The organism is Dechloromonas denitrificans (genome assembly GCF_001551835.1).
Lineage (GTDB): Bacteria > Pseudomonadota > Gammaproteobacteria > Burkholderiales > Rhodocyclaceae > Azonexus > Azonexus denitrificans.
This window is the reverse complement of record NZ_LODL01000013.1, coordinates 155,978-212,484: the sequence shown is the minus strand read 5'-3', so window position 1 is coordinate 212,484 and position 56,507 is coordinate 155,978. Positions and strand designations below refer to the sequence as shown.

At 61.7% G+C, this 56,507-nt stretch carries 59 protein-coding genes and 1 pseudogene (1 of these 60 cut by a window edge); 16 read left to right on the top strand and 44 right to left on the bottom strand.

Going from position 1 to position 56,507, the window contains the following annotated elements; all coding sequences use genetic code 11:
• From AT959_RS07250 to AT959_RS07185, 14 genes are all read right to left on the bottom strand, one after another.
• A protein-coding gene (locus AT959_RS07250; protein ID WP_066882122.1) for a glycosyltransferase family 4 protein crosses the window boundary here: on the bottom strand, window positions 1–32 show its 5' portion. The gene continues 1,090 nt to the left of window position 1, outside the view; the window shows 32 of its 1,122 coding nt (coding positions 1–32); its start codon is at window positions 30–32; the stop codon falls past the left edge of the window.
• Window positions 33–110: 78 nt separating this feature from the next.
• The gene (locus AT959_RS07245) at window positions 111–1,004 is read right to left on the bottom strand and encodes a glycosyltransferase family 2 protein (protein ID WP_066882120.1); all 894 of its coding nucleotides are present in this window, start codon (window positions 1,002–1,004) and stop codon (window positions 111–113) included.
• Window positions 1,001–2,944 (bottom strand): tetratricopeptide repeat protein, encoded by a 1,944-nt coding sequence (locus tag AT959_RS07240; protein WP_066882354.1) that lies wholly within the window; start codon window positions 2,942–2,944, stop codon window positions 1,001–1,003. Before AT959_RS07240 ends, AT959_RS07245 begins: the two co-directional genes overlap by 4 nt.
• A gap of 85 nt (window positions 2,945–3,029) precedes the next feature.
• Window positions 3,030–3,461, bottom strand: a complete 432-nt coding sequence (locus AT959_RS21985; RefSeq protein WP_066882118.1) for a pilin — start codon at window positions 3,459–3,461, stop codon at window positions 3,030–3,032.
• Between the two features lie 210 nt (window positions 3,462–3,671).
• On the bottom strand, window positions 3,672–5,255 hold the full coding sequence (locus tag AT959_RS07230; protein WP_066882116.1) for an HD family phosphohydrolase: 1,584 nt from the start codon (window positions 5,253–5,255) through the stop codon (window positions 3,672–3,674).
• A 43-nt stretch (window positions 5,256–5,298) separates the two neighbouring features.
• Window positions 5,299–6,066 (bottom strand): 3',5'-cyclic-nucleotide phosphodiesterase, encoded by a 768-nt coding sequence (locus AT959_RS07225; RefSeq protein WP_066882114.1) that lies wholly within the window; start codon window positions 6,064–6,066, stop codon window positions 5,299–5,301.
• Between the two features lie 231 nt (window positions 6,067–6,297).
• The gene (locus AT959_RS07220) at window positions 6,298–6,993 is read right to left on the bottom strand and encodes an FHA domain-containing protein (protein ID WP_066882112.1); all 696 of its coding nucleotides are present in this window, start codon (window positions 6,991–6,993) and stop codon (window positions 6,298–6,300) included.
• 15 nt (window positions 6,994–7,008) lie between these two features.
• Window positions 7,009–7,833: a Stp1/IreP family PP2C-type Ser/Thr phosphatase gene (locus AT959_RS07215; RefSeq protein ID WP_205629852.1), complete on the bottom strand. Its 825-nt coding sequence runs from the start codon at window positions 7,831–7,833 to the stop codon at window positions 7,009–7,011.
• Window positions 7,830–10,367, bottom strand: coding sequence for a CHASE2 domain-containing serine/threonine-protein kinase (locus AT959_RS07210; RefSeq protein WP_066882110.1), 2,538 nt, complete (start codon window positions 10,365–10,367; stop codon window positions 7,830–7,832). The genes AT959_RS07215 and AT959_RS07210 overlap by 4 nt, the downstream gene beginning before the upstream one ends.
• 97 nt (window positions 10,368–10,464) lie before the next feature.
• On the bottom strand, window positions 10,465–11,421 hold the full coding sequence (locus AT959_RS07205; RefSeq protein WP_066882108.1) for an ornithine cyclodeaminase family protein: 957 nt from the start codon (window positions 11,419–11,421) through the stop codon (window positions 10,465–10,467).
• A 9-nt stretch (window positions 11,422–11,430) separates the two neighbouring features.
• Complete coding sequence (locus AT959_RS07200) at window positions 11,431–12,132, bottom strand: TerC family protein (protein WP_066882106.1); 702 nt, start codon at window positions 12,130–12,132, stop codon at window positions 11,431–11,433.
• 64 nt (window positions 12,133–12,196) lie between these two features.
• The gene (sucD, locus tag AT959_RS07195) at window positions 12,197–13,090 is read right to left on the bottom strand and encodes a succinate--CoA ligase subunit alpha (protein ID WP_066882103.1); all 894 of its coding nucleotides are present in this window, start codon (window positions 13,088–13,090) and stop codon (window positions 12,197–12,199) included.
• Between the two features lie 11 nt (window positions 13,091–13,101).
• A complete protein-coding gene (gene sucC / locus AT959_RS07190; RefSeq protein ID WP_066882101.1) occupies window positions 13,102–14,262 on the bottom strand; it encodes an ADP-forming succinate--CoA ligase subunit beta in 1,161 nt (386 codons plus the stop codon).
• Window positions 14,263–14,398: 136 nt separating this feature from the next.
• The gene (locus AT959_RS07185; RefSeq protein ID WP_157651239.1) at window positions 14,399–15,757 is read right to left on the bottom strand and encodes an MATE family efflux transporter; all 1,359 of its coding nucleotides are present in this window, start codon (window positions 15,755–15,757) and stop codon (window positions 14,399–14,401) included.
• A 132-nt stretch (window positions 15,758–15,889) separates the two neighbouring features.
• Here AT959_RS07185 and paaK point away from each other — a divergent pair, with 132 nt between their 5' ends.
• Complete coding sequence (paaK, locus tag AT959_RS07180; protein WP_066882099.1) at window positions 15,890–17,185, top strand: phenylacetate--CoA ligase PaaK; 1,296 nt, start codon at window positions 15,890–15,892, stop codon at window positions 17,183–17,185.
• Window positions 17,186–17,188: 3 nt separating this feature from the next.
• Here paaK and AT959_RS07175 read toward each other — a convergent pair whose 3' ends face one another.
• Entirely contained in the window at window positions 17,189–17,890 is a 702-nt protein-coding gene (locus tag AT959_RS07175) for a fumarylacetoacetate hydrolase family protein (RefSeq protein WP_066882097.1), read from the bottom strand.
• 120 nt (window positions 17,891–18,010) lie between these two features.
• On the opposite strand from AT959_RS07175, the gene AT959_RS07170 reads away from it, so the two are divergent.
• Entirely contained in the window at window positions 18,011–19,762 is a 1,752-nt protein-coding gene (locus tag AT959_RS07170; RefSeq protein WP_066882095.1) for a type IV pilus assembly protein FimV, read from the top strand.
• Here the strand turns inward: AT959_RS07170 and AT959_RS07165 are convergent.
• The gene (locus tag AT959_RS07165) at window positions 19,759–20,505 is read right to left on the bottom strand and encodes a Nif3-like dinuclear metal center hexameric protein (protein WP_066882093.1); all 747 of its coding nucleotides are present in this window, start codon (window positions 20,503–20,505) and stop codon (window positions 19,759–19,761) included. The genes AT959_RS07170 and AT959_RS07165 overlap by 4 nt on opposite strands.
• 14 nt (window positions 20,506–20,519) lie before the next feature.
• Between AT959_RS07165 and AT959_RS07160 the strand changes: the two genes are divergently transcribed.
• Entirely contained in the window at window positions 20,520–21,674 is a 1,155-nt protein-coding gene (locus AT959_RS07160; RefSeq protein WP_066882091.1) for a Do family serine endopeptidase, read from the top strand.
• A 61-nt stretch (window positions 21,675–21,735) separates the two neighbouring features.
• Window positions 21,736–22,542 (top strand): class II glutamine amidotransferase, encoded by an 807-nt coding sequence (locus AT959_RS07155; protein ID WP_066882089.1) that lies wholly within the window; start codon window positions 21,736–21,738, stop codon window positions 22,540–22,542.
• On the opposite strand, the gene tatC is transcribed toward AT959_RS07155, so the two are convergent.
• Genes tatC through hisB form a run of 10 tightly spaced genes read right to left on the bottom strand, consistent with a single transcriptional unit; the run spans window position 22,543 to window position 27,855 of the window.
• Entirely contained in the window at window positions 22,543–23,355 is an 813-nt protein-coding gene (gene tatC / locus AT959_RS07150; protein WP_066882087.1) for a twin-arginine translocase subunit TatC, read from the bottom strand. It lies immediately after the preceding gene.
• Window positions 23,352–23,720 (bottom strand): Sec-independent protein translocase protein TatB, encoded by a 369-nt coding sequence (gene tatB / locus AT959_RS07145; RefSeq protein ID WP_066882085.1) that lies wholly within the window; start codon window positions 23,718–23,720, stop codon window positions 23,352–23,354. The genes tatC and tatB overlap by 4 nt, the downstream gene beginning before the upstream one ends.
• Window positions 23,721–23,762: 42 nt before the next feature.
• Entirely contained in the window at window positions 23,763–23,999 is a 237-nt protein-coding gene (gene tatA, locus AT959_RS07140; protein ID WP_066882083.1) for a Sec-independent protein translocase subunit TatA, read from the bottom strand.
• 9 nt (window positions 24,000–24,008) lie between these two features.
• A complete protein-coding gene (locus AT959_RS07135; protein ID WP_066882080.1) occupies window positions 24,009–24,359 on the bottom strand; it encodes a histidine triad nucleotide-binding protein in 351 nt (116 codons plus the stop codon).
• Window positions 24,356–24,682 carry a phosphoribosyl-ATP diphosphatase gene (locus AT959_RS07130; protein WP_066882078.1) on the bottom strand — a complete coding sequence of 109 codons (327 nt, stop codon included), beginning with the start codon at window positions 24,680–24,682 and terminating at the stop codon, window positions 24,356–24,358. The genes AT959_RS07135 and AT959_RS07130 overlap by 4 nt, the downstream gene beginning before the upstream one ends.
• Complete coding sequence (gene hisI / locus AT959_RS07125; RefSeq protein WP_066882076.1) at window positions 24,679–25,077, bottom strand: phosphoribosyl-AMP cyclohydrolase; 399 nt, start codon at window positions 25,075–25,077, stop codon at window positions 24,679–24,681. The genes AT959_RS07130 and hisI overlap by 4 nt, the downstream gene beginning before the upstream one ends.
• Window positions 25,074–25,832, bottom strand: a complete 759-nt coding sequence (gene hisF / locus AT959_RS07120; protein WP_066882074.1) for an imidazole glycerol phosphate synthase subunit HisF — start codon at window positions 25,830–25,832, stop codon at window positions 25,074–25,076. Before hisF ends, hisI begins: the two co-directional genes overlap by 4 nt.
• Window positions 25,832–26,584, bottom strand: a complete 753-nt coding sequence (hisA, locus tag AT959_RS07115; protein WP_066882072.1) for a 1-(5-phosphoribosyl)-5-[(5-phosphoribosylamino)methylideneamino]imidazole-4-carboxamide isomerase — start codon at window positions 26,582–26,584, stop codon at window positions 25,832–25,834. The genes hisF and hisA overlap by 1 nt, the downstream gene beginning before the upstream one ends.
• A gap of 39 nt (window positions 26,585–26,623) precedes the next feature.
• Window positions 26,624–27,271: an imidazole glycerol phosphate synthase subunit HisH gene (gene hisH, locus AT959_RS07110; protein WP_083518269.1), complete on the bottom strand. Its 648-nt coding sequence runs from the start codon at window positions 27,269–27,271 to the stop codon at window positions 26,624–26,626.
• Window positions 27,268–27,855, bottom strand: coding sequence for an imidazoleglycerol-phosphate dehydratase HisB (gene hisB, locus AT959_RS07105; protein ID WP_066882070.1), 588 nt, complete (start codon window positions 27,853–27,855; stop codon window positions 27,268–27,270). The genes hisH and hisB overlap by 4 nt, the downstream gene beginning before the upstream one ends.
• A gap of 81 nt (window positions 27,856–27,936) precedes the next feature.
• On the opposite strand from hisB, the gene hisC reads away from it, so the two are divergent.
• Both hisC and AT959_RS07095 read left to right on the top strand, forming a co-directional pair.
• Window positions 27,937–29,007 carry a histidinol-phosphate transaminase gene (gene hisC / locus AT959_RS07100; RefSeq protein ID WP_066882068.1) on the top strand — a complete coding sequence of 357 codons (1,071 nt, stop codon included), beginning with the start codon at window positions 27,937–27,939 and terminating at the stop codon, window positions 29,005–29,007.
• 11 nt (window positions 29,008–29,018) lie between these two features.
• Window positions 29,019–29,378: a CZB domain-containing protein gene (locus tag AT959_RS07095; protein ID WP_066882066.1), complete on the top strand. Its 360-nt coding sequence runs from the start codon at window positions 29,019–29,021 to the stop codon at window positions 29,376–29,378.
• 3 nt (window positions 29,379–29,381) lie between these two features.
• On the opposite strand, the gene AT959_RS07090 is transcribed toward AT959_RS07095, so the two are convergent.
• The 18 genes and pseudogenes from AT959_RS07090 to AT959_RS07005 form a co-directional block, all read right to left on the bottom strand.
• A complete protein-coding gene (locus tag AT959_RS07090; RefSeq protein WP_066882064.1) occupies window positions 29,382–29,903 on the bottom strand; it encodes a chromate transporter in 522 nt (173 codons plus the stop codon).
• The gene (locus AT959_RS07085; RefSeq protein WP_066882062.1) at window positions 29,900–30,463 is read right to left on the bottom strand and encodes a chromate transporter; all 564 of its coding nucleotides are present in this window, start codon (window positions 30,461–30,463) and stop codon (window positions 29,900–29,902) included. Before AT959_RS07085 ends, AT959_RS07090 begins: the two co-directional genes overlap by 4 nt.
• Before the next feature lie 25 nt (window positions 30,464–30,488).
• Window positions 30,489–31,790, bottom strand: coding sequence for a histidinol dehydrogenase (gene hisD / locus AT959_RS07080; protein WP_066882060.1), 1,302 nt, complete (start codon window positions 31,788–31,790; stop codon window positions 30,489–30,491).
• A 4-nt stretch (window positions 31,791–31,794) separates the two neighbouring features.
• Window positions 31,795–32,439: an ATP phosphoribosyltransferase gene (hisG, locus tag AT959_RS07075; RefSeq protein WP_066882058.1), complete on the bottom strand. Its 645-nt coding sequence runs from the start codon at window positions 32,437–32,439 to the stop codon at window positions 31,795–31,797.
• Between the two features lie 44 nt (window positions 32,440–32,483).
• Window positions 32,484–33,767, bottom strand: a complete 1,284-nt coding sequence (locus tag AT959_RS07070) for a TRAP transporter large permease (protein ID WP_066882056.1) — start codon at window positions 33,765–33,767, stop codon at window positions 32,484–32,486.
• Window positions 33,764–34,249, bottom strand: coding sequence for a TRAP transporter small permease (locus tag AT959_RS07065; protein ID WP_066882054.1), 486 nt, complete (start codon window positions 34,247–34,249; stop codon window positions 33,764–33,766). The genes AT959_RS07070 and AT959_RS07065 overlap by 4 nt, the downstream gene beginning before the upstream one ends.
• 7 nt (window positions 34,250–34,256) lie before the next feature.
• Window positions 34,257–35,276: a DctP family TRAP transporter solute-binding subunit gene (locus tag AT959_RS07060; protein WP_066882052.1), complete on the bottom strand. Its 1,020-nt coding sequence runs from the start codon at window positions 35,274–35,276 to the stop codon at window positions 34,257–34,259.
• A gap of 134 nt (window positions 35,277–35,410) precedes the next feature.
• Window positions 35,411–35,617, bottom strand: a complete 207-nt coding sequence (locus AT959_RS07055; protein WP_066882050.1) for a cold-shock protein — start codon at window positions 35,615–35,617, stop codon at window positions 35,411–35,413.
• Window positions 35,618–35,944: 327 nt separating this feature from the next.
• Window positions 35,945–37,198, bottom strand: coding sequence for a UDP-N-acetylglucosamine 1-carboxyvinyltransferase (gene murA / locus AT959_RS07050; RefSeq protein WP_066882049.1), 1,254 nt, complete (start codon window positions 37,196–37,198; stop codon window positions 35,945–35,947).
• Window positions 37,191–37,436 (bottom strand): BolA family protein, encoded by a 246-nt coding sequence (locus AT959_RS07045; RefSeq protein WP_205629851.1) that lies wholly within the window; start codon window positions 37,434–37,436, stop codon window positions 37,191–37,193. Before AT959_RS07045 ends, murA begins: the two co-directional genes overlap by 8 nt.
• 2 nt (window positions 37,437–37,438) lie before the next feature.
• Complete coding sequence (locus tag AT959_RS07040) at window positions 37,439–38,191, bottom strand: ABC transporter permease (RefSeq protein ID WP_066882047.1); 753 nt, start codon at window positions 38,189–38,191, stop codon at window positions 37,439–37,441.
• Window positions 38,192–38,244: 53 nt separating this feature from the next.
• Window positions 38,245–38,907: pseudogene (locus AT959_RS07035) on the bottom strand (ABC transporter ATP-binding protein); the annotation flags it as partial.
• Between the two features lie 16 nt (window positions 38,908–38,923).
• On the bottom strand, window positions 38,924–39,205 hold the full coding sequence (locus AT959_RS07030; protein ID WP_083518266.1) for an STAS domain-containing protein: 282 nt from the start codon (window positions 39,203–39,205) through the stop codon (window positions 38,924–38,926).
• Complete coding sequence (locus AT959_RS07025; RefSeq protein ID WP_066882045.1) at window positions 39,202–39,828, bottom strand: MlaC/ttg2D family ABC transporter substrate-binding protein; 627 nt, start codon at window positions 39,826–39,828, stop codon at window positions 39,202–39,204. The genes AT959_RS07030 and AT959_RS07025 overlap by 4 nt, the downstream gene beginning before the upstream one ends.
• 14 nt (window positions 39,829–39,842) lie before the next feature.
• Window positions 39,843–40,568, bottom strand: coding sequence for an MlaA family lipoprotein (locus AT959_RS07020; protein WP_066882043.1), 726 nt, complete (start codon window positions 40,566–40,568; stop codon window positions 39,843–39,845).
• Complete coding sequence (gene mlaD / locus AT959_RS07015; RefSeq protein ID WP_066882041.1) at window positions 40,565–41,035, bottom strand: outer membrane lipid asymmetry maintenance protein MlaD; 471 nt, start codon at window positions 41,033–41,035, stop codon at window positions 40,565–40,567. Before mlaD ends, AT959_RS07020 begins: the two co-directional genes overlap by 4 nt.
• The gene (gene mlaE, locus AT959_RS07010) at window positions 41,032–41,826 is read right to left on the bottom strand and encodes a lipid asymmetry maintenance ABC transporter permease subunit MlaE (protein ID WP_066882039.1); all 795 of its coding nucleotides are present in this window, start codon (window positions 41,824–41,826) and stop codon (window positions 41,032–41,034) included. The genes mlaD and mlaE overlap by 4 nt, the downstream gene beginning before the upstream one ends.
• Complete coding sequence (locus AT959_RS07005; protein WP_066882037.1) at window positions 41,819–42,631, bottom strand: ABC transporter ATP-binding protein; 813 nt, start codon at window positions 42,629–42,631, stop codon at window positions 41,819–41,821. Before AT959_RS07005 ends, mlaE begins: the two co-directional genes overlap by 8 nt.
• Window positions 42,632–42,737: 106 nt before the next feature.
• Here AT959_RS07005 and AT959_RS07000 point away from each other — a divergent pair, with 106 nt between their 5' ends.
• From AT959_RS07000 to AT959_RS21590, 10 genes are all read left to right on the top strand, one after another.
• Window positions 42,738–44,177 (top strand): sigma-54-dependent transcriptional regulator, encoded by a 1,440-nt coding sequence (locus AT959_RS07000; protein ID WP_240481770.1) that lies wholly within the window; start codon window positions 42,738–42,740, stop codon window positions 44,175–44,177.
• Window positions 44,174–45,529 (top strand): AAA family ATPase, encoded by a 1,356-nt coding sequence (locus AT959_RS06995; RefSeq protein ID WP_066882035.1) that lies wholly within the window; start codon window positions 44,174–44,176, stop codon window positions 45,527–45,529. Before AT959_RS07000 ends, AT959_RS06995 begins: the two co-directional genes overlap by 4 nt.
• A 105-nt stretch (window positions 45,530–45,634) precedes the next feature.
• Entirely contained in the window at window positions 45,635–47,470 is a 1,836-nt protein-coding gene (gene mshL / locus AT959_RS06990; RefSeq protein ID WP_066882033.1) for a pilus (MSHA type) biogenesis protein MshL, read from the top strand.
• Between the two features lie 9 nt (window positions 47,471–47,479).
• On the top strand, window positions 47,480–48,715 hold the full coding sequence (locus tag AT959_RS06985; RefSeq protein WP_066882032.1) for a tetratricopeptide repeat protein: 1,236 nt from the start codon (window positions 47,480–47,482) through the stop codon (window positions 48,713–48,715).
• 7 nt (window positions 48,716–48,722) lie between these two features.
• Window positions 48,723–50,429 (top strand): GspE/PulE family protein, encoded by a 1,707-nt coding sequence (locus AT959_RS06980; protein ID WP_066882031.1) that lies wholly within the window; start codon window positions 48,723–48,725, stop codon window positions 50,427–50,429.
• Window positions 50,430–50,431: 2 nt separating this feature from the next.
• Window positions 50,432–51,631, top strand: coding sequence for a type II secretion system F family protein (locus tag AT959_RS06975; RefSeq protein WP_066882029.1), 1,200 nt, complete (start codon window positions 50,432–50,434; stop codon window positions 51,629–51,631).
• Entirely contained in the window at window positions 51,628–53,142 is a 1,515-nt protein-coding gene (locus AT959_RS06970) for a hypothetical protein (RefSeq protein ID WP_066882026.1), read from the top strand. Before AT959_RS06975 ends, AT959_RS06970 begins: the two co-directional genes overlap by 4 nt.
• Complete coding sequence (locus AT959_RS06965; protein ID WP_066882024.1) at window positions 53,139–53,750, top strand: hypothetical protein; 612 nt, start codon at window positions 53,139–53,141, stop codon at window positions 53,748–53,750. Before AT959_RS06970 ends, AT959_RS06965 begins: the two co-directional genes overlap by 4 nt.
• A 2-nt stretch (window positions 53,751–53,752) precedes the next feature.
• Window positions 53,753–54,127, top strand: a complete 375-nt coding sequence (locus AT959_RS06960) for a hypothetical protein (protein WP_157651238.1) — start codon at window positions 53,753–53,755, stop codon at window positions 54,125–54,127.
• A partial coding sequence (locus tag AT959_RS21590) for a hypothetical protein (RefSeq protein WP_205629850.1) occupies window positions 54,124–56,507 on the top strand: 2,384 nt, incomplete at its 3' end. The genes AT959_RS06960 and AT959_RS21590, both read left to right, overlap by 4 nt.

Below are 56,507 nucleotides of genomic sequence, written 5' to 3'. Positions count from 1 at the left end.
TAGGATGTGGCCGTCAGCAATACTTGTCGCATTGACTCTCCAGTCCAACGACTCTGACGACGGCTTCGGTCAACGAAAAGGTATCGAAGAGCATGGTGCGACAGTGCCGCTTAAGGCTTGGGCTCCCTGCCCTCAACTGACTCGTCCATACCCTTGTAATGCAATGCTGAAATCTGTTCTGAAACAATACCGATCAGAAAGGTCAGGATTGCCGAAATGAACAGAAGGGCGCTCATGTTCGTAAAACGTCCGGTTCCGAGAAAGGTATAGATATAGTAGGACAGCCCGGTCAGGAAAAAGCCTGCGCTAATTGGCAAGAAGAGCCTCTGCGGTGAGTAGAGCGTACCGATTTTAATAATGATCAATAGAAATCGAACGCCATCACGAAAAGGACGAATATGGCTCTTTCCAATACGCCGGGGCGTATGAATCGGCACATAACCAACGCTGAAGCCCGCCCGAAAGAAACTCATCGTAATGGTCGTCGGGTAGGAGAAGCCATTAGGCAACAGATACAGAAACTTGCGGAATTTGTCAGCGCGAACAATGCGGAACCCGGAAGTAAGGTCTTCTACAGTTTGCATGACCATCCAGCTAGCCAATCGGCTGAAGATATCGTTGGCTACTGCGCGATGCGTCCCGGCATGCGACCCCGATTGACGCGCCCCAACCACCATGTCATAGCCTTGAGCAAACTTCTCCAGCAACGCAGGAATGTCCGCCGGCTGATGCTGGCCGTCCGCATCCATGAAGATCAAGACTTCGCCTCCAACGGCCCGGGTGCCTGACTTTATGGATGCCCCGTTGCCTAAGGAATAATGATGGCGTAGCCGTCTGACCTGAAACTCGGCACAAACTTCAGCCGTGTCATCAGTAGAACCGTCGTCGACAACCAGTATCTCGGCGCCGCTGATCGTCCCGACAAGATTTGGCAGCAGCTCACGCAAACCGCCAGCCTCATTTCTGGCTGGAATAACGATGGAAACGCGGTCGCTCGGCGTCATTGCTCTACTCGTTTTGTATGGGCTTGGCTATCAAGCATAATCAATTGCCCCAATAATTCGTCTAGCGTCTTTCGCTCCTCCGTAGAATAACGCTCCTCACGCAGCTCTAATAACAGTTTCTGAGCCTGTTCATGCTCTCCAGCAAGATACAGAAGTTGAGCCCATTTCAAGCGATTACTGGCATTCGTTGGCGCCAAGGCCATTGCCGCCCCCAAGGCAGCACGCGCAGCTGTTGGATCGTGTACTCTCAACCACAGGTAGTCTGCATGCCAGGAGTGGAGCATTGCCTGAATACCCTGAGATACGCCAGGATTAGCGAGCGCAGCGGCAAACAACCCGTCAACATCGGGCCGCGCCAAGCATAACGAGCCAGCGATGGACATTTCCTTCAGGCTATAAAGCACGTTTCTGTCCCCCGGCGCAAAAGGCGTTTCCCGAAGGCGGCGCGACAGTTCGTCGATATCGACCTGCGCTGCCCGCATCCCTGCCTTGCAGTTCAAGTGGATCAGGCCGAGCAAGCCCAATTTGAAATTCGGATCGAACTCGCCCGCCAATTCATAGTGCCTCCGGGCGAGAACATGGATTGTCGTGGTCGGCAAATCCGCATCAGGCAGGCCGGCCAAGGTGAGCCCCGCTTGGTATTGGGCACGCGGTGAGGTCCGGTGATGCTGGGATTCAATCTGCGTACGTCGCCCCTCTTCCCCGAATTGGTGGGCACGCAATCCCGTAATAAAGGTGAAATAGGACAGCGCGGCAATGGTCAGCGCTACACCGATCGTTCCGAGCCCGCGTTTGCTCTCTAGAAGCTGGAGCAGAGCCCAAGCTCCAACAAACAGTACCCCAAGGATCGGAAGATAATTCCGGTGTTCATGGGCGATTTCAAGGGGCAGAACAGTGGACTCCAGGGCGTGCCCGATTAGGAACCACGCAATCCCGAACGAGACGAGGGGGGAGCGCAAGCGAACTCGCCAAGCCAACCAAGCAAGGCCGACTAACCCGATCAGGGCCGGCAGCGTCACCCATGGAGAGAACAAGCTGGTAGAAATGGCAATATCGTCGTGATAAAGACCAAGTCTCTCCATGCTCGGGGCAACAATCAGGCCGAGATAGAACCAGAGCACTCTCCCCTCAGTCAGCAATCGCTCACCGAGCGAGAATGGGCGTAGGTCATAGCCGGCCCACAACCATTGGGCTCGCGAAGAAATTGCGTAAGCCCCCCCGGCTACTACGACGAGAATGGCTAAGGCAGAAAACAGGCGCGCAAAGCGGTCAAGGCTGCCACACGAACTCCGCCGCACAATCAGTTCCCAGGCTAGCGCGAAGAACGGGAACAGCAGGCCACTCTCTTTACTGAAGAAAGACAGTGGCCAGACCACCGTCCATGCCGATATCACCATTACCCAACCTGCGCGCCCGCCCCGTTCTCGTCCGACGACATGAAGCAGTAAGGCGGCAAGAAGAAAAAAGGCCGACAAGCTCGTCATGCGCTGAACGATGTGCAGAACAGGGAGGAGCTGGATCGGGTGCAGCAGCCAGATGGCGGTCAGCGCCCCCGTTGCCATAAGGATATTACGCTGCATGGCGGACGGTTTTGCGGCACCTAGCAAGCGGAATGCCAAGCCAAACACAAGGAAACCACAGGCAAGGTGAATCGCGAGATTGGTTGCCTTGAATACGAAGGGGTCAAAGCCGCTGAAATAGTGATTGAGAGCGAAGCTTAACTGGGCAACAGGCCGACCCAATGGGCCAGAACTTCCGCTCACCCATGCCTGATGTATAGCCTCAATCGATATGACGTTTAGGCGTACGCCTTCGAGATAAAGAATGCTTGCTTCATCGTCGAAGAAAAATCCGCCATTTAGTCCGGCCCAATAGACCGCGACCACAACTAGTAAAGCCAGCAATGCTGCGAAAGCAAAGCGCACCAGGTAAGAGACCAACGCAATCCTTTTCGGAACGGGGGCCACAAATCAAAAGAGGCGCCTCATTTCATATGAGGCGCCTCCTTCATAAAATCAATCCAAATTATTTGCAGCTAGCCGGCAAGTATTTGGCAGCCATCGTACCGCGAGCACAAACCCAAGTGACTTTACCAGTATTGGTGTCACCGGTACCAGTCAATGTAATTGTACCGGTGGGGGTGCTGCCGCCGATATTCTGAGCCGTAACAGTGATGGTAGCCACGGTGCCTGCCACAGTATATGCAAGATTATTTACATAGGTAGAGCCAGTGACATCAAAACCGGCAGATGCTGCAGACGGAGGCATGGAATTTTTCGTTTGGAACCATTCAGCAATTGAGGTTTTCGGGGCTGAGGAAGCAAGAATGAGTTCGCTCACTTTTGCACGCACCGTGTAATCCTGATAGGCCGGCAGCGCAACAGCAGCCAGAATGCCGATGATGGCGACAACGATCATCAGTTCGATCAGGGTAAAACCTTGTTGAACGCGTTTCATTTGAATCTCCTTTGATTGCGAAAGGCGGGAAAAACCGCTGACCATCTACAACCATGTTTCGTGCCAGACATGGCTAACTTGTTAGAAAAAAGAAAAAACCTTTTTATTCAATGCTGTATTTTTTTGCCGGCGATTTTCTTTGATCACCCAGCTTGAAGAAGTGCCGAAAAACGTCAGGCCGCCTCATGTTTTATGTCACCCAACCACTCATCAATCGAGTTGGCGCTCCCGGAGATAGCTTTCGGCATACTTCCGGTACACCTCGCTCTGGGTAAAGACTTCGTGCAAATCAGGGTCGATGTGGCCGCCGTTCTTGAAATTCTCAAGGATTTTCAAGGCCTGCGACAGTTTCATGCCTTCCTTGTAGGGCCGGTCTTTCGCGGTCAGCGCCTCGAAGATGTCGGCGATCCCCATGATCCTCGCCTGCCAGCTCATCTCTTCGCGTTTCAGGCCGCGCGGGTAGCCCTTGCCGTCCATCCGTTCGTGGTGGCCGCCGGCGTATTCTGGGACGTTTTTCAGGTGTTTGGGCCAGGGTAACTGCTCCAGCATCCGGATCGTGGCGACGATGTGGTGGTTGATGATTTCACGCTCGGACTCGGTCAGCGTGCCAGTGCGGATGCTCAGGTTTTCCAGTTCATCGGCGGATAGGAAGGGCGCATCCCTGCCCTCGACATCACGCCAGCGATATTCCCCGGCAATGCGCTGAATGTGGGCGAGGTCGGCATCGCTCATTTTTTCGCTGCCAATATTCGCCTGACGGAGAATGCTGCGGTCGACATCGCATTTTTGGCAAAAACTGCGATAGATCGCCTCCGCTTCGCCGGCCTCCTTGCCCTCGGCAATGCTGCGCCACATGTGTACCTCCGCATCGCGCTTGATAACCTCGAAGCGCGTCTCGAGCAGGTGAATGCGGTCATAGATGGTTTGCAGCTTGGTCGCCTTGTCGACCACATGCACCGGCGTAGTGATCTTGCCGCAGTCATGGAGCAGCGCGGCGATACGTAACTCGTAGCGATCCTTGTCGGTCAGCTTGAAGTCGGCGAGCGGCCCTTCGGTCGTTGCGTCGGCTGCATCCGCCAGCATCATCGTCAGTTCCGGGACGCGCTGGCAATGGCCGGCGGTGTAGGGCGATTTATCGTCGATGGCCAGATTGATCAGTTTGATGAAGGACTCGAACAGCATTTCCAGTTGCTGGACGAGCTGGCGATTGGTCAGCGCAATGGCCGCCTGGGAGGCGAGCGACTCGGCAAGACGCTGGTCGGCGGCGGAAAAAGCTACGGTCTGACCAGTTTGCGGTGACAAGGCATTGATCAGTTGCAGGACGCCGATCAACTCCCCTTCATGGTTCTTCATCGGCACGGTCAGGAAGGATTGGGAACGGTAGCCGGTACGCTCGTCGAACTGGCGGGTGCCGGAAAAGTCAAATCCCGCTGCCGTATAGGCATCGGCGATGTTGACCGTCTTGCCGGTAATCGCCGCATAGGCAGCCACCATGCGGTTGTTGGCGACACCGTCCGTGCCGTAAAGCGGCAGATCCGGGAAATTGCCGGAGGCCGGCAAGGCGGCGGAGCCGCCGAAGGCAATCTGCAGCGAATCGGTGCGGACAATCTCGAAATGCAGGTGTTTGCCGTCTTCTGACAGCAGATAGAGCGTGCCGCCGTCAGCCCGGGTGATGGCTTTGGCGGCGAGCAGGATTTTTTCGAGTAGCCGTTCGAGCTGGCGCTCACTGGAGAGCGAAGCGCCGATATCGTTGAGTTGATCGAGGCGGCTGAATAGATCGTCAAGCGTTTCCATGCTTGCTCCTCCGGCTTGCCTCGCCGGCGCGAGGCTGGCTGTCTCAAAAATCGAGAATCTGGTTGTTTTGCAGCATGTGCGGCTTGAAGTCGCCGAGGCTGCTTTCAATCTCTTCCATGGTCAATTCGATCTTGCCCGGCTTCAGGTGCGTGACGTGGATCTCGCATGGCCACAGCAGCTTCTGCAGTTCCGCCGCCAGCAAGTGCGGGTAGAAATGCTTGGAAGCGGTGGCCAAGGCTGCTTCGCCGTTGGAGAAAGCACACTCGATGATCAGGTGCCGCAGATTCGGAATACCGTTCACCGCCGCCCAGAAGTCGGCGCACGGCCCGGTATCGCCGGAGAAAACCAGGCTACCGGCTCCCGAATCGAGGCAATAGCCGGCGGCCGGCACCGTATGATCGGCCGGCAGCGCGGTAATGCGCCGCCCATCGAGGTCGACCGTCTGCTGCACGGCAAGCGGCTGATAGCGCATCAGGGGCTGCTCGCGGTCGGGAATTTCCGTGAAATCCGGCCAGATCGACCAGTTGAAGATATGGCGCTGCAAGCTGGCCAGCACCGCCGCGGTGCCATACACCGTCAGCGGCTGGCGGCGCCGGTCGGCGACGGTATCGACCATCAGGGGCAGCGAGGCGATATGGTCGAGGTGGGCATGGGTCAGGAAGACATGGTCGATGGCCGCCAGTTCGGCGATCGACAGGTCGGCCACCCCGGTGCCGGCATCGATCAGGATGTCGTGATCGACCAGGAAGGAGGTGGTCCGCAGGTGTCGGCCACCGATACCGCCACTACAACCAAGGACTCTGAGTTTCATGCCTATTTCGTCTGAAAAGTGGTTACCGCGCACCATTGCTCATCCGCCTGACTGACCCTGCCAGCCAGCCAGGCGTTCGACGTACAACCGGCAACTCGGCGAGCATTATTGCAGATTGTATATCTGGAGTTCAGCAGGCCCCACTCCTCGGCGCGATAGCGGCAGCAGAATCAGAGAAATGATGCCGAGAAGAAAGGGATCGGCTGTTTTTTTGGCGGGGGGACTGAAAGCTCAGGACCTCAGGAAGAACTCCATCTTGATCCCGGCAATCTCGATCACGTCATGGTCTTTCAGACGATAGGCCTGGGCATCCAGCGCCTGGCCGTTGACGATGGGGAACTGCAAACCTTCGACGTGGGTGATGAAATAACCGTGCGGTCGCTTGGCGATCACCGCCACCTGCAGGCCTGGCTTGCCGAGCGTGGTCAGCGTCTTGGTCAGGTCGAGTTCCTTGCCGGCATTGGCACCGTTCAGCAACTGCACCGCCGCGGCCGGCATAGCGCTCGGCGCCGGCGCAGCGGCGGGCGCCACGTTGCTGCGCGTACCATGCTCGACGAGTTGCAAGTCCTGCGGCCGGATGGCGCTGGAACGGATGGCCGACGATTTCTCGTATTCGCTGGGAGTGCCGGCCCCGACCTGCAATTCGGCCATGTACTTGAGCCGGTATTTGCCCAGTTCGACGACATCGTTGTTGCGCAGGAAATGCTTCTTGATCGGCTGCCCGTTGACCAGGGTACCGTTGGTGCTGTTCATGTCCTCAAGGAAAGAGTCGTTGAGGATGGTGACGATCACCGCATGCTCGCCGGAAATAGCCAGGTTATCGATCTGGATATCGTTGTGCGGCTTTCGGCCGATGGTCAGGCGCTCCTTGGTCAGCTGAATTTCCTTGAGCACCAGCCCATCCATCGAAAGGATCATTTTTGCCATATTGCCTGCCTCATCTCACTTGAGCCGGGCCAGCAGCTTTTGCCACCAGCCCCGGGATACCGTGTAATCACCGCGCACCCTCACCAGAATCACCGAAATATTATCCCGCCCGCCATTGTCATTCGCCATATGCACCAGATGCTCTGCCGCCAGCGCCAGATTGTCGCCCAGGGTTTGCACGGCCAGCGCAATCTCGGTGTCGTCCAGCATGTCACTGAGGCCATCCGAGCAGAGCAGAAAAATGTCATCGAGCTGGACGTCGTAGTCGTGAATCTCCGTTTCGACCACCGCGTCGACACCCAGTGCCCGCGTGACAAGGTTCTTGTTCAGGGAGTGGCGAGCTTCTTCAGGGCTAATCATGCCACTATCAAGCTGTTCCTGTAAGAGGGAATGGTCCTTGGTCAACTGCTCGAAATAGCCGCCCCGCAGCCGGTAGAGGCGCGAATCCCCGAGATGGGCGACACTCATACGATTATCATAAAAGCAGGCGACAACCAGCGTCGTCCCCATGCCGGCATAGCGCGGCTGGCTTTCGGCGGCCTGAAAAATGGCCGTATTGACCGCCGATATCTCGGCGAGCAGGCGCTGGTGCATGACCTCGGCCCGCATCGACTCGGCGTCGCGCATCGGCGAGGCTGCCATGAACTGGGCGAAATTCGCCGCCAGCAGCGTCGTCGCCATGACACTCGCCACTTCGCCAGCGTTATAGCCGCCCATGCCGTCGGCCAGAATGGCCAGCCCCAGGCCGGCATCGGCAAACACCGCATCCTCGTTCTGGCCGCGCACCAGGCCCGGGTCGGTCGCCGTCACCATCTCGAGGGCATTGGCCAGCTTTTTCATTGCTCCGCCTCCGTCGCTGCCAGGCCGGTCAGGCAAGCGCGCAAATCGGCGGCCATTTGGCCGCCTTGCTGATAGCGCAGCTCGACATTCTTCTGCAAGGCGCGCTCGATCACAGCCACAACCGCGGCCGGCAGTTGCGGGTTAAGGGCGGCGATATCGGCCGGCGCCTCGTTGGCAATCCGGAACATCAACTGGGCCAGGGATTCGCCGATAAACGGCAGTTGACCGCAGCACATCTGGTAAAGCGTGACGCCGAGCGAAAAAAGGTCGGAACGACCGTCGATTTTCTTGCCGGCCAGTTGTTCCGGCGACATGTAGGAAGGCGTCCCGAGTACCATGCCGGTCCGCGTTTTCGACGAGTCGGTAATGCGGGCAATGCCAAAATCGGTCACTTTGACCTGATCCGAGGCCGGCTCGTACATGATGTTGGCCGGCTTGATGTCGCGATGGACGACATTGTTGCGGTGCGCGTAATCCAGCGCATCGGCCACCCGGGCCATGATCGACAAAACGTTCGGCAGCGGCAGCAAGGCACCCGGCTTGGTCTGCGGCACCAGATCGCCCCCCTTCAGGAATTCCATGGCGATATAGGCCAGGTCGCGTTCCTCGCCGGCGTCGTACATGGTGACGATGTTCGGATGATTGAGGCGGCCGGCCGTCTCCGCCTCGCGGAAGAAGCGCTGCTTGACCTCGACCAGCTCGTCGGCATCGAACTCCTGGGCCAGCGCCATGGTCTTGATCGCGACTACCCGGTTGATCTTCGGATCGCGCCCGAGATAGACCACGCCCATCGCCCCCTTGCCCAGTTCTTTTTCCAGCTGGTAACGCCCCAACATCGGCTTCTCGACCTGCGCGTCGCCCAACAGCACGGCGCCGCTCGCCGTTTGTCCGCGTGATCCAGCCAACAGCACGTTATCCGACATCTGCTTGAGGCGGGCCAGGCGCTCGGGCAGATCGCGGAACTTGGGATTGAAATCGGCCATGTAGCGCAATACCGCTTCCGCCTTGTTGAACTGGCGCTTGCGTTCGTAATCCAGGGCCAGGCTGTAGAGGCTGTCGAGCAGCGCCTCATCGAGCGGGCAGCGGCGAAACTTGTCGAAAGCCAGGTCGAGCATGCCCTGCCCCTGGAAAGCCAGCCCCAGCATGCGGTTGGATTCGGCCGACTCGAGATCGGACTTTTCCTTGCCGCGCTCGGTCAGCAGAAAGTGCCGGGTTGTCAGCAGCAGATGGCCGATCAGCAGCAGGCTGCTCGCCCCCATCAGCGGGATCCAGATCCCGGCTCCGAGCATCAGCCCGAAATGGCTGCCGACCAAGGCGACCAGCACGAGCAGGGTGAACAGCGCGCCAACGCCCGCCGTCAGACGCGGCAAGACGAACATCAGATAAAGGCCGACCAGCAGCATGGCGCCCAGGCTGACCCAGTTGCCCCAGCGCGGGGTCACGAAAAAATCTTCCTGCAGGATGCTTGACACCGAATGCGCCAGGGTCAGCACCGGTGGCATCGCGAGCGAGATCGGCGTCACCTGCGCCGCCCCCAGGCCGGCCGCCGTCGCCCCGACCAGCACGATCTTGCCGGCATATTTGCTGGCCGGAATCTTGCCGGAAAGGACATCGTCGAAAGAATCGACCGAAAACGCCGGTCGACCGGCGGCATCCCGGTAGAAGAAGGTATTCATCTCCGTGCGTCGATTGGTCGGTATGCGCAGCTTGCCGAGGCGGACCTCCTGGCCGAGGGTGACCCGGATGTCGGCTGGCCCGAGATTCAGGCTGCGCGCCGCCACCATCAGGGACAGGGCCGGGTAGAACTGGTCGAAATAACGAATGACCAGCGGTTCACTGCGGATCGCGCCATCGGCATCCGGTCGCGCATTCAAATGCCCGAGTGCCAAGGCCTGACCACCCAGCATTTCGATCGGCAGTTGCACCTGCACGGCGCTAGCTGCCTCGCCGTTGGCCTCGGCGACCTGCGGCAAGCGATTCTTGACGACAAAATCGGCCAGCGCACCGTCCGGGCGACCGCGCGCCTCACCCAGTTCAAAGAGGAAAGGCAGGATGACGTTGCCCGCCCGAGCCAGGCTCCCGGCCAGTTGGCGGTCGGTATTCAGGGTCGTTTCCGCCTCGCTGAGCAGGGCAGCGATCCGGGCGGTTTCCGGCGTCTGAGCCACGCCTTCGGCGGCCGCCTGGTTGACGATGTCGATCAGGCGGCTGATGTAGCGATAGCCCGGGTCGAGCTGTGCCTCGGAGAAGAACACAGTGCTGGCGATCACCTTGGCCGGCGCACTGGCCAGGCGGTCGATCAGGCGGGCATGCAGGTCACGCGACCACGGCCAGCGGCCTAGATTGGCCAAGCTCGGTTCATCGATGGCAATAATTGCGATGCGTTCGCTGGGCGTGCGGCTGACCGCCTGCACCCCGATGTCGTAGGCCTTGCGCTCAAGGCTGTGCAGCAGATCGCTCGCCCCGGCCAGCAGCAAGAGCAGCGTCAGCAGCCCGCCGAGAAACCATTCCGACCGCCAGAATGCGGCTTTTGCCATCCCCTTTTTCCCTTCCATCCCCGTAGCTGCTGCCCAACACCCTTGAAGCATAGGAACCGGGCATATTCTTACGCCGAGCCCGAGCCCCGGTCAAACTTCATTGCAACGGGATTTCCATCCCCAGGCCGGCCGCTTCGGCCGCCGCCAGCACGCGCAAGGCGACGGCAAGGTCCTGGATGGCCAGGCCCTGCGACTCAAACACGGTAATTTGCTCGGCCGAGCCCCGCCCCGGATGGCAACCGATGATCACCTCGCCCAGTTCGACCATCTGGCGCGGTTGCAGGCGCCCCTTTTCGAGCAGCGGCAACAGATCGCCAGCCTCGGCCAGTGCCGTGGCGACGGTATCGACCGCGATCAGGCCGCAACGGCGCAGCGTCGCTTCCGACAATTCCTGGCGAATCAGCGCATTCGAGCCGGCGGCATTGATGTGCGTCCCGGGGCTCAACCATTCGGCGTCGAACAGCGGCTGCGCGGCAGTCGTCACCGTGCCGAGCAGATCGCTGTCACGGACGGCCGCTTCGGCGCTCGCCGCCGCCACGACGCGGACGCCGGTCTGTTCGCTTAGCCGCTGGCAGAACGCAGCCAGTTTGTCGGCCTGGCGCGCGAACACCTTGACGCACTCCAGCGGTAGTGCCTCGCAGATGGCGCGGACATGCCCCTCGGCCTGCCAGCCGGCACCGAACACCCCGGCCACCTTGGCCTCGGGCCGGGCCAGCCATTTGGCCGCCACCCCGCTCGCCGCGCCAGTGCGGATCATGCCCAGATAGTCGGCCTCGATCATCGCCCGCAGACGGCCGCTGGCCGCGTCGAACAGGTGCACCAGAAAACGGTTGCCGCTGCGGTTGCTGGTATAGGCCTTATAACCGAGCACGCCCTGGGCCGGCAAGGCGCCCTGCAGGATGTGCAGCGCCGTCTGCGGCAGACGGCTCCGCGCCCGCGGCGTGTCCTGCGCCTGGCCGAGCGCCAGGTCGCGATGCGCAGATTCGACGGCCTCCATGGCCATTCCTACGGTCAACAGCTGTTTTACGTCATTTTCCGAAAGAAACAGGGCCATGCTTACTCCTTAGACGATTGTCACATCCTGGCGGGCCAGGATCCGCTGCTCCAGCCAGCGGCCAACCGCCACCACGACCAGCGCCCCGACGGCGCCGGCCACCTTCGCCGACCAGGCCGGCAAGGGCGGCAGCACGCCGAGTACCCCGGGGTCGGTAAACACCATCTGCCCCGCGACATAACCGAGCAAGGCCGCACCGAACAGTACGATAGACGGAAAACGCTCCATCCAGTGCAGGATCAACTGGCTCGACCAGACGATCAGCGGAATGCTGACGGCCAAACCGAACAACAGCAGCGCCAGGCTGCCATGCGCCGCGCCGGCCACGGCAATCACGTTATCGAGGCTCATCACGAAATCGGCGACGACGATGGTCTTGACGGCGCCCCACAGGTGGGCCGAGGACTTGATGTCGTGCCCCTCCTCATCCTCGGGCAGCATCAGCTTGACGGCAATCCACACCAGCAGCAGGCCGCCGACCAGTTTCAGCCAGGGCAGGTCCATGACCAGCGCGGCAAAAACCGTCAGCACCACACGCAGGCTGACCGCCCCGGCGACCCCCCAGAAGATGCCCGTGCGCCGCTGTTCCGGCGACAGGTTGCGGCAGGCCAGTGCAATGACCACGGCGTTGTCGCCGGAGAGCACGATATCGATCAGGATGATCTGGCCGACGGCGATCCAGAAAGCGGTAGAAAAAAAGTCGAGTTCCATAAACCTGCAGACGAAAAAAAGGCGGACCCACGGCCCGCCTTTTTGGTTGAGCTAGGCTCGAATTTTACAGCATGGCCTTGAGCAGCTTGGCCATTTCGGACGGATTGCGCGTTACCTTGAAGCCGCACTCTTCCATGATGGCAAGCTTGGCATCGGCAGTGTCGGCACCGCCGGAGATCAACGCACCGGCGTGACCCATGCGCTTGCCGGCCGGGGCGGTAACACCGGCGATGAAGCCGACGATCGGCTTCTTCATGTTTTCCTTGCACCACATGGCGGCTTCGGCTTCGTCCGGACCACCGATTTCGCCGATCATGATGACGGCGTCGGTATCCGGATCGTCGTTGAAGGCCTTCATGACGTCGATGTGCTTCAGACCGTTGATCGGGTCACCACCGATACCGACGGCAGACGACTGGCCGAGACCGATTTCGGTCAGCTGGCCAACGGCTTCGTAAGTCAGGGTGCCGGAGCGGGAAACGACGCCGATGCGACCCTTGCGGTGGATGTGACCCGGCATGATGCCGATCTTCACTTCGTCCGGGGTGATCAGGCCGGGGCAGTTCGGGCCGAGCAGCAGGGTCTTCTTGCCGCCCTTGGCTTCCTTTTCCTTCATCTTGTTGCGCAGGATCAGCATGTCGCGCACAGGAATGCCTTCGGTGATACAGATGGCCAGATCGAGGTCGGCTTCAACGGCTTCCCAGATCGCGGCAGCAGCACCCGGGGGCGGCACGTAGATGACGGAAACGGTGGCGCCGGTTTCGGCCGCGGCTTCCTTGACGGAGGCGTAGATGGGGATGTTGAAGATGGACTCGCCGGCCTTCTTCGGGTTCACGCCGGCAACGAAGCATTCCTTGCCGTTGGCGTATTCCTGGCACTTTTCCGTGTGGAACTGACCGGTCTTGCCGGTGATGCCCTGGGTGATGATTCGGGTGTCTTTATTGATGAAAATGGACATTCAATAGCTCCTTACTTGACCGCAGCAACGATCTTGGTGGCGGCTTCGGCCATGGAATCGGCAGAGATGATCGGCAGACCGGAATCCTTGAGGATCTGCTTGCCCATGTCTTCGTTGGTACCCTTCATGCGCACGACGAGCGGCACGGACAGATGGGTTTCCTTCGCTGCGGCAACGACGCCGGTAGCGATGGTGTCGCACTTCATGATGCCGCCGAAGATGTTGACCAGGATGCCCTTGACCTTCGGGTTCTTGAGCATGATCTTGAATGCTTCGGTGACCTTCTCGGTCGTCGCGCCGCCGCCGACGTCGAGGAAGTTGGCCGGCTCGGCGCCGAACAGCTTGATGGTGTCCATCGTGGCCATGGCCAGACCGGCACCGTTCACCAGACAGCCGATGTTGCCGTCGAGGGAGATGTAAGCCAGATCGAACTTGGAAGCTTCAATTTCGTCAGCGTCTTCTTCGTCCAGGTCGCGCATGGCGACAATTTCTTCCTGACGGTACAGGGCGTTGGAGTCGAAGTTGAACTTGGCGTCGATCGCCTTGACGGTGCCGTCGGTTTCGTGGATCAGCGGATTGATTTCGGCCAGCGAAGCATCCGTTTCCATGTAGCAGGTGTAGAGCTTCTTCAGCGTGTCGATGCACTGCGGAATCGAGGCTTCGTTCATGCCCATGCCCTTGGCCAGGGTCATGCCCTGCTCGTCGGTCAGGCCGACCAGCGGGTTAACGAAGACCTTGACGATCTTTTCCGGGGTCTTGTGGGCAACTTCCTCGATGTCCATGCCGCCTTCGTAGGAGGCCATGATGGCAACGGACTGCGTGGCGCGATCGGTCAGCGCTGCAACGTAGTACTCGTGCTGGATGTCAGCACCTTCTTCGATCAGCAGGTGGCGGACCTTCTGGCCTTCCGGACCGGTCTGGTGCGTGATCAGCTGCATGCCGAGGATCTGGCTGGCGTATTCGCGCACTTTTTCCAGGGAGGTTGCGACCTTGACGCCGCCGCCCTTGCCACGGCCACCGGCGTGAATCTGGGCCTTGACGACCCAGACCTTGCCGCCCAGGGTTTCGGCTGCCTTGACCGCGTCATCGACGGTCGTGCAGTGAATCCCGCGCGGAACCGTAACGCCGAATTTCTTCAGGAGTTGTTTGCCCTGATATTCGTGAATTTTCATGCGCTTTCCTTGCGTTTAGTTGAGTTGCGAGCAATGAGCGGTGGCCGAAACATCCCCTGACCCCACCCGGTTATACCGTCTTGAGCCCAAAATCTTACCACATACGGAAAAAATTATTGCAGACCAAAATTCATAATTATGGAACCGATTCGACGCCCTGCATGGCCTTGTGCAGCAGCGGCAGCAACATCGCGGCAGCCAGGATCAGACCGGCCACCGCGGCCAGCCAGAATCCGGCCACGCCAAGCGGCGGCGACCAGCGATAACAAAGCCAGGCACCGCCCAGCAAACCGATGCCCCAAAAACAGAAAGTCTGGACCAGCATCGGCGCAAACGTCACCCGGTAGGCGCGCAAGGCATGGCCGGCCACCGTCTGCAAGGCATCGAAAAACTGGTAGATGGCGACGTAGATGACCAGGCCGACCGCCACCGCCCGCACCGCCGGGTCATCGGTATAGGCGGCGACCAGCGGTTCGGCGGCCAGCCAGAGCAGCAGGCCGGCCAGCGTCGACAAGCCGGCGGCGAGCAGCAAGCCAGCGCGCACCGTGGCATGGGCGCGCGGCCAGTCGCGCCCGCCAACCGCCTGGCCGAGCGCCGCCATCGTCGCAATGGCCAGCGACAAGGGCAGCATGTAAGTCAGGGCCGAGATGTTGGCGACGATCCGGTGACCGGCGACAACGGTGGCGCCGAGCGAGGCGACGAACAGACTGACCAGCGTAAACGAAGTGATCTCGACCAGATTGGACAAGCCCATCGGCAAGCCGAGGCGCAGCAGTTCGCGCCACATTGGCCAATGCGGCCGCTGCCACTGGCTGAATGGCCGGTAACGCTTGCCGAGCGGGCCGCAAGCGAGATAAGCCCCACCGCTCAGGCAGGCCAGCCAGCCGATCACGATATTGGACAGGGCGCAGCCGACCACCCCAAGCGGTTCGCCCAGCCAGCCCTGCAAGGCCAGCCCCCAGGCCAGCAGCGCATGCAGACAGAGGCTGAAGAGGCCGATCCCCATCAACACCCGCGGCTTGCCCAGGGCATTGCAAAAGGCGTAGAAGGTGCGATAGCCGAGCGCCGCCGGCAGCCCCCAGGCGAGCAGCGCCAAATATTGCCGGACCTTGGCGTCGACCGCGGCATCCATGTTGGCCACGCCGAGCAGCGCCCCCGGGTAAAGCAGGAAGAGCACGCCGGGGATGCTGAGCAACAGGGCCAGCCAGAAGCCCTGCTGCAGAACACCGGCCACTTCCCCGTCGCGCCCGGCGCCATGCAGATGGGCGACAACCGGCGCCACCGCCTGCAGGATGCCGACCAGAGCGAAAACCACGGAGACATGAATGCCGCCGCCAATCGCCACCGCCGCCAGATCGAGCGGGCTGACGTGACCGAGGACGGCGGTATCGACCACCATCATGCCGATGGAGGCGAGCTGGGCGATCAGGATCGGGAAGGCATGGGCAAGGAGCCCGCGGGCAGCGGCAAGAAGCATGGGGCGGGATTGTCGCATGGCGCGGATTGCGCCGCGCCCTTGCCTGCCGCGAAGCCGGCGGTCGACCGGCAAAAACATGACAAATTGATCTGGCTCAACCGGTCGCCCGCTTGGCCGAACGAGAATTTGCCGCTCACGAGGGAGACAACAATGAAAAAAGGCTTACACGCCATCGAATCGGCCAGCCGCGATGAAATCGCCGCGTTGCAGGTCGAACGTCTGAAATGGACCTTGCATCACGCCTACGACAACGTGGCGCACTACAAGACCAGCTTCGATGCGGCCGGGATTCACCCGGACGACTTCAGAGAGCTGGCCGATCTGGCGAAATTTCCATTCACCAGCAAGCAGGACCTGCGCGACAACTACCCTTACGGCATGTTCGCCGTGCCGCGCGAACAGGTCGCCCGCATCCACGCTTCGAGCGGCACCACCGGCAAGCCGACTGTCGTCGGCTACACGCAGCAGGACATCGACACCTGGGCCGAGCTGATCGCCCGCTCGATTTACGCCTCGGGCGGCCGGCCCGGCGACATCGTCCATGTTGCCTACGGCTACGGCCTGTTTACCGGCGGCCTCGGCGCCCATTACGGCGCCGAGAAGCTCGGTTGCACGGTGATCCCGATGTCCGGCGGGCAGACCGAGAAGCAGGTCCAGCTGATCTGTGACTTCAAGCCGAACATCATCATGGTCACACCGTCCTACATGCTGAACATCGCCGACGAATTCCGCCGCCAGGGCATCGACCCGCGCAGCACGGCGCTGCGCATCGGCATCCACGGCGCCGAACCGTGGACCGACGCCATGCGCGGCGAGATCGAGAACGCCTTCGGCATCGACGCCATCGACATCTACGGCCTGTCGGAAGTGATCGGCCCGGGCGTCGCCAACGAATGCACCGAGAGCAAGGATGGTCCGGTGATCTGGGAGGATCACTTCTATCCGGAAATCATCGACTCCAACACCGGCGCGGTGCTGCCCGAAGGCAGCCAGGGCGAACTGGTGTTCACCTCGCTGAGCAAGGAAGCGATGCCGGTCATCCGCTACCGGACGCGCGACCTGACCCGGCTGCTGCCGCCGACTTCACGCTCGATGCGACGGATTGGCAAGATCACCGGCCGTTCGGACGACATGCTGATCATTCGCGGCGTCAATGTCTTCCCGACCCAGATCGAGGAACTGATCCTGCGCCAGGCCAAGCTGTCGCCGCATTACATGCTGGAAGTGACGCGCGACGGCCACCTCGACTCGATCAAGGTCAATGTCGAACTGAAGCCGGAGTTCCAGTTCGCCAGCAGCGCCGAGAAGGAGTTCGTGGTGCACGACCTGCAGCACCACATCAAGTCCTACATCGGCATTTCGGCCCGGATCGACGTCGTCGAGGTCGGCGGCATCGAACGCTCCGCCGGCAAGGCGAAGCGCGTCATCGACAAGCGCCCGAACTAAGCCTCAGACGATGCGCAGGCGGAGGCTGCCGACGCCGTCGACGCCGGCCGCCAGCACATCCCCCGGCACGATCGGCCCGACCCCGGCCGGCGTGCCGGTGTAGATCAGGTCGCCAGCCTCCAGCCGGACCAGCGTCGACAGGTTGGCGATGATATCCGCCACCTTCCACATCATCGCCGACAGATCGCCGTCCTGGCGGATTTCGCCATTCACGCTCAGCCAGATCCGGCCATGCTCCGGATGGCCGCAAACGGCCACCGGCTGAATGACGCTGGCTACCGCCGACTGATCGAAGCCCTTGCCCATATCCCAGGGCTGCCCTTTTTCCTTGGCCCTGCCCTGGATATCGCGCCGGGTCAGGTCCAGGCCGACCGCGTAGCCGAAAATCAGGCTTTTGGCCGCGTCGACCGCAAGATTCGCCCCGCCCGCCTGGAGGGCGACCACCATCTCGACTTCGTGATGCAGATTTTTCGTCAGCGGCGGATAAGCCACGCTCAACTCACCCTCACCGCTGACCACGGCATCACCCGGCTTCATGAAGAAAAACGGCGGCTCCCGCCCATCGGCCTGATCGATCGCCCCCATCTCGCGCGCGTGGTCCGCATAGTTGCGGCCGACGCAAAAAACACGACGCACGGGAAAACGACTCTCGGTACCGGCCACCGGCAATGCGGCGTTTTGCGGCGGAGGAAATATGAAGCTCATGGGGCACTTTCCAGCAGGATTGATCGAAGGCAAAAGTGTGCAATATTTCCACGTCCGACGGATAAGCCGATGCTAAAGTAAATTCAACATAAATTGCTAAATTGAAAAAGTCGAGGGCGTATGAACTCCAACTTGATACGCTTCAGTGCGCTGGGAGCTACGATCTTTTCCGGCTACGCCAGCGCCATCGGATTTGGCGAAATCACCCTGCACTCGCGGATTGGCGAAGCGATCCGCGCCGAAGTGCCGGTCCTTGCCGCCAGCGGTGAAGCGCTCGATACCGCCTGCTTCACGCTCGCCACACTCGGCGGCACCGACCTGCCGGTCATCACCGGGGCGCGCGTTCGCCTGATCCGCAACCAGAACGGTTATCGCCTGCTGATTACCGGTCACAAGCCGGTCACCGAACCCATCTTCATGCTCGGCCTGCGCGCCAATTGCGGCGTCGACCTGCAACGCGACTACGTGCTGATGCCGGAAGCGCCGCCCTCCCTGGCCGATCTGCCGGCGCCCCCATCCAACCAGCCCCCCCCCGCTCAGCCGGCCGGAACACGCACCAGGCGCGCCAGCGAAGGCGAGACACTGGAAAGCATCGCAGCAGCACTGGCTGGCGACGACGCCGGCCAGCAACAACGAACCCTGGCCACCCTGCGCCGCGCCAACCCCGGCCTGGACACGAAAGAAGCGCTGGCCGAAGGCACCAGCATCCGCCTGCCCCCCCCCAAACGACGCCCGCCACCGCCCGCAGCCGATATCGACGAGGCGGAGCAGCGCCAAACACGCACTTACGCCAGGGCCGAACGCCCCGCTCCAGCCCCCAAAAAAGAAGCCCCCGCTGCACCCTCCCGCCGCAGCCCGGAAACAGCAGGCGACCGCCTGGTCCTCGGCGCCCCGCCCGCCGACCTCAAACCGGGTGACAAAGCCGCCCCGCAGCGCGCCAGCCTGAGCGACATGGAAGAGCGGATGCTCAAGCTGGAAACCACGCTGCACAGCCTCAACCAGGAAGTCGACAAGCTGAACCAAGCACTGACCTTGACGACCGAGGCGCTGGTCGTCCAAAACCGGCTGCAGCTTGCCCTGAGCGCCCAGCAACCAACCGTGGTCGCCGCCGTTGCGCCCCCCCCGGCGCCAGCCAGCCCCGCAACAGGCAACTGGCTTGAACTGCTGCTCAGCGCCCTGGCTGGCGGCAGCGTAGCGGTCGGCCTGGCCGGCTGGCTGAGCCGGCGCCGCGCCCCCAGGCGCGACAGCGAGATGCCACTGGCGATATCCGGCTACCGTCCCGAAGTACAGGTCAAGCCGGAAATACGGACGGCAATCGCTGCCGAGACGCCCCACACCCCGATGCCGGCGGTCGACATCCCGCTCGATGACATTTCCATCCGGCCGTATGAAACGGCCGAAACGGTCATCGATCTCGACGAATCGGACTCGGCACTCGAACTGGCTGAGATCATGTTGTCCTTCGGCCGCATCCGCAGTGCCGCCGAAACGCTGGCCCTGCACGTCGAGGAAGCCTCGCCGGACAACATCCAGCCGTGGAGCATGCTGCTCGATCTTTACCGGCGTGGCGACATGCGCAACGAATTCGAAATGCTGCTCCCCAAAATCCGCGAAAAATTCAATGTCCACGTCGCCGCCTGGGACGACTCAAGCACGCCGGTTTCCGGCCTCAAGGCACTGGAGGACTACGCCCATATCACCCGGCGCATCGTCAATAGCTGGGGCGAGCAGGACTGCATGGACTACCTTTACGAGCTTGCCCATGACAACCGGGCCGGCCAGCGCAGCGGCTTCCCGCTCGAAGTAGTCGAGGAAATCGCCTTGCTGATGCGTGTACTGGAAAGCGGCTACAGCCTGCAACGGCCGGCCTAAACCGGATTGTCGATATCGACGAACTCGCACGCCAGGCCGCATTGCTCGGCCAGGTGCCGGGCCAGCGCCTGCACGCCATAGCGCTCGCTGGCATGATGCCCACAGGCGAGATAGGCGACGCCGCTCTCCCGGGCGAGATGCACCGTTTGCTCGGAAATCTCGCCGGAAACATAGGCATCGACGCCCAAGGCGATGGCCTGCTCGAAATAGCCCTGAGCGCCACCGGAACACCAACCGATGCGTTTGACGGGACGACTCGGCTCACCGATCAGCAGCGGCGCCCTGCCCAGCGCCAGCTCGATTTTCCCGGCCAGCTCCGCCGCACTGCACGGCACTGCCTGCCGCCCCAGCCAGGCGATGTTCTGCTCGCCGAAATTCCCCTCTGCCAACCAGCCCAGCCGACTGGCCAGCTGGGCGTTGTTGCCGAGCTCGGGATGCGCATCGAGCGGCAAATGGTAGGCCAGCAAGTTGATATCATGGGTCAGCAAGGTGCCCAGCCGCTGCCGGCGGATCCCGGTGATGCGGCCATCCTCGCCTTTCCAGAAATAGCCGTGGTGCACCAGAATGGCATCGGCGCCGCGTTCGACGGCCGCATCGAGCAGCGCCTGGCTCGCCGTAACGCCGGCCACCAGGCGACGAACCTCGGCCCGTCCTTCCACTTGCAGGCCATTTGGGCAATAATCCCGAAACTTTCCGGGCTCCAGCAGCCGGTCCAGATACTCCACCAGTTCTTCACGGTTCATTGATACGGTCTTTCATGCAGAGGTTGTGGCTGATTTTTGCACAAACGGTAACCGTTGCGGTTGCGATTCTGTTCGTGCTGACGACGCTGAAACCGGAATGGCTGCCAGCCCGCCCGGCCGTCGTCGCCCTCAACGCAGTACCGGCCAATCCCGATGACGACAAGGCCAGCCCGGCTGGCTCCTACCGCGATGCCGCACGGGCCGCCCTGCCCTCGGTCGTCCATATCTACACGACACAGGAAATCAAGGCGCAGCGCCACCCGCTGTTCGACGATCCGATTTTCCGCCACTTTTTCGGCGACCGCCCGGAAGGCCAGACGCAACGTAACTCCGGCCTCGGCTCCGGCGTCATCGTCAGCCCGAACGGCTACATCCTGACCAATTTCCACGTCATCGAGGCAGCGGACGACATCCAGGTCTCGCTCAATGATGGCCACACCTACAAAGCCAAGATCATCGGTAGCGACCCGGAATCGGATCTCGCCATCCTGCAGATCAAGGCTGAAAAACTGCCGGCCGTCACCTTCGGCCAGGCGGAAAGCCTGCGCGTCGGCGATGTCGTGCTCGCCATCGGCAACCCCTTCGGCGTCGGCCAGACGGTGACCATGGGCATCGTCTCGGCCCTCGGCCGCTCGCATCTCGGCATCAACACCTTCGAAAACTTCATCCAGACCGATGCCGCGATCAACCCCGGCAACTCCGGCGGCGCGCTGGTCGACATCAACGGCAACCTGGTCGGCATCAACACCGCCATCTATTCGCGGACCGGCGGCTCGCACGGCATCGGCTTCGCAATCCCGGTTTCCAGCGCCCGCAGCATCATGGAACAGATCATCCAGAACGGCGCCGTGACGCGCGGCTGGATCGGCGTTGAAGCCCAGGAAATCACTGCCGAACTCGCTGAGTCCTTCGGCCTGCCCGACACCGACGGCGCCCTGATCGCCGGCGTCGTCCGCGGCAGCCCGGCCGATCTGGCCGGCATTCGCCCCGGCGACGTACTGCTCGCCGTCAGTGGCAAGGCCGTCAAGGACCCGCAGGTCATGCTCGACCTGATCGCCGCCTTGAAGCCGGATGCCAACGCCGGTTTCCGCCTGCGCCGCGACAAAACCATCGTCGAACTGCAGGTCAAGATCGGCAAGCGGCCAACGATGCGCGCCGAAAAGGAATAAGCCATGCCCCCGCCGGTCGCCATGACGGCCCCGGCATTCTGCGGGCCAAGGAGTACGTAAAATGTGCCAACTTCTGGGCATGAACTGCAATGTGCCGACCGACATTTGCTTTTCCTTCACCGGTTTCCAGGCCCGTGGCGGGGCAACCGATGTCCATTCTGATGGCTGGGGCATCGCCTTTTTCGAAGGCAAGGGCACCCGGATCTTTCTTGATCCACAGCCCTCCTGCTCGTCACCGGTGGCCGAACTGGTCCGTGCCTACCCGATCCGCTCGAAGAACGTCATCGCCCATATTCGCAAGGCGACCCAGGGCGCAATCGGCCTGGAGAACACGCACCCGTTCATGCGCGAGTTATGGGGTCGTTACTGGATCTTCGCCCATAACGGCAACCTGCTCAACTTCGCCCCGGAACTCGACGGCAGCTTTGTCCCGGTCGGGCTGACCGACAGCGAGCGGGCCTTCTGCTGGCTGCTGCAGCAACTGCGCCAGCGCTTTGGCAGCAACAGCCCGGCCCGCAGCGAACTGTTCGCCGCGCTGCATGCGCTGACGCTGGAAATCGCATCCTACGGTGAGTTCAATTTCCTGCTTTCCAACGGTGATTGCCTGTTCGCTCACGCCTCGACCCAGCTGACCTACATCGTGCGTCAGGCGCCCTTTACCCAGGCCCACCTGAACGATCAGGACGTCACCGTCGACTTCAGTTCGCTGACCAGTCCCGACGACCGGGTGGCGGTGATCGCCACGCAGCCGCTGACCGACAACGAAGCCTGGTTGTCGATGGCGCGCGGCACGCTGTGGTGGTTCGAGGAAGGGGAAGTGGTGCAATCGCTCGCGACCCGCCCCGGGCCCGAGCGCAAAGCCGGCTGATTACTTGCCGGAGAGCTTGCGGAACTCGTCTTCCGCCTGATCCATCGCCGCGTCCATTTTTGCCTCGGCAGCAGCGTCGACCGCTGGGGTTGGCTTCGAAATGAAGCGTGAAGCCAGAATGCCCAACTCGTAGAGCAGACACATCGGAATGGCCAGTGCCAGTTGCGAAACCACATCCGGCGGCGTCACCACTGCAGCCACGACGAAGGCGCCCACAATGAAGTAGGACCGCCACTCGACTAGTTTTTCAACCGTCACTACGCCGAGCTTGACCAGTACCACCAGCGCCACCGGCACCTCGAAGGCGATACCGAAGGCCAGGAACATGGTCATCACGAAGGACAGGTAAGCTTCGATATCCGGCGCCGGCGTAATGCTCTTAGGCGCAAAGCTGTTTATGAAGTGAAAGACCTGGCCGAACACGAAGAAGTAGCAGAAGGACATGCCCAGCACGAACAGCAGGGTGCTGGAAATGATCAGCGGAATGCCAAGGCGCTTCTCGTGGGCATAGAGTCCCGGCGCAATGAAGGCCCAGGCCTGAAAAAGAATGAAGGGCAAGGCGATGATGAAAGCGACCATCGCCGTCACCTTCAGCGGAACCATGAAGGGCGTAATGACGCCAATCGCCACCATCTTGGTGCCTTCCGGCAGTGCGCTGGTCAGCGGCGCGGCCAGGATGTCGTAAATTACCCCCGGTCCGGGATAGAGACAGAGCCCCCCGAGCACGATGGCCACGGCGATCAGGCTACGCAGCAAACGGTCGCGCAACTCGACCAGGTGCGAAATGAAAGAGTCTTCCTGAGTATCGCTCATGCAGCCGGCTTGTTCAATGTTTCAGTCAACGCGGGCGCACTCTCGGCAACTTGTTTGGTGGCGGCTTCCAGACCAGCGACCGCCTCCTGGGCCGGGGTCTCGACCACGCTGCGGGCCGTTTCGTATTCTTTACGCACGGAATCCTCAAGCGCACGTGCCGAATCGGTCACCTGCGTTTGCAATTTCTTCAACTCGTCGAGCTGAATTTCGCGATTGATGTCGGATTTGACGTCGTTAACGTAACGCTGCGCCCGGCCGAGCAAATGCCCGAGCGTACGCGCGACCTTCGGCAGTCGCTCCGGCCCGATGACGAGCAGGGCGACGACGCCGATAACCATGAGTTCGGAAAAGCCGATATCAAACATGTTTTAAAGCTTTGGCAACGAACGGGCGAGGCCCGCTCGCCATCAAGACTTGGTCTTTTCCTTGACTTCGACGTCGATGGTTTGGCCACCCACCTGCTGGGTGGGCTGGGTGGGCTGAGCGTCGGCCGGCTTGTCGGCATTCGCTTCCTTCATGCCGTCCTTGAAGCCCTTGACGGCGCCGCCCAGATCCTGACCGACATTGCGCAATTTCTTGGTACCGAAAACCAGCATGACGATGACCAGTACGATCAGCCAGTGCCAAATGGAAAAACTGCCCATGATTGTCTCCTAGATGCGTTTGAGCATGGGGCCGACCGGGTCCGGTCCGCCCACGATATGCGCGTGCAGATGCTCGACTTCCTGCTGCCCCACACGGCCTGTGTTGATGATGACGCGAAAGCCGTCCGGGCTGCCTTGAGCCACCGCAATTTCATTGGCCTTGGCCAGGATTTTGCCAAGCACGACCGTATCGTCGGCGCCAGCCGTCGCCAGCGACGTGATGTGCTTTTTCGGAATGACCAGCACATGGACCGGGCGGACCGGGTTGATATCGTTGAAGGCGAGAATATCCTCGTCCTCGAAGACTTTCGTGGCCGGGATCTTGCCTTCGACGATCTTGCAGAAAATGCAGTCGCTCACTTGCTACCCCGCGCCGCCTTTTCGTCGATGCCGGAAATGCCTTCGCGGCGGCGCATTTCCTGCGAAACGTCCTCGATGCTCAAGCCGTAGAAGGCAAGCAGAACCAGCACGTGATAGATCACGTCCGTCGATTCCCAGACGATGTTCAGCTTTTTGCCATCCTTGGCGGCCATGATCAACTCGGCGCACTCCTCGCCGATCTTCTTCAGGATCGAATCCGGACCCTCGGAGAACAGCTTGGCGGTGTAAGACTTTTCCGGATCGGCATTACGACGGGAAGCCAGCGTGTCGGAGAGACGGTGCAGGATGTCATGCGTGCTCATTTATAGATTTCCTTCGGGTCTTTCAAAACCGGATCAGCGGGCAGCCAGCGCTCCCCCTGTAATTCATTGAAAAAACAGCTTTCACGTCCCGTATGACAGGCAATGCCGCCCACCTGTTCAATCGCCAGCAGCAATACGTCGCCGTCGCAATCGGTGCGGATGGCCTTCACTTTCTGGAAATGGCCCGACTCCTCACCCTTGCGCCACAAGCGCTTTCGCGAACGCGACCAGTATACCGCGTGGCCGGAAGTGACCGTTTCCTGCAAGGACTCGCGATTCATCCAGGCGAACATCACGACCCGCCCGCTTTCATCCTGGGCGATGGCAGGGATCATGCCGTCGGCGTCCCATTTCAACGCCGCCAGCCAGTCCAGGGAGTTGTCGAGATCGCTCACAAGCGGACTTCGATACCACGCGCCGCCATGTATTCCTTGGCCTGGCGCACGGTGTACTCACCGAAATGGAAAATCGACGCAGCCAGCACCGCATCGGCGCGACCTTCGGTGACGCCGTCGGCCAGATGCTGCAGATTGCCGACCCCGCCGGAAGCGATCACCGGAATTTTCACCGCGTCGGAGACGGCGCGGGTCAGCGCCAGATCGAAGCCATTCTTGGTGCCATCGCGGTCCATGCTGGTCAGCAGGATTTCACCGGCACCGAGCATTTCGACCTTTTTTGCCCAGTCGACCGCAGCCAAGCCGGTATCGTTGCGGCCGCCGTGCGTAAACACGTGCCACTGGCCCGGCGCGACCTGCTTGGCATCGATGGCGACGACGATGCACTGCGAACCGACCTTGCTCGATGCATCGAAAACCAGATCCGGGTTCTGCACCGCCGCCGTGTTCATCGACACCTTGTCGGCCCCGGCGTTGAGCAGGCGCCGCACGTCTTCGACCTTGCGCACGCCACCGCCCACCGTCAGCGGAATGAAAACCTGCTCGGCGCAGGCTTCGACGATATGCAGGATGATGTCGCGCTGATCGCTGGACGCCGTGATGTCGAGGAAAGTTACCTCGTCGGCGCCCTGCTCGTCGTAGCGGCGGGCGATCTCGATCGGGTCGCCGGCATCGCGCAGGTCAACGAAGTTGGTGCCCTTGACGACACGGCCAGCCGTGACGTCAAGACAAGGGATGATGCGTTTGGCGAGCATCAGACGCCCGCTTTGACCATGAGTTCGTCGGCCATCTTCTGTGCCGCAGCGAAATCCAGCGAGCCGTCATAGACGGCACGGCCGGCGATGGTGCCGACGACGCCTTCGCCTTCAACGGCACACAGGGCCTTGATGTCGTCGAAATTGGAGAGGCCGCCGGAAGCGATGACCGGAATGGTCAGCGCCTGGGCGAGGCGGACCGTCGCATCGATATTGAGGCCGGAAAGCATGCCGTCGCGGCCGATGTCGGTGTAGATGATCGACTCGACGCCGTAATCCTCGTATTTCTTGGCCAGATCGACCACGTCGTGGCCAGTCAGTTTGGACCAGCCATCGGTCGCCACCTTGCCGTCCTTGGCATCGAGGCCGACGATGATGTGGCCGGGGAAGGCGACGCAGGCATCGTGCAGGAAGCCGGGATTCTTGACCGCGGCGGTGCCGATGATGACGTAGGACAGACCGCCGTCGAGGCAGGCCTCGATGGTGTCGAGATCACGGATGCCGCCACCGAGCTGAACCGGGATGTCGTCACCGACGACATCGAGGATGGCACGGATTGCCGCCGCATTTTTCGGCTTGCCGGCAAAGGCGCCGTTCAGGTCGACCAGATGCAGGCGACGGGCGCCTTGCGCGACCCAATGGCGAGCCATGTCGGCCGGGCTATCGGAGAAAACGGTGGCCTGTTCCATCAGGCCCTGCTTCAGACGAACGCACTGGCCGTCCTTCAAATCAATGGCGGGAATAATCAGCATGTGGGGGTATCAGAAAAGTAGAAACTCGACGGATGCGTATCAGGGACGCCACTCAACAAAATTCTTCAGGAGTTGCAGACCATCGCGAGCGCTTTTCTCGGGGTGGAATTGAACCGCGAAGATATTATCCCGGCCCACTGCACAGGTAAAGGGGATGCCGTAGTCGCAGATGCCGGTGGTCAGCGCCGGATCGGCCGGCTGCACGCAGTAGCTATGCACGAAATAGAAGCGGGCGCCGTCTGCAATGCCGGCCCACATGGCATGCGGTTTCTGCTGCACCTCGTTCCAGCCCATGTGCGGCACTTTCAGGCGCAGGCCGTCGGCCCCCAGCATTTTCTCTTCGGGGAAGCGCTTGACCTCGCCCGGAAAAATGCCCAAGCCGGGCACGTTGCCTTCGTCGCTATGCGCGAACAGCATTTGCTGGCCGATACAAATCCCCAAAAACGGCTTGTCCTTGGCCGCCTGCAGCACGGCGGCACGCAGGCCGCGCGCCTCCAGTTCGCGCATGCAGTCGGGCATCGCGCCCTGCCCAGGGAAGACGACGCGCTCGGCCGCCGCGACGACGGCCGGATCGGCGGTGACGATGACCTGCTTGTCGCCAGCCACATGCTCCAGCGCCTTCGACACCGAACGCAGGTTCCCCATGCCGTAGTCGATGACGGCAATCGTCTTGCCTGCCGCCGTCACAGCGAGCCCTTCGTCGAGGGCATGACGCCGGCCATGCGCGCATCGGGCGTCACCGCCATGCGCAGCGCGCGGCCGAAGGCCTTGAAGATGGTTTCCGCCTGGTGGTGGGCATTCTTGCCGCGCAGGTTGTCGATATGCAGCGTCATGCCGGCGTGGTTGACCAAGCCGTGGAAGAACTCGCTGAACAGATCGACATCGAAGCTGCCAATCGCGGCGCGCGTGAAATCGACATGCATTTCCAGGCCCGGGCGACCGGAGAGGTCGATGACGACACGCGACAGCGCCTCGTCGAGCGGCACGTAGCTGTGGCCGTAGCGGGTCAGGCCCTTCTTGTCGCCCCAGGCCTTGGCCAGCGCCTGGCCGAAGGTGATGCCGATGTCCTCGACCGTATGATGGGCATCGATGTGCAGATCGCCGTTGGCCTCGATATCGAGATCGATCAGGCCGTGCCGGGCAATCTGGTCGAGCATGTGATCGAGAAAGGGAACGCCGGTGGCGAACTTGCCCTGACCGGTACCATCGAGATCGAGACGCACGGTAATCTGCGTCTCCAGCGTGTTGCGAGTAATTTCGGCTTGCCGCATGGATAAAGGCTGCAAAAGGCGTTTGAACGGAGGGCCATGATACCATTTCGGCCTACTTTTAAGCTTTCCGTGAAAACCCCCATGAGTCGCTTCTGGAGCCAGGTCGTCCGCGACCTAACCCCCTACGTGCCGGGCGAGCAACCCAAGCTCGCAAACCTGATCAAGCTCAACACCAACGAGAACCCATTTCCGCCCTCACCCAAGGTGCTGGCGGCGATTCAGGGCGAGTTGGGCGACGACGCGGCGCGCCTGCGCCTTTACCCCGATCCAAATGCCGACCTGCTGAAGAGTGCCATCGCCAAGACACATGGCGTCACGGCCCAGCAGATTTTCGTCGGCAACGGCTCCGACGAGGTGCTGGCCCATGTTTTCATGGCCCTGCTCAAGCACGATCAGCCGATCCTCTTCCCGGACATCACCTACAGTTTTTATCCTGTTTATTGCGGGCTGTATGGCGTCGCCCACGAAAGCGTGCCGCTGGCCGAGGATTTTTCGATCAATCCGGCCGATTACCGCGGTCGACCGAACGGCGGCATCATTTTCCCCAACCCGAATGCGCCGACTGGCCGACTGCTGGCGCTCGATGCCATCGAGCAGATCCTCCAGGGCAATCCGGATTCGGTGGTCGTCGTCGATGAGGCCTATGTCGATTTCGGCGGCGACAGCGCCATTTCGCTGGTCGATCGTTACGACAACCTGCTGGTCATCCACACCCTGTCCAAGTCCCGCTCGCTGGCCGGGTTGCGCGTCGGCTTCGCGGTCGGCCACCCGGCGCTGATCGAGGCGCTGGAACGGGTCAAGAACAGCTTCAACTCCTACCCGCTGGATCGCCTGGCCATTGTCGGCGCCGTCGCCGCGATGGAAGACGCCGCCTATTTCGAGCAATGCTGCCAGGCGGTTATTGCCACCCGCGACACGTTGACCGGCGGACTGCAGGCCCTCGGCTTCGAAGTCCTGCCTTCGGCCGCCAACTTCATCTTCGCCCGCCACCTGCAGCGCGATGCGGCGCAACTGGCGCTGGCGCTGCGCGAAAAGAGTATTATCGTCCGCCACTTCAAGCTGCCGCGCATTGAGCAATTCCTGCGCATCACGGTTGGCACGGACGCCGAATGCCAGGCACTGACCGCCGCCCTGACCAGCATCCTGAACTAGGGGAAGACGCGATGCAGAAAATCAACTTTGACGAAGCCATCCGCCTGCACAACACCTGGCGCCGGCAATTCATGACGGCCTTCGCGGCCGGCAGTTACGCCGACATGCCGCTCTCCGACCATCGCGGCTGCACCCTCGGCCAAGCCCTGGCCGCAGCGACCGGCGCCGGCGCCGAGCAGCCCGAGTTCCAGCGTTTGATCGCCGTGCATAAGCGCTTCCACGCCATCGCCAACGAAATCCTTGAACTCAGCGTGAACGGCATGGCCGATTCAGCCGACCTGATGCTGCCCGAACTGGCCGACCAGTCGCACCGCCTCGCCAACCTGCTCGACGAACTGCGCTCCGACCAGAGCGCCAGCGGCCAGGCCTGACGGTTAGACCCAGCCCAGCAGGCCGATCAGCGCGCCGGCGCCGATCAGCCACAGCGGGTGCAGTTTGCTGCGCAAATTGACCGCAACGCTGACGGCTACCAGCCCCCAGGCCGCCCGGCCAAAGCCGGCGGCCTGCGCAATCAACGTCGCTCCGGAAAAGACGAGGCCGACCGCCAGCGGTGCGACGCCCAGGCTGATCGCCTTTTGCCAGCGCCGGCCGGCAAAACCCTCCCAGCGGTCGATCAGCAAGTAGATCAGCACGCTCATCGGCAGACACATAGCCAGCGTCGCGGCCAATGCGCCGAGCAGCCCGGCGATTTCCCAGCCGATCAGCGTCACGACCAGCACATTCGGCCCCGGCGCCGCCTGGGCTATGGCATAGAGATGGGTAAAGGTGGCGTCGTCGAGCCAGTGGTGGTTATCGACCACGACCCGGTGCATTTCCGGCAGCAGCGCGGTGGCGCCGCCGAAAGCGACGAAAGAAAGCAGCGCGAATTCGAGAAAGAGTTCGACGACCAGACTCATCGCCGCCCCAGCTTCCAGTAGGCCAGCCCGCCAGCCAGCAGCAGGCCGCCGAGCATCACGGCCGGCATCGGCCAGCGCAGGCCGGCAATGGCCACGACGGTCAACGCTGTAAACGGCAGGAAAAGCGGTTTGTCCTTGATCGCCACGCCCATCCGCCAGGCCATCGCGAAGAGCAGGCCGCAACCGACGGCGGCGATGCCGCGCAGCATGGACTGGGCGAGCGGCAGGCTGCCGTAGCGGTCGTAGAGCATGGCGAGCAGCAAGACGATGGCAAACGGTCCGGCCAGCAGGCCAAGCGGCGCCACGATGGCGCCAGCCACGCCCTGATAGCGCTTGCCGACGACGACGGCCAGGTTGATCACGTTCGGCCCCGGCAGGAACTGGCAGAGTCCGAGCTGGGCATTGAACTCCTCAGCCGTCAGCCAGGCCTTTTGCTCGACCAGCATGCGGCGGGCGAAGGGCAGCACACCACCGAAGCCGGACAGGCCGACGCCGGAAAAGCCCAAAAAAAGCGCCCGGAGATCCGGGCGGCTTTGGTTTTCGCTGATTGCTGCGGTCAACGCCGTTTTCCGGCCAATTTCCGACTCAATTTTCCAGCCGGAACTCGGCCGACTTGGCATGCGCCGGCAAACCTTCGCCATGCGCCAGCGTCGAAGCAATCTTGCCCAGCGTCTGGGCGCCAGCTTTCGAGACCTTGATCAGGCTGGTCCGCTTCTGGAAATCGTAAACGCCGAGCGGCGACGAGAAGCGCGCACTGCCTGACGTCGGCAGCACGTGGTTCGGGCCGGCGCAGTAGTCGCCGAGCGATTCCGAGGTGTAGTGACCGATGAAGATGGCTCCGGCGTGGTGAATCTTGGCCACCCACGGGTCCGGGTCGGCCAGCGCCAGTTCGAGGTGTTCCGGCGCGACGCGGTTGGCGATGGCGACCGCCTCTTCCATGTCACGAACCAGGATGAAGGCACCGCGATTGCGCAGCGAGGTTTCGATCACCTCGCGGCGCGGCATGGTCGGCAGCAGCTTTTCGATGCTGGCCTGAACACGCTCGATATAAGCGGCATCGGTACAAATCAGAATCGACTGCGCCAGTTCGTCGTGCTCGGCCTGCGAGAAGAGGTCCATCGCCACCCAGTCAGGGTCGCCAGAACCGTCGGTCACGACGAGGATTTCGGAAGGACCGGCCACCATGTCGATACCGACGATGCCGAAAACCCGGCGCTTGGCGCAGGCGACATAGGCATTGCCGGGGCCGACGATCTTGTCGACCTGCGGCACGGTTTGCGTGCCGTAAGCCAGCGCCCCCACCGCCTGCGCGCCGCCGATGGTGAACACGCGATCAACGCCGGCCAAACAGGCCGCTGCCAGGACCAGCGCGTTGTGCTCGCCGCCCGGGGTCGGGACGACCATGATCAGTTCCTTGACGCCGGCGACCTTGGCAGGAATCGCGTTCATCAGCACCGACGACGGATAGGCGGCCTTGCCACCCGGCACGTAGAGGCCGACGCGATCGAGCGGAGTAATCATCTGGCCGAGCATGGTGCCGTCGGCTTCGGTGTAGGACCAACCTTCCAGCCGCTGCTTCTCGTGATAGACGCGAACGCGCTGGGCGGCCGCTTCCAGCGCCTGCCGCTGCGCCACAGGCAGGCCGTCGAGGGCCCGCTGCATCTCGGCTTTCGACAGTTCGAGATCGGCCATGCTGCCGGCCGTCAGCCGGTCGAACTGGTTGCTGTATTCGACGACCGCCGCATCGCCGCGCGCCTTGACGTCGGCCAGGATGCCGATCACGGTTCGCTCGATGCCTTCGTCCTGCGCCGCCTCGAAAGCGAGCAGCGCATCCATTTTTGCCGTGAAATCGGCGTCTACCGTAGCAAGGCGCTTGATGTCGACCATGGGCTTACTTCTCCACCGCCTGGGCAAAGGCGTCGATAATCGGTTGCAGGGTTTCGCGCTTGACCTTGAGCGAGGCCTGATTGACGACCAGCCGCGAGGAAATCAGCATGATGTCCTCGACCGCGACCAGCTTGTTGGCCTTCAGCGTGCCGCCGGTCGATACCAGATCGACGATGGCGTCGGCCAGGCCAGCCAGCGGTGCCAGCTCCATCGAACCGTACAGTTTGATCAAGTCGACATGGACGCCCTTGCTGGCGAAATGTTCCCGGGCCGTCTTGATGTACTTGGAAGCCACCTTCAGGCGGGCGCCTTGGCGCACCGCGTTCTGGTAATCGAAACCTTCCGGCACGGCGACCATCATCCGGCACTTGGCGATCTTCAGGTCGAGCGGCGAATAGAGGCCTTCGCCGCCATGCTCGATCATCACGTCGCGGCCGGCAACGCCGAGATCGGCCGCACCGTACTGGACGTAGGTCGGGACATCGGTAGCGCGGACGATGACAACGCGGACTTCGGGACGATTGGTCTCGATGATCAGCTTGCGCGAGGTTTCCGGGTTTTCGGTCGGGACGATCCCCGCCGCCGCGAGCAGCGGCAGGGTTTCGTCAAAAATGCGGCCCTTGGACAGGGCAATGGTGATGGTCGTCACGGGGGCTCTTGCTAAAAGGGCGAAACCGCCATTTTAGCAGAGCCCTACAGATAGCCGAGGTGACGCGGCAACCAAAGCGCCAAATCCGAGACAAAGGTGACCAGCATCATCGTCCCCGCCATCGCCGCCACCATCCACAACACCCAGGGCACCGTCGATTCCATCGAGACCCCGGCCATCCGGCAGGTCACCATCAGATTGACGCCGAGCGGCGGATGGAACTGGCCGAGCGCCATGTTCATCGTGATGATGACGCCGAACCAGACCAGATCCCAGTTGAAGTGGATGGCGATCGGGATGAGCAGCGGCAGGAAGATGAAGTAGATCGAGATGGCGTCGAGGAACATGCCGGCGATCAGCAGCAGCAACTGGATGCTGAGCAGCATCGGGATTTCCGACAGCCCGGTGCCGAGCAGGGTTGCCGCCAGATGATCGAAGGTGCCCAGCGTATTGCTGCCCCAGGCGAAGACACTGGCCAGCGCGACGACAGTCAGGATCACCGAAGAGATCTCGGCCGACTCGACCAGCACCTGATAGACCTCTTTCCAGGTCAGGGTCCGGTAGATCACCATGCCAACCAGCAACCCGTAGAAGACGGCAACCACGGCCGCCTCGGTCGGCGTAAAAAAGCCGCTGCGCATGCCGCCGAGGATAATGACCGGCGCCAGCAACCCCCAACCCGCCTCTTTCAGACTCTGCCAGAACGGCGGGCGCGGTTCGGCCGGTTCGGCCTCGAAGTTGTTCCTGACCGACAACCACCAGGCGACCAGGATCAGCGTCAAGCCGGACAGGATGCCCGGAATCATGCCGGCCGCGAACAATGCCGGCACCGAGGCTTGCGGCACGAGCAGGCTATAGATGACGAAGGCGATCGACGGCGGAATCAGGATGTCCGTCGAACCGGCCGCCGCGATAACGCCCGCCGTGAAGGAACGCGGATAGCCGGCCTTCAGCATCGAGGGCAGCATCACCGCCCCGACCGCCGCCGAATCGGCCGGCCCCGAGCCTGAGATGCCGCCAAGGATCATCGCCACCAGAATAGCGACAATGGCCAGGCTGCCGCGCCGCTGGCCGACCAGGGCCGAGGCGAAGCGGACGATGGTCGCCGCAACGCCGGCCCGCTCGAAGATCAGGCCAGCAATGACGAAAACCGGAATCGCCATCAGCGGGTACTTGGCGATCCCCGTATAGACATTGGTCGGTAACGACATCATGCCAAGATCGGCGGCGCCGACCACGGCGATGCCGGCCAGCCCCATCGCCACCGCCAGCGGCACCCCGCTCAGCATCAGGAAGATGAAGACGCCAAAGAGTAGCCAATCCATCATTTCACCCCCCGCCACAACACAACCAGCAAACGCAGCACGATGACGATGGAGAGCACCGGCAACCAGACGGTGTACCACCACTGCGGCACGCCCAGGGACGGCGAAGTGACCTCGAAGCTGTAGTCATCCCAGGCCATCGAAACGCCGTACCAGGCGAGCAGCGCGAACATCACCAGCGAACACAGCACGGCAAAGCGACGAGCCAGCCCGAGCAAGGCCGGCCGGCGGTCGACGAAGAAAGTGATGGCAATATGGTGATTGCTGGCAAAGGCGTGCGAAGCGCCGATCAAGGTCATGACGACCATCAGCGCCACCGAAATCTCCTCGGTAAAGGCGAAGGAAATATCGGTGAAGTAGCGCACCAGGACGTTGGCCATCGTCAACAGGCAGAGCAAGCCCATCGATGCGGCCATCAGAAAACGCTCGACCGCGGCCAGCGTCAGCTTGCCGCCGGTGGCGACGGCATTGTTATTTTCAGACATCGACAACTCAGCGCTTGGCGATGGCCGTTTCAGCCTTCTTCACCAGATCCGCACCAATGGTCTTGCTCCACTTGTCGTAAACCGGGCGGGTCGCCTGAACAAAAGCAGCGCGCTGCTCGGCCGTCGGATTGGTCACCGTCACGCCGGCGGCCTCGATCTGCTTGAGCACGGCATTGTCGTTACCGGCAATGCCCTTGCGCGCCTTCTCGACATTCTCACGCCCAGCCTGCAGCGCAGCCTGCCTCACCGCCTCGCGGTCAGCCGGCGTCCAGCTCGCCCATACCTGCTTGTTGACCACGAAGATCAGCGGATCGGCGACGTAGTGCCAGAGAGTCAGGTATTTCTGGCCGACGGTGGACAGCTTGGCGGCCACGAACACGGAAAGCGGGTTTTCCTGACCGTCGACCGCGCCGGACGCCAGCGCCGGCTGCGCATCAGCCCAGCTCATCTGGGTCGGATTGGCGCCCAGTGCGGAGAAGGTTTCGTTATAGAGCGGCGAACCGACGACACGGAATTTCATGCCTTTCATGTCAGCCGGCGAAGTAATCGCCCGCTTGGAGTTCGACATTTCGCGGAAACCGTTCTCACCCCAGGCCAGCGGCACCACTTCGCGCTTTTCCAGCACGGCGAACAGTTCCTTGCCGACTTCGCCCTGGGTCAGCGCATCAATCGCCTTGTAATCGGGCATCAGGAAAGGCAGCGAGAACAGGTTCAACTCCTTGACCTGCGGCGACCAGTTGATGGTCGAACCGATCGACATATCGATCACCCCCTGGCGGATCGCGGTGAATTCACGCGTCTGATCGCCACCGACCAGCGAGTTGCCGGAATAAAGCTTGATATTGATCCGCCCCTGGGTCTTTTCCTTAACCAACTCGGCCCAGCGCTCGCCAGCCTGCCCCCATGGGAATGCCGTCCCCAAGGTCGTCGACAGACGATACTCGGCCCGGTAGCTCTGGGCCTGCACGGTACCGCTAATCAGCATACAGGTAGCCGCGGCAGCGACGATGAAAGTTCTGCGTTGCATTGTTGTCTCCTTGTTGTCGGGTGAAACAAGGATTATCAGCGCCCGGCATGCCATGTGCAACCGGAAAACAGCATCATGTAAACGTAAAAAAGCCCGGCGAACCGGGCTTTTATCAGCTTGCGCTATCGCGTGGTTTATTCAACCGGGCGAATGTTGGCAGCTTGCTTGCCCTTCGGGCCGGTGACGATATCGAAGGTCACCTTCTGGTTTTCGGCCAAGGTCTTGAAACCATTGCCTTGAATTGCGGAGAAGTGAGCGAACAGGTCTTCGCCGCCTTCAGACGGGGAGATGAAGCCGAAGCCTTTAGCGTCGTTGAACCACTTAACGGTACCATTTGCCATTTTTAGCATCCTTGGTAAAAAATATACAGGTGGACAATAAATTGTCCGGGAAATACGAGATCAAGACCGAGGAGCTGGCAAACCGAAAAGCTGGCAGCTAGAAGCTACTAGCAGGGTACGGCGTAGGCACAAAACACTGCCTGGAAATCCCGAAGTTCAGAGTATGGACCTCGATTCCGATTAATGCAAAGTATTTTTTGGAATTACCGCCATCCCGCACCAGAAGGCGATCGAATCAACGAATAAACAACATTTATCAATCAACAACGGGAGACCAAACACACAGCTCCAAGGCATGCCGCAGCAGCGACATGCCTGCAGTCAGACTTAGTGCACGCGCTTGACGCTAGCCCCGAGCTTGGCCAGCTTTTCCTCGATCCGTTCGTAGCCGCGGTCGAGATGGTAAATGCGGTCAATCAGCGTCTCCCCTTGGGCAACCAGGGCGGCAATGACCAGCGAAGCCGAAGCACGCAGATCGGTCGCCATCACCGTCGCCCCTTCCAGCCGGTCCACCCCGCGCACGATGGCATTGTTGCCCTCGATCTGGATATTGGCCCCAAGACGCATCAATTCGTTAACGTGCATGAAGCGGTTTTCAAAAATGGTTTCCCGGATGGTCGCCACGCCATCGGCCACACAGTTGATCGCCATGAACTGCGCCTGCATGTCGGTCGGGAAAGCGGGATACGGTGCAGTACGAAGACTGACTGCCTTCAGGCGCTGTGGCGCAACCAGACGGATTGCATCGCGTTCGACGGTAATTTCACAACCGGCATCCATCAACTTATCGACCACCGTATCGAGATAGGCGGCGGACGTCTTGACCAGACGAATATCGCCCCCAGTCGCCGCAGCAGCACACAAATAGGTCCCGGTCTCGATCCGGTCGGGCATGATTGAATGTGTCGCACCATGCAGTTTATCGACACCATGGATACGAATGACATCGGTCCCCGCTCCCGAAATCCGGGCGCCCATGCTGACCAGGCAGTTGGCCAGATCGACCACTTCCGGCTCGCGCGCAGCGTTTTCGATGATCGTCTCACCGTCGGCCAGACAAGCCGCCATCATCAGGTTTTCGGTACCGGTCACGGTCACCATGTCGGTACAGATGCGGGCGCCCTTCAGGCGCGCCGCCTTGGCATGAACATAACCCTGCTCGACCTTGACTTCGGCCCCCATCGCCTGCAAGCCTTTGATGTGCTGGTCGACCGGCCGGGCGCCAATCGCGCAGCCGCCGGGCAGCGACACCCGTGCCTCGCCACAGCGTGCCAGCAATGGCCCCAGCACGAGGATCGAGGCGCGCATGGTCTTGACCATCTCGTAAGAGGCGATCGGGTTGTTCAGCCCGCCGCCGTTCAAGACCAGGCCATCAACCCCGTCCATGGTCACGCCCACCCCCATTTCGGCCAACAGGCGGAGCATCGTCGAAATATCGTTGAGATGCGGCACATTGGTCAGATGCAATGGCTCAGTGGTCAGCAAGGAAGCGCAAAGGATAGGCAGCGCCGCATTTTTGGCACCGGAAATTGCCACTTCGCCGGAGAGGGCACTGCCGCCCTGAATCAATAATTTATCCACGCTGGGCGCTCCACTCTTCCGGGGTCAATGTTTTGAACGACAGGGCATGCAATTCACCGGAGTCAAATCTTGCCTTGAGGATTTTATTCACGTGCTGCTGACGCTGGACGCGGTTCTTGCCGACAAACTCCGCACTGACCACAAGGGCCTCGAAGTGCTGCCCGTCGCCATCCAGGGCGAGGTGTTCGCAGGTCATGCCGGCGAGTATGAGTTGCTTGATCTGGTCAGGGTGCATCATGTTTAAGCTCTTAGTTTCCAGCCCCGCTTGAGCAGACTCAGGGTCAGCGCAAAGACGACAGCGAAGCAGGCGACAACAACCGTCAGGCTGATCTCGGGTGCCACATCCGAGACACCGAAAAAGCCATAGCGGAAGCCATCAATCATGTAAAAAACGGGATTGTAATGCGACAGGCGTTGCCAAAATTCGGGCAGCGTGTAAATCGAATAGAAGACGCCAGAGAGCATAGTCAGCGGCATGATCAAAAAGTTCTGGAAAGCTGCCAACTGGTCGAATTTCTCTGACCAGATTCCGGCAATCATGCCCAGCGCCGCAAACAGTCCGCCACCGAACAATGCAAAGGCGAAAATCCAGAGCGGCGCAACAATTTTGAGCTCGGTAAACCAGACTGTCGCCAGCAACACACCAAGCCCCACCATCAAGCCGCGCGCCACTGCCGCCAAAACATAGGCGGCAAAAAAGGCGCTGTAGGGAATCGGCGGCAACAGCACGAAAATGATCGAGCCGGTAATCTTGGCCTGAATCAGGCTCGATGACGAATTGGCAAAGGCATTCTGCAAAACCTGCATCATCACCAGGCCAGGCACCAGAAAAGTCGTATAACGCACGCCGTGCACCTGCACGTGTTCGTCGAGCACGTGGCCGAAAATCAGCAGATAGAGCAGCGCCGTCAGCACCGGCGCACCGACAGTCTGGAAGGCCACCTTCCAGAAACGCAGCAATTCCTTATAGAAGAGCGTCCAGAAACCGATCATTGGTTCATCGTCCGCACAAAGACATCTTCCAGCGTACCGCCGGGATGGGCTGCCATCAGGTTGGCCGTGGTATCGAGTGCGATGATGCGTCCCTGCTTCATCAGAGCGATCCGGCCGCACAAGGCCTCGGCCTCCTCGAGATAATGCGTCGTCAAAATGATGGTATGACCTTCGCCATTCAGGCGGCGGACAAACTGCCACAAGCCCTGTCGCAATTCGACATCGACACCGGCCGTCGGCTCATCCAGCACGATCACCGGGGGCTTATGGACCAGCGCCTGGGCAACCAGCACCCGTCGCTTCATCCCGCCGGACAGGCGACGCATGTTGACCTCGGCCTTGCTGGTCAAGTCGAGGTTTTCGAGAATCTCGTCAATCCAGTCATCATTCTTGCGAATACCGAAATAGCCGGACTGAATGCGTAGCGTCTCCCGCACATTGAAGAAGGGATCAAAGACCAGTTCCTGCGGCACCACGCCGAGCAAACGGCGCGCCTCGCGAAAATCCGTGACGACATCATGCCCCAGGACTTTCAGGGAACCGGAATCCGGGCGCAGCAAGCCTGCCAGCGCGGAAATCAGCGTCGTCTTGCCGGCGCCATTCGGGCCGAGCAGCCCGAAAAACTCCCCTTGCTCGATCTCCAGGGAAACACCGGCCAGCGCTTTCAGCGAACCGAAATGCTTGACGACATCAATAATGGAAACGGCAGCGACCATCGCGATGAATACCACCTCAAGCGAGGGGCAGCAACTCCGAAACGCCGTACAACTCGGCCAGCGAACGCACGCCCGCCGGAATATGGGCAAACTTGACGGTCGACCGCGCGGCTTCGGCCGACCGCAACCAGCCGAGCATCACAGCAATGGCTGAGGAATCAGCCTCGCTGACTTCGGAAAAATCAAAGACCTGCTCGCCTGCCATTAAAGCAGAACGGCCTGCTTCAAGCAGGCCGCGCGCATTGGCCATGACAAGAGGCACCTTGACAACAAGGTGCCCGGCCACCTGTTCGATCATTTTTTTTCCGCCTTGGCGAGATTTGCTTCCAGCGACTTGTTCTTGGCGCTGATCGAGGCGATCAAACCATCGACCCCACCGTTACGCACTTCCTGGCCAAACTGGTCGCGATAATTGGTAACCAAACTGATACCGGCCACCACGACGTCGTAAACCTTCCAACCGCCATCCAGCTTTTCCAGACTGTAATCGAGCTGCACCGGCTTGCTCCCCGGTTGCAGCACTTCGGTCCGCACCAGCACATCGGTCTCACCAGCATTCATCTTGAATGGCTTATAGACGATTTTCTGGTTCTTGTAGCCAGTCAAGGCATTGGCATAGGTACGAACCAGCAAAGTCTTGAACTCATGCGTCAAGGCTTGCTGCTGTGGCGGCGTCGCCTTTTTCCAGTCCTTGCCCATGGCCAGCGCGGTCATGTGCGGAAAATTGAAGTGCGGCAACACCTTCTTGTCGACCAGGTCGATCACCTTCTGCGTGCTGCCGCCCTGGATATCCTTGTCCTTGCGGACAATCTCCAGCACCTCCTCGGTCACCTGCTGCACCAAGGCATCCGGCGCTTCCTGTGCGTGCACAGAAGCAATCAGCGAACCCGCAAAAACAACGGCAAAGAACTGTTTAATCATCATTTTCCCAACAATCAATCTTCAAGCCGCGGCGGGCGGCCATCAAAAATCTGGTTACGACGACGCTGCAAGTAAGCATCGCGAATATAGGCATACTTGTCGAGCGCCGCTTCCTCGACCACCTTGTCGGCCGGCAACAGGCTGGCGCGAATATCGACGAAACGCAGGGCAACCATACTGTTGCGCGTCGAAATCGGGCGCACGCGCCATACCGGATCGACATAGGAATCAATAGCCCAGCCAGCGGTATCGCGCGCGGTACGTGGGCCGATTACCGGCCAGAACAGGTAGCCGCCATCACCGACACCCCACACCGCCATGGTCTGGCCAAAATCCTCTTCATGCTTCTCCAGCCCCAATTCGCTGGCCACATCGAACAATCCGAAAATGCCCACTGTCGAATTGATCAACAAACGTCCGACATCGACTCCCGCATCAGCGAACTTACCCTGCAGTGCGCTATTGGCACCGATCCACAGATCGCCGACATTGCCAAAGAAGTTGCCAAACCCGGCCTTTACCGGCAGCGGAGCAACGTGGTCATAAACCTGGGCAACCGGCTTGGCGGCATATTTATCCACCACTTCGTTGACTGCGAACATGCTGCGATTGAAGCCCTCATAAGGGTCACGCGGATTGCCCTCGGCCAAAACACTGCCCGCACACGCCAGCAACACGCCTCCTCCAACCAGCCATTTGCTGCATGCCCGCATCACCCAAGCCCCTTGCTTCAACGTCATTTTTTATCCTGTCCGTCCGCTGCCTTGCTGAAAAGAAACTGGCTGATCATTTTCTCGAGAACGACGGCAGATTGCGTCTTGGCAATCGTGTCGCCGGCCTTCAACATTTTTTCGTCGCCCCCAACGTCAAGGCCGACATATTGCTCACCAAGCAAGCCCGCCGTGTAAATCGATGCGAAAGTATCTTTCGGGAACTGGTAACGACCGTCGACATTCAGGGTCACCACCGCCTCGTAGCTCACCGGGTCAAACTTGATCTCGGCAATCCGGCCGACCACGACACCAGCGCTCTTCACCGGACCGCGCACTTTTAACCCGCCGATGTTATCAAACTTGGCCTGCAGCACGTAAGTCTCAGACATGTGCGCAGACGAGAGGTTGCCCACCTTGAGTGCCAAAAACAACAAAGCTGCGATACCCAATGCGACAAAAAAGCCGACCCAGAGGTCGAGGACGGTACGGTTCATGAAGCTCCCCGGAACATGAAGGAAGTGAGAACGAAATCAAGTGCCAGTATGGTCAGCGCTGAAGTGACCACGGTGCGAGTAATCGCCCGCGACACGCCTTCGGCGGTCGGCACGGAATCGTAACCTTCGAAAACAGCAATCAGCGAAACCGCGATGCCAAAGACAAAACTCTTGATAACGCCATTCCAGACGTCGTAACGCCAGTCGACGCCGGCCTGCATCTGCGACCAGAAAGCACCATCATCGACACCGATGAAGACAACGCCGATCAGCCAGCCACCGAGCACTCCCATCGCCGAGAACATTGCGGCAAGCAGCGGCATCGCGACCACGCCGCCCCAGAAGCGCGGCGCCACGACCCGGGCAATCGGATTGACCGCCATCATGTCCATCGCCTTCAGTTGTTCGGTCGCCTTCATCAAACCGATTTCGGCCGTCACCGACGAACCGGCGCGCGAGGCAAAGAGCAGGGCAGCCACCACCGGCCCGAGTTCGCGGGTCAGCGACAGCGCCACCAGGACGCCGAGCGCCTCGGTCGAGCCATAGCGCTGCAGCGTCTCGAAGCCCTGCAAGCCCAAGACCAGGCCGACGAACAGGCCGGAAACGAGAATGATCAGCAGCGACAACACGCCACTGAAATAAATTTCGCGCAGGGTCAGCGGCAGGCGGCGGAAAGACGTGCCCGAATGCTGCAGGATGGCAACAAAGAAACGCGCGGCGAAACCCAGCCGCCAGATACGCTCAACCGTTGCATGCCCCAGTTTCCGAATCAACGCAGCCGGGTTAAACACGTGTCACTCCAGCCAACAACTCCTGCCGGACGGAGGGTGCGGGATAGTCGAAGTGCACCGGCCCTTCAACCTCGGCATAGACAAATTGATGCACAAAAGGATCTTTCGAGGCGCGTATTTCGTCGGGCGTCCCCTCCGCCACAACACGACCGCCGTTCAGGAAATAGATGTAATCGACGATCAGCAAGGACTCGTGGATATCGTGCGTGACCATGATCGAGGTTGCCCCGAGGGCGTCATTCAACTTGCGGATCAACTGGCCGATCACGCCCAGCGCGATCGGGTCGAGGCCGGTAAACGGCTCGTCGTACATGACCAGCATCGGGTCCAGCGCCACCGCCCGCGCCAGGGCGACGCGCCGGGCCATGCCGCCGGAAAGCTCGCCCGGCATTAGCTTGCGCGCCCCGCGCAAGCCGACCGCCTCAAGTTTCATCAAGACCAGGTCGCGGATCATTTCCTCCGACATGTCGGTATGTTCGCGCAACGGGAAAGCGACGTTGTCGAAAACCGACATATCGGTGAACAAGGCGCCGAACTGGAAGAGCATCCCCATCTTGCGACGCAGACGATACAACTCGGCCTCCGACATTTCACAGACCTGGTGCTTTTCCAGGCGCACCCGCCCGCCAGTCGGCCGCAACTGGCCACCGATACAGCGCAGCAATGTGGTCTTGCCACAACCGGAGCCGCCCATGATGGCGACCACCTTGCCGCGCGGGATCTTCATGTTGATTCCTTGCAGCACCGGCCGGCCGTCGTAATTGAATTGAAGGTCCTCGATATCGACCAGAATGTCGTCGGGCAAAGCGTTTCCTCGGGAAAAGTCGGCGGATTTTAACAGAATCGGCGCCCGTCGCCCGGAAGCGACGAGGCTATAATCGAGCAAATCTTTCACATGGAATAAATTGCCTGTGCCTGTGCCTGTGCCTGTCGCCAAGCCGCTGCTGCTGATAGTCGACGACGACTCGCTGATCAGCGAGTCGCTGAGCTTTGCTTTCGCACAGGAATTTGATGTCGTCACCAGCCACTCCAGAGCACATTGCCGCAGCCTCCTCCGGCAACTCCGGCAGATCCCGCAACTGGCCCTGGTCGACCTTGGCCTGCCGCCGCTCCCGCACCGCCCCGACGAAGGTTTCGCCCTGATCGGCGAATTGCTGGCCCTGGCGCCGGAAATGAAGATCATTGTCCTCTCTGGCCAAAATGACGACGATAACGCTCGCCATGCGCGCACCCTGGGCGCCGTCGAGTTTGTCGGCAAACCGTGCGACCCGGCCAGACTGGCCAAGCTGCTGCGCCAGTCGCTGTCTTTTTCGCCACCCCAAAGCGCGGAGCCGCCCAGCGGCCTGGTCGGGGAAAGCCCGCCCATGCAAAGGCTGCAACTGCAGCTCGGGCAGTACGCCAACCTGGCTTTCCCGGTATTGATCGAGGGCGAATCGGGGAGCGGCAAGGACATCGCAGCCAGTCACTACCTGCACCGGATGACCGAGCGCAGGGAAAAGCCCTTTCTTGCACTGAACTGCGCCGCCATCTCGCCAACCCTGCTCGAACCGACACTGTTCGGCTATGCCCGTGGCGCCTTCACCGGTGCCACGGCAAGCAAGAGCGGCTATTTCGAGGATGCCGACAGCGGCACGCTGTTCCTCGATGAAATCGGCGAGTTGCCGCTCGATCTACAGCCCAAGCTGCTGCGCGTGCTGGAAAACGGCGAGTATCAACGGGTCGGCGAAACACAAAGTCGGATTTCGACCGCCCGCATCATCGCCGCCACCAACCGCGACCTCCGCCAGGAGGTCAGAGCCGGACGCTTTCGGGCCGACCTCTACCACCGGCTTTCGGTCTTCACGGTCAACGTGCCGCCATTGCGCGAAATGGGCCCGGATCGCCTCCTGCTACTGTCGCATTTTCGCAACACCTTTGCCCACCAGGCCCAGCGCCCTCCCTTTCAACTCGACCCGGCGGCCGAAGCACTCTGGCTGGACTACGCATTTCCAGGCAATGTCCGCGAATTGCGCAACATTGTCATTCGCCTCACCGCTCGCCATGCCGGCCAGACAGTAAGCAAGGAACAACTGCTGGCCGAGTTCGATCTTGGCGAACTCGCCAATGAGAACAGCCCGGCGGCGACAGCCGGACTGATTGCCAACGATCTTGAACAAACGCGGAAAGCCGCCATCGACCACTTGAGCAAAAACGCCAGCATCAGCCTCGATGCCACGCTGGAACTCTGGGAACGCAGCTACATCGAGGCCGCACTGGAGCTGTCCAGTGGCAATATGAGCCAGGCGGCCCGCCGTCTCGGCATCAACCGCACCACACTCTACAACCGCATGCAAAGCTGGAATCGCCGATGAGCCTTTACCTGGAACATTTCGGACTGCGTGAGCCGCCGTTTCGCATCACGCCACATACCGACTTTTTCTTCACCGGCGCCAATCGCGGTCCAACCCTCGAGGCATTGGTCTACGCCATTACCCAGGATGAAGGCATCGTCAAGGTGACCGGCGAGGTCGGCAGCGGCAAGACCATGCTGTGCCGGATGCTGCTCGAAAGGCTGCCGGAAAACGTTGAAACGCTTTATCTGGCCAATCCCTCGCTGTCGCGCAGCGAAATCCTCGGCGCCATCGCCGACGAACTGGGCATTCCCACCGATGGCAAGGCGACGCATTCGCTGACCCGCGCCCTGCAGGACGCGCTGATCGAACGCTACGCCGCCGGCAAGCGCGTCGTCATCCTGATCGACGAAGCCCATGCCATGCCGGCCGAGTCGCTGGAAGAAATCCGCCTGCTCTCCAACCTCGAATCGAAGGCCGCCAAGCTGCTGCAGATTGCCCTTTTCGCCCAACCTGAACTGGATGAACGGCTGGCTGCCACCGACATGCGCCAGTTGCGCGAGCGCATTACCCAGCACTTCAACCTGGCCCCGCTCAAAGCCGCCGAAGTCGCCGGTTATATCGAGTTTCGCCTGCGCACCGCCGGCTACCACGGCCCCAACCCGTTTACCGGCGCCGCCATCGAGCTGATTGCCCGGCTCTCCGAAGGTCTCTCCCGACGCATCAACATCCTCGCCGACAAGGCACTGCTCGCTGCCTACTCGGCCAGCCGGCACCAGGTCGACACCGGCGAGGTCAACACCGCCGCGCAGGATGCGCGCTTCTCCCCACTGCAGCCGAAGAAACCGGCCAATCTGAAACCGCTGGCCTGGGGCCTGGCTGGGGCCGGCGCCGCGACGCTAACCGGGCTGCTGGTCATCGGCCTGCTGATGCGCACCGAAACGTTGCCGCCAAGCCAGGTAAATCCGCCGGTGGCCGCCCCCCCCGCCACGCCAGCCCCGGTCCTGCGGTCAACCAGCCAAAATGAGCAAAAACCAGCTGAAAACGTTCGCTTCGGCCCACTGACCCGCCAGCACTTTGCCCAATACGAGCGCTGGATTGCCGAAGTTCCGCGCAACCATTACTTTATCCAACTGCTGGCGACTGATGCGCAAAGCACCGGCGAGATCGAAGGCTTCCTGGCCCGAGCCACCAAAGCCCTGGAACCGGAGGCAATTCGCGCCTATCGCTCCAACCTCTCCGGACGCGACCGGGTTGGCGTCATCTACGGCGACTATCCGAGTCGCGAAGAAGCGGCGGCAGCGATGCAGACCCTGCCGGAAAACATCCGGGCAGCCCAGCCATTCCCACGTCAGGTCAGCAAACTTCACTAGCCGTCACGAGCCGCCACAAACCATGACGAGTTCCTAACTTACGTGCTAGGATCGTTCGAACATATTGAAAACAGTGAATATCTTGTTGAAACAAGGCGACGTCCGATGAAAGTCGGCTTTATCCAGGGATCGTTTCTCTGCTTGCTGCTGGCAGCTTGCGCCGCCCCGGTTCCCCGCGAACCGCTGAAAGGGCATCTCAGTTCGGAAACGGCCGCCGCGCCCCGCAGTAATAGCGATATTCCGCCCCCCGTCCAGCAGTCGCTGGCCTTTCCCAAGCCACGCGCCACCCCCAAAGCCGAGACTTACAGCGTCGTCGTCAACAATGTCCAGGTCCGCGACTTGTTGTTTGCACTGTCCCGCGACGCCAAGGTCAATGTCGATATCCATCCTGGCATCAGCGGCACCGTCACGCTGAACGCCATCGACCAGACGCTGCCGCAACTGTTGACCCGGATTGCCAAGCAGGTCGACATGCGCTTCGAACTGGACGGCCCGAATCTGGCGGTAATGCCGGACTCCCCGTTCCTCAAGCACTACAAGGTCGACTACGTGAACATGTCGCGCAATGTCACCGGCACCGTGTCGACCAACACCCAGATCGCTACCGGCACCGGTGGCACCGGAACCGGCAGCGGTAGCGCCGGCAGCACGGCCGGCAGCGGCGCGGCCGGCAACATCTCCAATACCCGGATCGAAAACGCTTCCAAGAACCAGTTCTGGGAATCGCTGGAAAAGAACATCAAGGACATCCTGCGCGAAACGGACAAGATCCTGCCGGAAGGCTCCAGCGAAACCGTCGTCGAACAGAGCTCGGCGCAAAACGCCACCGGTGCCGCCGCCCTGCCGCAAGGCAGCGGCCTGCGCGCTGCCCAAGCCATCGCCAATGCGCTGCAAAGCAATCCGACGCCAGGCTCTTCCAGCCAGGCGGTCGGCAACTCGATCGTCCGCCGCAACACCTTCCGCGAGGCGGCCTCGGTGATCATGAACGCCGAGAGCGGCGTCATCACCGTGCGCGCCACGCAACGCCAGCACGACAAGATCCAGGAATTCCTCGATCGCGTCGTGCATGCTGCCCGGCGCCAGGTGCTGATCGAAGCGACCATCGTCGAGGTCGAACTCTCCGACGGCTACAAGCAGGGCATCGACTGGAGCCGCTTCAAATCGGACGGCACCGGCTTTTCGGTCACCCGCCCGGCCAGCGGCAGCGTCATCGACACCGCCAATACGGCCTTCAATCTGGTCTTCCAGCAACTCGACAAGCCCCTCAACCTGATTGCCGCGGTCGACGTCCTGCAATCCTTCGGCACCGCAAAAGTGCTGTCCAGCCCGCGCCTCTCCGTACTCAACAACCAGACGGCCCTGCTCAAGGTAGTCGAGAACATCGTCTATTTCAACGTCAAGTCGGACACCACGACCTCGGCCAACGTCGGCACCACGACCGCCGTGACGACCACGCCGCAGTCAGTTTCGGTCGGCCTGGTGATGTCGGTGACCGCCCAGATCAGCGATACGCAGAACGTGATCCTGAATATCCGGCCGACCATTTCCAGTGTCTCCGACTGGAAGGAAGACCCCAATCCGTCCAACAAGGCAGCCGGCGTCCAGAACTTCGTGCCGCAGATCCGGACCCGGGAAATCGAGTCCGTCATGCGCGTCGCCAGCGGCGACATCGCCGTTCTCGGCGGACTGATGGAAGACAGCGTCAATTACAACACCGGCCGCATTCCCATTCTTGGTCAGATCCCGCTGGCCGGTGAATTGGTCACCAAGCGTGACAACGCGGCCAGGAAGTCGGAACTGGTCATCTTCCTGCGCCCGGTGGTGATCAAGGATGCCAGCCTTGACGGCGACTACGCCGGCATGCGCGGTCTCCTGCCGAGCGATGGCTTCTTCCGGCAACCGAATGAAGCCCAGCCCTTCAATGTCGCCCCCAGTCGCTGAGCGCCGGCAATGAGTCTGCTGATGGACGCCCTGAAGCGGGCCGAGACAAGCAAGCAGGAAGCGGCACGCAGCCTGAGCGGCAAGGACCCGGCGACAGCCGACACGCTCGGCCTGGAACCGCTGGCGCCACCGGCGCCTCGCGTTCAGAACAGCCCCTTGCCCGACCTGGCAGCCCACATCGACGCCGTCGATGCCGAACTGGCCAGCAGCGCCGTCCGCCCCGGCCAAGCCCAGCCCAAACCGGCCACCAGCCAGCAAAAAAGCGCCCAGGCCGACCGCGAAGCTGTGCGCAATGCCTTTGCCGCCAAACAGGTCGACACCTCCCCTTCGCGTCAGCCGCTGTGGATTGCCCTCGGCATCCTCGGTCTGGCCGGCCTCGGCATCGGCGGCTACGTCGGCTATCAGGTTCTGAACATCGGCAACAATAGCCTTCGGCCAAGTGCCAACCCGACCCCAGCCCCGGCCAGCGCAGCCCCCCGAGGAGCGCCCGCGGCACCGGCCGTGCCCGTGGTTTTGCCCCCGGCAGGGCCGTCGACCGCAGCAATTGCCCCCGAAACCTCGCTGTTCGCCTCACCGCCCCCGGCGCCACCACCGACCCGCCCGGCGCGCACACTGCCGACTGGCGAACCGGAAAGCGTGCCGACTGAAACAATTCGCCTGACCCGCAGCCGCCCCGAGGTCGACAGCAACCAGCTCCGCGGCTATGCCAACATTCAGCGCAACGAGCTGGAGCTGGCCCGCCGCGATTACGAACAGGCCCTGCAGCGCGACCCCAACAATACCGACGCCCTGCTCGCCCTGGCCGCCATTGCCCAGCGCCAGGGCCGGCCCGGCGACGCCGAACGCCTCTATCAGCGCGCCCTGGTCGCCAACCCGAGCGACCCGGCCGTCCAGGCGGCTACCCTGAACGGCGCCAGCGCCGGCGCCGACCCGCAGAATACCGAGAGCCGCCTGAAGTCGCTGCTCGCCGTTCAGCCGGAATCGGCTCAGCTCAATTTCGCCTTGGGCAATCTCTACGCCCGCCAGCAGCGCTGGGCCGAAGCCCAGCAGGTCTACTTCAACGCCGTCGCGGCGGATGGCGACAATCCGGATTACCTGTTCAACCTGGCGATCAGCCTCGACCACATCCGCCAGAACAAACTGGCCGCCCAGCATTACCGGCTGGCACTGGAGGCCGCCGACAAGCGCCCGGCCGCTTTCGAGCGCGAGCCGGTGCGCAAACGGCTGAGCGAACTCCAGCCCTGAGCCGACCATGAGCACGTCCGCCATGCAGCACCGGCCGCTCGGCCAGATCCTGATCTCCGAAGGCATCCTCTCGGAAGACCAGTTACGCATTGCGCTGCTCGAGCAGATGAAGCTGAACCAGCCGATCGGCAAGCTGCTCGTCTCACTCGGTTTCGTCTCGGAAGCGACCTTGCGCCAAGCCCTTTCCGAAAGCCTGGGCAAACAGAGCATCGACCTGACGCATGCGGTGATCGACCCGCAAGCGCTGAAGCTGGTGCCGCGCGAACTGGCCAAGCGCTATCACCTGCTGCCGCTCGACTATGACCGGCCGAGCCAGCGCCTGACCCTGGCCATCTCCGACATCAACGACATCGTCGGCCTCGACCGCGTCCGGACGCAGCTCGAAGAAGGCACCGAGATCGAGACGCTGCTCGCCGGCGAATCCGAGATCGACCGCGCCATCGACCAGTATTACGGCTACGAACTGTCGATCGACGGCATCCTGCACGAGATCGAAACCGGCGAAATCGACTGGAAGAGCCTGTCGGCCACCGATGACGAGTACAGCCAGCCAGTGGTCCGGCTGATCGACTCGATCCTGACCGATGCGGTCAAGCGCGAGGCCTCCGACATCCACTTCGAGCCGGAAGCCAACTTCCTGCGCATCCGCTACCGCATCGACGGCATGCTGCGCCAGATCCGCGCCCTGCATAAATCCTACTGGCCGGCGATGACGGTACGCATCAAGGTGCTGTCCGGCATGAACATCGCCGAGATGCGGGCGCCGCAGGACGGCCGCATCGGCCTCAGCGTATCCGGCCGCGCCATCGACTTCCGCGTCGCCAGCCAGCCGACCATCCACGGCGAGAACATCGTGCTGCGCATTCTCGACCGGCAAAAAGGCATCGTGCCGCTCGAAGGCCTTGGCCTATCCGAGGAACACCTGCAGCAACTGAAGCTGATGATCGCCCGGCCGGAAGGCATCATCCTGGTCACCGGCCCGACCGGCAGCGGCAAGACGACAACGCTGTACTCGGTACTCAATCACATCAACAACGAGGGCATCCACATCATGACCCTCGAAGACCCGGTTGAATATCCGATGGCGATGGTGCGCCAGACCTCGGTCTCCGAATCGGCCAAGCTCGATTTCGCCAACGGCATCCGCTCGATGATGCGCCAGGACCCGGACGTCATCCTGGTCGGCGAGGTGCGCGACGCCGAAACCGCCGAAATGGCCTTCCGCGCCGCGATGACCGGCCACCAGGTGTACACCACCCTGCACACCAACTCGGCGATCGGCGCCATCCCTCGCCTGCTCGACATCGGCGTGCTGCCCGACATCATGGCCGGCAACATCATCGGCATCGTCGCCCAGCGCCTGATCCGCCGCCTGTGTGAACACTGCAAGTCACCCTATCTGGCCGAGCCACATGAAATCCGCCTGCTCGGCACGGGCCCGAACCAACCGCATCCCATCCTGTTCCGGCCGAGCGGCTGCGAACTTTGCGACTTCCAGGGCTACCGCGGCCGGATCGCGATCATGGAACTGCTCCGGGTCGACAGCGGCATCGACGAGTTGATCGCCCGCCGCGCCACCACCCATGAAATCCGCAGCCGTGCCCTGCTCCAGGGCTTCACCACGCTGGCCGACGACGGCCTGCGGCGGGTCATGAACGGCACGACCTCGCTCGAGGAACTCGGCCGCGTCGTCGACCTGACCGACCGGATGTAGCCATGCTGTTCGACTACAAGGCAGTCAGCGCAGAAGGCCGCATGGTGTTCGGACGGCTCGATGCGATCAATGTCGTCGACCTCGAAATGCGCCTGAAACGCATGGAGCTCGATCTGGTCATCGGCAATCCGGTGCACCAGCGCAAGCTGTTTGGCGGGCGCAGCATCCCCCGCCCCGAACTGATCAACTTCTGCTTCCATCTCGACCAGCTGACGCGGGCTGGCGTACCCATCCTGGAGAGCCTGACTGACCTGCGCGATTCGCTGGAACACCCGCGCTTTCGCGAAGTGATCGCCGGCCTGATCGAAAGCATCGAGGGCGGCCAGACGCTGTCGCAGGCGATGAGCGCGCATCCCGACGTATTCAGCCAGGTCTTCATCAACCTGATTCGCGCCGGCGAAGCCAGCGGCCAGTTGCCCGAGGTGCTGGCCAGCCTGACCGAATCGATGAAATGGGAAGACGAGCTGGCTTCGAACACCAAGAAGCTGCTGATGTACCCGGCCTTCGTCGCCAGCATCGTGCTCGCCGCCACCTTTTTCCTGATGATCTACATGGTGCCGCAGCTCAAGCTGTTCGTCCGCAATATGGGGCAAACCCTGCCGACCCAGACCAAGGTGCTGTTTTTCGTCTCCGATCTGTTGGTCGACTACTGGTTTCTCTTTCTTATTGCGCCGGTCATCGCCGGCGTCGCCGGGCAACTGATCCTGCGCAGCAACCCGCTGGCTCGCCTGCGCATGGATGGCCTCAAGCTGCGCCTGCCGGTCGTCGGCCCGATCCTGAAGAAAATCATTTTGTCGCGCTTTGCCAGTACCTTCGCCATGCTCTACGCCTCCGGCATCCCGATCCTCGAATCGATCCGGACGACGCAAAGCATCGTCGGCAATCGCGTCGTCCGCCAGGCCCTGCAACGGGTCGAGCAGTCGATCCGCGAGGGGCGCAATGTCGCCGCCGCCTTTCACGATGTCGGCCTTTTCCCGCCGCTCGTCGTCCGCATGCTGCGGGTCGGCGAAAGCACCGGCGGGCTGGACAAGGCGCTGCTCAACGTCAGCTATTTCTACAACCGCGACGTCAAGGAATCGGTCGGCAAGGCGCAGGCGATGATCGAACCGATGCTGACGCTGTTCATGGGCGCCATGCTGGGCTGGATTATGCTGTCGGTACTCGGCCCCATTTACGATGTCATCAGCAAGATCAAAACGTGATCGCCCGCCGCCTCCTCTACCTCAACACGCACCGCCTCTCGGCTTTTGCCTGGCAGCAGGGGCAACTGTTGCCGGAAGGCAGTTTCGAGCCCGACCAGGCCGGCCTCGACCATTTTGCCGAATACCTGGGCGAGCATAACCGCAGCCATTTTCACCTGCTCGCCAACGTCGCCGAGGAAGGCCACGTTCTCGAGACGATTCCCTTCCTGCAGGGCAGCGACCGCCAGGCGCTGATCACCCGCAAGATCGGCCAGCATTTCCTCGGCACGCCATTGGCCGCCGCGATCTCGCTCGGTTACGAAAAGCGCAAGCGCAAGAACGAAAAGCTGCTGCTCTCGGCGCTGACCAATCCGGCCCATTTCGAGCCCTGGCTGCAACGCATCAAGGAGGCCGAAGCGCCGCTGGCCGGGGTCTACACAGTGGCCCAACTCGGCGGTCAACTGCTGAAAAAACTGGGTTTCGGGCAGGGGCGCTATCTGCTGCTCACCTTGCAGGACCACTCGATCCGCGAAACCTATCTGGTCAATGGCCAGCCGCTTTTTTCCCGGATGGCGCCGCTCGTCGACAGCAGCATCGCCGGCATTGCCAACAGTTTTGCCGCCGAAGCCGGCAAGCTGCAGCAATACCTGATCGGTCAGCGTCTGGTCGGCCGCGAGGAAGCCCTGCCCGTCTTCATGATTGCGCATCCGCAGGCCATTCCGGCCATCATGAAGACTTGCCCGGATCACGGCTACCTCAACTTCACGATCATCGACAGTCACGATGCAGCCCGGCAACTGAAACTGCAGACGCTGCCTGGTGACAGCCGCAGCGATCTGCTCTTCCTGCACCTGCTGGCCACCGCGCCGCCCGGCCAACAGTTCGCCGGCGAAGCCTACCGCCATGACTTCCGGCTCTCCCAGATCCGCCAGGGACTGATCGGCATCGGCGTCATCGCCCTGCTCGGCGGCGCCCTGTTCGCCGCCAAGGAAATCTACCGGACCCACGCCCTGCGCCTTGAAACGCAACAATTGATCGCCAGCGAGTCCGACCTCAACTGGCGCTACCAGGAAATCTCCGCCACCTTCCCGCAACTGGGCATCGATAACGAGACCCTGCGCCGCCTGACCGACCGCCATCGCGATCTACGCCAGCAGCAACGCCAGCCAGGCCCGGCTTACCGCGCCCTCGGCCAGGCCCTGAACCGGATGCCGGCGATCGAACTGGAAGGGCTCGAATGGAAAATCGGCACTTCCGGGCCGTCGACCGCAGGACTCATGGTCGGCGACGAGGAAATCACCACCGTACGTGCCGCCATCCGCCTCGAACGGGGCGCCTCCACCCGGCAGATCCTGAACACCCTCGACCAGTTCGTCGAATTGTTGCGAGCCGACCCAACCTGCACGGTGACCGTCACGCAGCAACCGTTCGAAATCGAATCGGGGCGCACGCTGCGCGGCGGCGACAGTGAAGACGACAACGATCAGCCGCGCAAATTCACGCTGCAGATCAGCCGAAAGCTCGGCGCATGAAGCTCACTCTTCACGACCTCGCGAAGCTCCGCCTGCCGCTGCTCGCCGCCGTGCTACTGCTCGCCATCGCCGGCCTGCTCGCCTGGTGGAGCATGGGCGAAGCCCACAAGGCGGAACAGGAACGGGACACTGCCGCCAACCGGAAAGGGCAGGTCGAGCAACGCCTGCGCCAGGTACGCACCGAGGAACAGGAGCTCAAGGACAGGGCGCAGATTTTCCAGCAACTGCAGGCTTCCGGTATCAGCGGCGAGGAAAAGCGCCTGGAATGGATAGAAATGCTGCGCGCCACCCAGCAAGCGCTGCGCCTCCCCGGCATGAATTACGAATACGGCGTGCAGGTGCCGCTGGAAAACGTGGACGGCACCGCCTATGCTTGGTTTGCCAGCCCGATGCGACTGCAGTTGCGCTTGCTGCACGAGGAGGATTTGTTGAATTTCCTGAGCCAGATCGAGAAGGATGCCAAAGCCCTGGTCCTGGTCCGGAACTGCAAGCTGGGGCGCATCGGCAACTCGGGCAATCCCGGCGGTACGCACGAGACGCTGGCGCAACTGAGCGCCGATTGCGAGATGCAGTGGATCACCGTCCGCCGCGCCAGCGGAAAGAAATGAACATGCCTGCCCGCCTCTGGCTGCCTATCCTCGCCCTGCTCTCCGCCCTGCCCCCGGCCGGCGCCGAGGAAACGGTACTCGGCCGCCTGTTCCTGACCCCAAGCCAGCGCAGCGCGCTCGACCGCCAGCGCCTGCTCAACCCCGGTCTGCAAGCCAATCCGCTGGACAGTGAAAGCAGCCTGACGATCAACGGCGAGATCCGGCGCAGCGACGGCCGGCGCACGCGCTGGATCAACGGCGAAGAAAATCAGGCAACCGGGCCGGCCGCCGCTACCAACGTCCCGGTCGGCGACACGGTTTACCCCGGCACCGGCGAACGCGAAGGCCTGCTGCGCGGCGGCCGGATCATCATCAAGCCGGGCGGCACGGCACGATGACACGGCACGCCCCCTTCGCGTCACAACGGGGCGTCGCGCTGTGGATGCTGCTCGTTCTGCTGGCCATGGCCGGCAGCTATACCTGGTACTCAAGTAGCAACAGCCGCTTCAGCCGCGTACATCAGGACAGTCAACTGTTGATCAGGATGGCCCGAGCCAAGGAGGCGGTGATTGCCTACGCGGTGCTCGACGACAAGCGCCCCGGCCGCCTGCTCTGCCCCGACCTGATCGGCGACGGAGTTTCACCGCTGCTTTCCCGCGACGACTGCGATGCCTACCGCGGCGGCCTCCCCTGGAAAACGCTGGATCTGGAGCACAGTCACGACAGCCACGGCATGCCGTTGCAATTGGTGATCTATCGTTTTTTCGGTGGCGACCGGGCAAGCCCGCCGCTCAACAGCGACACCAGCGCCCTGCTGACCTTGATCGCCACCGACGGTTCGAGCCACGACGATATCGCCGGCCTGATCATCGCCCCTCGCGGTGCACTCGACCCGGACAACGCCGACACCAATGACGTCTACCAGGCCGGCAGCAGCACCGCCGACGGCAACAACGATATCATCCTTGCCATCACCCGCCAGGAGTTGATGGCGGCCGTCGAAAAGCGCGTCGCCAACGAAGTCAGAAGCTGTCTCGAACAACACGCCAGCTCCGCCGCCAACAGCGACCACCGCTACCCGTGGCCGGCACCGTTCTCCGCCAGCAATCGCGAAGGAAAGGCCGGCAGCCTGTTCGGCCGGGTGCCGACTACCCAGCCCGGCAGCGGCCCGGAAGCCGCCCTGCAGAACAGTATCGCCAAGCTGACTCTGGCCCGGACCACGCTCAGCATGGCGAGCGATGCCAACCAGCAACTGACCGCCCTGCAGGGCATGGGGGCCGCCCTGCTCGAGGCACGCAACCTGTTCGACGCCATTTTCGGCACGGCCAACCAGCTCAAGCAGGCGGCCGATGCGGCCCGCGGCCAACTACAACTGATCGACAGCAGCATCGATACGGCAATCCTGAACAACCGGATCAGTGTCACTGAAGGCTTGGATATCCGCAGCCTGACCGGCAACACCGATCCGCTATTCGACCCGCTCCCCGAACTGCTCGCCAAACTGGGCATCGACGTCATGCCCTGGGCGCTGTCCCATCAGGTCACGTCACTCGACACCGCGACCAATGCCAGCGAAAGGCTATTGGCCAGCGATGCCGCGAAACAGTTGCTCGCCGCCACCGTTACTCCCCGCCTCGATATTGTTCCCGCCCTGACCACGGCCAGCACCGCCGCCAGCCTCGCCTATGACTATGCCGCCGGTGCGGTCATGTCGCCGAGCGACGCCGGCAAGCAGGCGCTGGCCCAAACCGCGGCCGCCGCGCTGTCCACCGCGCTGAAAGCCCTGCGCGACAGCATCGAGGCGAGCAGGGTCAGCGTCCTGAGCAGTACGGTCAGCCTCTGGATTGGGCCAATCAGCAGCCTGCAGACGACGCTGCAAGGCGAACAGAACACCGGCAACCTGAACGCCCTGAGCGCCCAACTGAGCAGCACCAAAGCGGCGGTTGACGCCATTCTGACCGGTGTGCCCAACGTCACCACCCGCCGCAACAATGCCAGCAGCGCCCTGGCCAGCGCCATCCTGGCCACTCAGGCCACGCCAGCCAACTACGGCCAAATCGACAGCGCCAGCACGACGGCCACCAGTGCACTTACGTCGCTGGCCACCGCCATCGCTGCCAACGAGCAAGTCGACAACAATGTCAGCCACACCAGCCTGAACGCCGTCTTGGTGACCTACGAAACGGCACGGACCAACTTCACGTTGCAGGACACCGCGACGCCACGCCCCCGCCAAGCCGACATCACGCCCTATGCCGACCTCCTGGGCAGTGCTGCGGTCAACGTCGATTTATGGGCAAAAATCATTGCCGACAATGCCGCGCTGATTGCTCCGCAAGCCAAGGCCAACACCGTCGCCGCCGGCACCGACCCAGCCAAGGCCAGCGTCCTCGACAGCTCGGCCTACAAGACGGCCAGTGACGCACTGAGCAGCATCACCGGCAAAAATGAGTCACTCCAGCTGCTGCAGGCCTACATCGACAACCAAACGGCCGCCAACCTGGCCAGCGCGACGACCGCGATCGGCGAAACCAGCGCCTTGATCAACACCCTGCTCGGCCAGGCCAGCCAGCTCGACACCCTGTTCTCCGGCACCACGGCCAGCGCCGCCCCCATCGTCTGGCTGACCAGTCGCTGCGACTTCCTGCTGCCCAATGTCGCCACCTGGTGGAAAGGCAACCAGTGGGCCAACACGCTGTTCTACCAGATCAGCCACCCGCTGCAGGCCATGCCCGGCAAATTGACCGTCAATGGCGCCGGCAGCCATCGTCTGGTTGC

Excerpts from the sequence above, each read along its gene's own strand:
- AT959_RS07060 (WP_066882052.1), bottom strand. The coding sequence starts at position 35,276 with ATGCAACGCAGAACTTTCATCGTCGCTGCCGCGGCTACCTGTATGCTG.
- AT959_RS07065 (WP_066882054.1), bottom strand. The coding sequence starts at position 34,249 with ATGTCTGAAAATAACAATGCCGTCGCCACCGGCGGCAAGCTGACGCTG.
- tatA (WP_066882083.1), bottom strand. The coding sequence starts at position 23,999 with ATGGGCAGTTTTTCCATTTGGCACTGGCTGATCGTACTGGTCATCGTC.
- hisC (WP_066882068.1), top strand. The coding sequence starts at position 27,937 with ATGAGTCGCTTCTGGAGCCAGGTCGTCCGCGACCTAACCCCCTACGTG.
- AT959_RS06965 (WP_066882024.1), top strand. The coding sequence starts at position 53,139 with ATGAAGCTCACTCTTCACGACCTCGCGAAGCTCCGCCTGCCGCTGCTC.
- hisD (WP_066882060.1), bottom strand. The coding sequence starts at position 31,790 with ATGGTCGACATCAAGCGCCTTGCTACGGTAGACGCCGATTTCACGGCA.
- sucC (WP_066882101.1), bottom strand. The coding sequence starts at position 14,262 with ATGAAAATTCACGAATATCAGGGCAAACAACTCCTGAAGAAATTCGGC.
- AT959_RS07030 (WP_083518266.1), bottom strand. The coding sequence starts at position 39,205 with ATGATCGAACAGGTGGCCGGGCACCTTGTTGTCAAGGTGCCTCTTGTC.
- hisF (WP_066882074.1), bottom strand. The coding sequence starts at position 25,832 with ATGCTCGCCAAACGCATCATCCCTTGTCTTGACGTCACGGCTGGCCGT.
- AT959_RS07020 (WP_066882043.1), bottom strand. The coding sequence starts at position 40,568 with ATGACGTTGAAGCAAGGGGCTTGGGTGATGCGGGCATGCAGCAAATGG.
- AT959_RS07055 (WP_066882050.1), bottom strand. The coding sequence starts at position 35,617 with ATGGCAAATGGTACCGTTAAGTGGTTCAACGACGCTAAAGGCTTCGGC.
- AT959_RS21985 (WP_066882118.1), bottom strand. The coding sequence starts at position 3,461 with ATGAAACGCGTTCAACAAGGTTTTACCCTGATCGAACTGATGATCGTT.
- AT959_RS07200 (WP_066882106.1), bottom strand. The coding sequence starts at position 12,132 with ATGGAACTCGACTTTTTTTCTACCGCTTTCTGGATCGCCGTCGGCCAG.
- AT959_RS06960 (WP_157651238.1), top strand. The coding sequence starts at position 53,753 with ATGCCTGCCCGCCTCTGGCTGCCTATCCTCGCCCTGCTCTCCGCCCTG.
- AT959_RS07220 (WP_066882112.1), bottom strand. The coding sequence starts at position 6,993 with ATGGCAAAAATGATCCTTTCGATGGATGGGCTGGTGCTCAAGGAAATT.
- AT959_RS07170 (WP_066882095.1), top strand. The coding sequence starts at position 18,011 with ATGAACTCCAACTTGATACGCTTCAGTGCGCTGGGAGCTACGATCTTT.
- sucD (WP_066882103.1), bottom strand. The coding sequence starts at position 13,090 with ATGTCCATTTTCATCAATAAAGACACCCGAATCATCACCCAGGGCATC.
- AT959_RS06980 (WP_066882031.1), top strand. The coding sequence starts at position 48,723 with ATGAGCACGTCCGCCATGCAGCACCGGCCGCTCGGCCAGATCCTGATC.
- AT959_RS07160 (WP_066882091.1), top strand. The coding sequence starts at position 20,520 with ATGCAGAGGTTGTGGCTGATTTTTGCACAAACGGTAACCGTTGCGGTT.
- AT959_RS07090 (WP_066882064.1), bottom strand. The coding sequence starts at position 29,903 with ATGAGTCTGGTCGTCGAACTCTTTCTCGAATTCGCGCTGCTTTCTTTC.
- mlaD (WP_066882041.1), bottom strand. The coding sequence starts at position 41,035 with ATGAACCGTACCGTCCTCGACCTCTGGGTCGGCTTTTTTGTCGCATTG.
- AT959_RS07215 (WP_205629852.1), bottom strand. The coding sequence starts at position 7,833 with ATGAAAAAGCTGGCCAATGCCCTCGAGATGGTGACGGCGACCGACCCG.
- mshL (WP_066882033.1), top strand. The coding sequence starts at position 45,635 with ATGAAAGTCGGCTTTATCCAGGGATCGTTTCTCTGCTTGCTGCTGGCA.
- AT959_RS07245 (WP_066882120.1), bottom strand. The coding sequence starts at position 1,004 with ATGACGCCGAGCGACCGCGTTTCCATCGTTATTCCAGCCAGAAATGAG.
- AT959_RS07225 (WP_066882114.1), bottom strand. The coding sequence starts at position 6,066 with ATGAAACTCAGAGTCCTTGGTTGTAGTGGCGGTATCGGTGGCCGACAC.
- AT959_RS06995 (WP_066882035.1), top strand. The coding sequence starts at position 44,174 with ATGAGCCTTTACCTGGAACATTTCGGACTGCGTGAGCCGCCGTTTCGC.
- AT959_RS07230 (WP_066882116.1), bottom strand. The coding sequence starts at position 5,255 with ATGGAAACGCTTGACGATCTATTCAGCCGCCTCGATCAACTCAACGAT.
- AT959_RS07130 (WP_066882078.1), bottom strand. The coding sequence starts at position 24,682 with ATGAGCACGCATGACATCCTGCACCGTCTCTCCGACACGCTGGCTTCC.
- AT959_RS07185 (WP_157651239.1), bottom strand. The coding sequence starts at position 15,757 with ATGCGACAATCCCGCCCCATGCTTCTTGCCGCTGCCCGCGGGCTCCTT.
- hisB (WP_066882070.1), bottom strand. The coding sequence starts at position 27,855 with ATGCGGCAAGCCGAAATTACTCGCAACACGCTGGAGACGCAGATTACC.
- hisA (WP_066882072.1), bottom strand. The coding sequence starts at position 26,584 with ATGCTGATTATTCCCGCCATTGATTTGAAGGACGGCCAGTGCGTTCGT.
- AT959_RS07205 (WP_066882108.1), bottom strand. The coding sequence starts at position 11,421 with ATGGCCCTGTTTCTTTCGGAAAATGACGTAAAACAGCTGTTGACCGTA.
- AT959_RS07155 (WP_066882089.1), top strand. The coding sequence starts at position 21,736 with ATGTGCCAACTTCTGGGCATGAACTGCAATGTGCCGACCGACATTTGC.
- AT959_RS07045 (WP_205629851.1), bottom strand. The coding sequence starts at position 37,436 with ATGATGCACCCTGACCAGATCAAGCAACTCATACTCGCCGGCATGACC.
- AT959_RS07040 (WP_066882047.1), bottom strand. The coding sequence starts at position 38,191 with ATGATCGGTTTCTGGACGCTCTTCTATAAGGAATTGCTGCGTTTCTGG.
- AT959_RS06985 (WP_066882032.1), top strand. The coding sequence starts at position 47,480 with ATGAGTCTGCTGATGGACGCCCTGAAGCGGGCCGAGACAAGCAAGCAG.
- paaK (WP_066882099.1), top strand. The coding sequence starts at position 15,890 with ATGAAAAAAGGCTTACACGCCATCGAATCGGCCAGCCGCGATGAAATC.
- tatC (WP_066882087.1), bottom strand. The coding sequence starts at position 23,355 with ATGAGCGATACTCAGGAAGACTCTTTCATTTCGCACCTGGTCGAGTTG.
- AT959_RS07175 (WP_066882097.1), bottom strand. The coding sequence starts at position 17,890 with ATGAGCTTCATATTTCCTCCGCCGCAAAACGCCGCATTGCCGGTGGCC.
- AT959_RS07025 (WP_066882045.1), bottom strand. The coding sequence starts at position 39,828 with ATGATTAAACAGTTCTTTGCCGTTGTTTTTGCGGGTTCGCTGATTGCT.
- AT959_RS07210 (WP_066882110.1), bottom strand. The coding sequence starts at position 10,367 with ATGGCAAAAGCCGCATTCTGGCGGTCGGAATGGTTTCTCGGCGGGCTG.
- AT959_RS06975 (WP_066882029.1), top strand. The coding sequence starts at position 50,432 with ATGCTGTTCGACTACAAGGCAGTCAGCGCAGAAGGCCGCATGGTGTTC.
- AT959_RS07095 (WP_066882066.1), top strand. The coding sequence starts at position 29,019 with ATGCAGAAAATCAACTTTGACGAAGCCATCCGCCTGCACAACACCTGG.
- tatB (WP_066882085.1), bottom strand. The coding sequence starts at position 23,720 with ATGTTTGATATCGGCTTTTCCGAACTCATGGTTATCGGCGTCGTCGCC.
- AT959_RS07165 (WP_066882093.1), bottom strand. The coding sequence starts at position 20,505 with ATGAACCGTGAAGAACTGGTGGAGTATCTGGACCGGCTGCTGGAGCCC.
- AT959_RS07070 (WP_066882056.1), bottom strand. The coding sequence starts at position 33,767 with ATGATGGATTGGCTACTCTTTGGCGTCTTCATCTTCCTGATGCTGAGC.